General features: G+C 65.0%; 56 protein-coding genes and 7 tRNA genes (2 of these 63 cut by a window edge). 26 read left to right on the top strand and 37 right to left on the bottom strand.

What is annotated here, in order from left to right:
• A protein-coding gene (gene tig, locus VM621_RS05100) for a trigger factor (RefSeq protein WP_325467890.1) crosses the window boundary here: on the bottom strand, window positions 1-682 show its 5' portion. Its footprint begins 611 nt before the window's first position; the window shows 682 of its 1,293 coding nt (coding positions 1-682); the start codon lies at window positions 680-682; its stop codon lies off the left edge, out of view.
• A 101-nt stretch (window positions 683-783) separates the two neighbouring features.
• Window positions 784-1,218: a redox-sensitive transcriptional activator SoxR gene (gene soxR, locus VM621_RS05095; RefSeq protein ID WP_325467889.1), complete on the bottom strand. Its 435-nt coding sequence runs from the start codon at window positions 1,216-1,218 to the stop codon at window positions 784-786.
• 105 nt (window positions 1,219-1,323) lie between these two features.
• Between soxR and VM621_RS05090 the strand changes: the two genes are divergently transcribed.
• Window positions 1,324-2,697: an MFS transporter gene (locus tag VM621_RS05090; RefSeq protein ID WP_325467888.1), complete on the top strand. Its 1,374-nt coding sequence runs from the start codon at window positions 1,324-1,326 to the stop codon at window positions 2,695-2,697.
• 119 nt (window positions 2,698-2,816) lie between these two features.
• On the opposite strand, the gene VM621_RS05085 is transcribed toward VM621_RS05090, so the two are convergent.
• On the bottom strand, window positions 2,817-3,353 hold the full coding sequence (locus tag VM621_RS05085; protein WP_325467887.1) for a hypothetical protein: 537 nt from the start codon (window positions 3,351-3,353) through the stop codon (window positions 2,817-2,819).
• A 752-nt stretch (window positions 3,354-4,105) separates the two neighbouring features.
• Here VM621_RS05085 and VM621_RS05080 point away from each other — a divergent pair.
• On the top strand, window positions 4,106-4,744 hold the full coding sequence (locus VM621_RS05080) for a hypothetical protein (RefSeq protein ID WP_325467886.1): 639 nt from the start codon (window positions 4,106-4,108) through the stop codon (window positions 4,742-4,744).
• A 354-nt stretch (window positions 4,745-5,098) separates the two neighbouring features.
• Window positions 5,099-5,326, top strand: a complete 228-nt coding sequence (locus VM621_RS05075) for a hypothetical protein (RefSeq protein WP_325467885.1) — start codon at window positions 5,099-5,101, stop codon at window positions 5,324-5,326.
• Between the two features lie 68 nt (window positions 5,327-5,394).
• Here VM621_RS05075 and VM621_RS05070 read toward each other — a convergent pair whose 3' ends face one another.
• Both VM621_RS05070 and VM621_RS05065 read right to left on the bottom strand, forming a co-directional pair.
• Window positions 5,395-5,847: a hypothetical protein gene (locus tag VM621_RS05070; RefSeq protein WP_325467884.1), complete on the bottom strand. Its 453-nt coding sequence runs from the start codon at window positions 5,845-5,847 to the stop codon at window positions 5,395-5,397.
• Between the two features lie 208 nt (window positions 5,848-6,055).
• Window positions 6,056-6,991, bottom strand: coding sequence for an STM4504/CBY_0614 family protein (locus VM621_RS05065; protein ID WP_325467919.1), 936 nt, complete (start codon window positions 6,989-6,991; stop codon window positions 6,056-6,058).
• A gap of 97 nt (window positions 6,992-7,088) precedes the next feature.
• On the opposite strand from VM621_RS05065, the gene VM621_RS05060 reads away from it, so the two are divergent.
• On the top strand, window positions 7,089-7,277 hold the full coding sequence (locus VM621_RS05060) for a hypothetical protein (RefSeq protein ID WP_325467883.1): 189 nt from the start codon (window positions 7,089-7,091) through the stop codon (window positions 7,275-7,277).
• A 333-nt stretch (window positions 7,278-7,610) separates the two neighbouring features.
• Complete coding sequence (locus VM621_RS05055) at window positions 7,611-8,195, top strand: site-specific integrase (protein WP_325467882.1); 585 nt, start codon at window positions 7,611-7,613, stop codon at window positions 8,193-8,195.
• 84 nt (window positions 8,196-8,279) lie between these two features.
• Here the strand turns inward: VM621_RS05055 and VM621_RS05050 are convergent.
• Window positions 8,280-8,364: transfer RNA gene (locus tag VM621_RS05050), tRNA-Leu, on the bottom strand.
• Window positions 8,365-8,543: 179 nt separating this feature from the next.
• On the opposite strand from VM621_RS05050, the gene VM621_RS05045 reads away from it, so the two are divergent.
• On the top strand, window positions 8,544-9,212 hold the full coding sequence (locus tag VM621_RS05045; protein WP_325467881.1) for a hypothetical protein: 669 nt from the start codon (window positions 8,544-8,546) through the stop codon (window positions 9,210-9,212).
• Between the two features lie 298 nt (window positions 9,213-9,510).
• Here the strand turns inward: VM621_RS05045 and VM621_RS05040 are convergent.
• From VM621_RS05040 to rlmE, 7 genes are all read right to left on the bottom strand, one after another.
• Window positions 9,511-9,586: transfer RNA gene (locus VM621_RS05040), tRNA-Lys, on the bottom strand.
• Window positions 9,587-9,613: 27 nt separating this feature from the next.
• Window positions 9,614-9,690 (bottom strand) — tRNA-His (locus VM621_RS05035).
• Window positions 9,691-9,704: 14 nt separating this feature from the next.
• Window positions 9,705-9,781, bottom strand: a tRNA-Arg gene (locus VM621_RS05030).
• A gap of 24 nt (window positions 9,782-9,805) precedes the next feature.
• Window positions 9,806-9,882 (bottom strand) — tRNA-Pro (locus tag VM621_RS05025).
• Window positions 9,883-9,991: 109 nt separating this feature from the next.
• Window positions 9,992-10,068 (bottom strand) — tRNA-Arg (locus VM621_RS05020).
• Window positions 10,069-10,469: 401 nt separating this feature from the next.
• Window positions 10,470-12,401 (bottom strand): ATP-dependent zinc metalloprotease FtsH, encoded by a 1,932-nt coding sequence (ftsH, locus tag VM621_RS05015; RefSeq protein ID WP_325467880.1) that lies wholly within the window; start codon window positions 12,399-12,401, stop codon window positions 10,470-10,472.
• Between the two features lie 17 nt (window positions 12,402-12,418).
• Entirely contained in the window at window positions 12,419-13,048 is a 630-nt protein-coding gene (gene rlmE / locus VM621_RS05010; protein ID WP_325467879.1) for a 23S rRNA (uridine(2552)-2'-O)-methyltransferase RlmE, read from the bottom strand.
• An 84-nt stretch (window positions 13,049-13,132) separates the two neighbouring features.
• Between rlmE and yhbY the strand changes: the two genes are divergently transcribed.
• Genes yhbY through panE form a run of 3 tightly spaced genes read left to right on the top strand, consistent with a single transcriptional unit; the run spans window position 13,133 to window position 14,756 of the window.
• The gene (yhbY, locus tag VM621_RS05005) at window positions 13,133-13,429 is read left to right on the top strand and encodes a ribosome assembly RNA-binding protein YhbY (RefSeq protein WP_046968793.1); all 297 of its coding nucleotides are present in this window, start codon (window positions 13,133-13,135) and stop codon (window positions 13,427-13,429) included.
• A gap of 6 nt (window positions 13,430-13,435) precedes the next feature.
• Window positions 13,436-13,813 carry an Mth938-like domain-containing protein gene (locus VM621_RS05000; RefSeq protein ID WP_325467878.1) on the top strand — a complete coding sequence of 126 codons (378 nt, stop codon included), beginning with the start codon at window positions 13,436-13,438 and terminating at the stop codon, window positions 13,811-13,813.
• Window positions 13,814-13,820: 7 nt separating this feature from the next.
• Window positions 13,821-14,756 carry a 2-dehydropantoate 2-reductase gene (panE, locus tag VM621_RS04995; RefSeq protein WP_325467877.1) on the top strand — a complete coding sequence of 312 codons (936 nt, stop codon included), beginning with the start codon at window positions 13,821-13,823 and terminating at the stop codon, window positions 14,754-14,756.
• Between the two features lies 1 nt (window position 14,757).
• On the opposite strand, the gene VM621_RS04990 is transcribed toward panE, so the two are convergent.
• The 4 genes from VM621_RS04990 to surE are packed head-to-tail and all read right to left on the bottom strand — an operon-like array spanning window position 14,758 to window position 17,918.
• A complete protein-coding gene (locus VM621_RS04990) occupies window positions 14,758-15,783 on the bottom strand; it encodes a peptidoglycan DD-metalloendopeptidase family protein (protein ID WP_325467918.1) in 1,026 nt (341 codons plus the stop codon).
• A 29-nt stretch (window positions 15,784-15,812) separates the two neighbouring features.
• Window positions 15,813-16,421, bottom strand: coding sequence for a DedA family protein (locus tag VM621_RS04985; protein ID WP_325467876.1), 609 nt, complete (start codon window positions 16,419-16,421; stop codon window positions 15,813-15,815).
• A gap of 29 nt (window positions 16,422-16,450) precedes the next feature.
• Complete coding sequence (locus tag VM621_RS04980) at window positions 16,451-17,086, bottom strand: protein-L-isoaspartate(D-aspartate) O-methyltransferase (RefSeq protein WP_414674491.1); 636 nt, start codon at window positions 17,084-17,086, stop codon at window positions 16,451-16,453.
• 49 nt (window positions 17,087-17,135) lie between these two features.
• Window positions 17,136-17,918 (bottom strand): 5'/3'-nucleotidase SurE, encoded by a 783-nt coding sequence (gene surE, locus VM621_RS04975; RefSeq protein WP_325467874.1) that lies wholly within the window; start codon window positions 17,916-17,918, stop codon window positions 17,136-17,138.
• A gap of 114 nt (window positions 17,919-18,032) precedes the next feature.
• Between surE and VM621_RS04970 the strand changes: the two genes are divergently transcribed.
• Window positions 18,033-18,575, top strand: a complete 543-nt coding sequence (locus VM621_RS04970; RefSeq protein WP_325467873.1) for a Smr/MutS family protein — start codon at window positions 18,033-18,035, stop codon at window positions 18,573-18,575.
• A gap of 204 nt (window positions 18,576-18,779) precedes the next feature.
• Here the strand turns inward: VM621_RS04970 and truD are convergent, their stop codons facing one another.
• Genes truD through VM621_RS04925 form a run of 9 tightly spaced genes read right to left on the bottom strand, consistent with a single transcriptional unit; the run spans window position 18,780 to window position 27,015 of the window.
• The gene (gene truD / locus VM621_RS04965) at window positions 18,780-19,796 is read right to left on the bottom strand and encodes a tRNA pseudouridine(13) synthase TruD (RefSeq protein WP_325467872.1); all 1,017 of its coding nucleotides are present in this window, start codon (window positions 19,794-19,796) and stop codon (window positions 18,780-18,782) included.
• 13 nt (window positions 19,797-19,809) lie between these two features.
• Complete coding sequence (gene mgtE / locus VM621_RS04960) at window positions 19,810-21,237, bottom strand: magnesium transporter (protein WP_325467871.1); 1,428 nt, start codon at window positions 21,235-21,237, stop codon at window positions 19,810-19,812.
• Window positions 21,234-21,707, bottom strand: coding sequence for a 2-C-methyl-D-erythritol 2,4-cyclodiphosphate synthase (ispF, locus tag VM621_RS04955; RefSeq protein WP_325467870.1), 474 nt, complete (start codon window positions 21,705-21,707; stop codon window positions 21,234-21,236). The genes mgtE and ispF overlap by 4 nt, the downstream gene beginning before the upstream one ends.
• Window positions 21,707-22,396 (bottom strand): 2-C-methyl-D-erythritol 4-phosphate cytidylyltransferase, encoded by a 690-nt coding sequence (gene ispD / locus VM621_RS04950; RefSeq protein WP_325467869.1) that lies wholly within the window; start codon window positions 22,394-22,396, stop codon window positions 21,707-21,709. The genes ispF and ispD overlap by 1 nt, the downstream gene beginning before the upstream one ends.
• Window positions 22,396-22,725 carry a cell division protein FtsB gene (gene ftsB, locus VM621_RS04945; RefSeq protein ID WP_325467917.1) on the bottom strand — a complete coding sequence of 110 codons (330 nt, stop codon included), beginning with the start codon at window positions 22,723-22,725 and terminating at the stop codon, window positions 22,396-22,398. The genes ispD and ftsB overlap by 1 nt, the downstream gene beginning before the upstream one ends.
• 23 nt (window positions 22,726-22,748) lie before the next feature.
• Window positions 22,749-24,047, bottom strand: coding sequence for a phosphopyruvate hydratase (gene eno, locus VM621_RS04940; protein WP_325467868.1), 1,299 nt, complete (start codon window positions 24,045-24,047; stop codon window positions 22,749-22,751).
• 10 nt (window positions 24,048-24,057) lie between these two features.
• Window positions 24,058-24,483 (bottom strand): hypothetical protein, encoded by a 426-nt coding sequence (locus VM621_RS04935; RefSeq protein WP_325467867.1) that lies wholly within the window; start codon window positions 24,481-24,483, stop codon window positions 24,058-24,060.
• A 25-nt stretch (window positions 24,484-24,508) separates the two neighbouring features.
• Entirely contained in the window at window positions 24,509-25,339 is an 831-nt protein-coding gene (kdsA, locus tag VM621_RS04930) for a 3-deoxy-8-phosphooctulonate synthase (protein ID WP_325467866.1), read from the bottom strand.
• Window positions 25,336-27,015 (bottom strand): CTP synthase, encoded by a 1,680-nt coding sequence (locus VM621_RS04925; RefSeq protein ID WP_325467865.1) that lies wholly within the window; start codon window positions 27,013-27,015, stop codon window positions 25,336-25,338. The genes kdsA and VM621_RS04925 overlap by 4 nt, the downstream gene beginning before the upstream one ends.
• A gap of 104 nt (window positions 27,016-27,119) precedes the next feature.
• Here VM621_RS04925 and VM621_RS04920 point away from each other — a divergent pair, with 104 nt between their 5' ends.
• Window positions 27,120-28,919, top strand: coding sequence for an aminopeptidase P family protein (locus VM621_RS04920; protein WP_325467864.1), 1,800 nt, complete (start codon window positions 27,120-27,122; stop codon window positions 28,917-28,919).
• 283 nt (window positions 28,920-29,202) lie between these two features.
• Entirely contained in the window at window positions 29,203-31,092 is a 1,890-nt protein-coding gene (gene parE, locus VM621_RS04915; RefSeq protein WP_325467863.1) for a DNA topoisomerase IV subunit B, read from the top strand.
• A 250-nt stretch (window positions 31,093-31,342) separates the two neighbouring features.
• Here parE and pgi read toward each other — a convergent pair whose 3' ends face one another.
• The 6 genes from pgi to pcnB form a co-directional block, all read right to left on the bottom strand.
• On the bottom strand, window positions 31,343-32,977 hold the full coding sequence (gene pgi / locus VM621_RS04910; RefSeq protein WP_325467862.1) for a glucose-6-phosphate isomerase: 1,635 nt from the start codon (window positions 32,975-32,977) through the stop codon (window positions 31,343-31,345).
• 313 nt (window positions 32,978-33,290) lie between these two features.
• Complete coding sequence (panD, locus tag VM621_RS04905; RefSeq protein ID WP_107915295.1) at window positions 33,291-33,671, bottom strand: aspartate 1-decarboxylase; 381 nt, start codon at window positions 33,669-33,671, stop codon at window positions 33,291-33,293.
• 138 nt (window positions 33,672-33,809) lie between these two features.
• Window positions 33,810-34,655 carry a pantoate--beta-alanine ligase gene (panC, locus tag VM621_RS04900; protein ID WP_325467861.1) on the bottom strand — a complete coding sequence of 282 codons (846 nt, stop codon included), beginning with the start codon at window positions 34,653-34,655 and terminating at the stop codon, window positions 33,810-33,812.
• Window positions 34,656-34,665: 10 nt separating this feature from the next.
• Entirely contained in the window at window positions 34,666-35,493 is an 828-nt protein-coding gene (gene panB, locus VM621_RS04895; RefSeq protein WP_325467860.1) for a 3-methyl-2-oxobutanoate hydroxymethyltransferase, read from the bottom strand.
• A gap of 65 nt (window positions 35,494-35,558) precedes the next feature.
• Entirely contained in the window at window positions 35,559-36,044 is a 486-nt protein-coding gene (gene folK, locus VM621_RS04890; protein WP_325467859.1) for a 2-amino-4-hydroxy-6-hydroxymethyldihydropteridine diphosphokinase, read from the bottom strand.
• Window positions 36,041-37,408, bottom strand: a complete 1,368-nt coding sequence (gene pcnB / locus VM621_RS04885) for a polynucleotide adenylyltransferase PcnB (RefSeq protein WP_325467858.1) — start codon at window positions 37,406-37,408, stop codon at window positions 36,041-36,043. The genes folK and pcnB overlap by 4 nt, the downstream gene beginning before the upstream one ends.
• Before the next feature lie 144 nt (window positions 37,409-37,552).
• On the opposite strand from pcnB, the gene VM621_RS04880 reads away from it, so the two are divergent.
• Window positions 37,553-37,628, top strand: a tRNA-Glu gene (locus VM621_RS04880).
• Window positions 37,629-37,657: 29 nt separating this feature from the next.
• Window positions 37,658-37,981, top strand: coding sequence for a ferredoxin FdxA (gene fdxA, locus VM621_RS04875; RefSeq protein ID WP_325467857.1), 324 nt, complete (start codon window positions 37,658-37,660; stop codon window positions 37,979-37,981).
• Between the two features lie 310 nt (window positions 37,982-38,291).
• Here the strand turns inward: fdxA and VM621_RS04870 are convergent, their stop codons facing one another.
• Both VM621_RS04870 and dapA read right to left on the bottom strand, forming a co-directional pair.
• Entirely contained in the window at window positions 38,292-38,888 is a 597-nt protein-coding gene (locus VM621_RS04870; protein WP_325467856.1) for a hypothetical protein, read from the bottom strand.
• Window positions 38,889-38,917: 29 nt separating this feature from the next.
• Entirely contained in the window at window positions 38,918-39,811 is an 894-nt protein-coding gene (dapA, locus tag VM621_RS04865) for a 4-hydroxy-tetrahydrodipicolinate synthase (RefSeq protein ID WP_325467855.1), read from the bottom strand.
• A 165-nt stretch (window positions 39,812-39,976) separates the two neighbouring features.
• Here dapA and VM621_RS04860 point away from each other — a divergent pair, with 165 nt between their 5' ends.
• From VM621_RS04860 to VM621_RS04840, 5 genes are all read left to right on the top strand, one after another.
• Window positions 39,977-40,552, top strand: coding sequence for a glycine cleavage system protein R (locus VM621_RS04860; protein ID WP_046967334.1), 576 nt, complete (start codon window positions 39,977-39,979; stop codon window positions 40,550-40,552).
• Window positions 40,553-40,575: 23 nt separating this feature from the next.
• Window positions 40,576-41,037: a peroxiredoxin gene (locus tag VM621_RS04855; protein ID WP_325467854.1), complete on the top strand. Its 462-nt coding sequence runs from the start codon at window positions 40,576-40,578 to the stop codon at window positions 41,035-41,037.
• Window positions 41,038-41,118: 81 nt separating this feature from the next.
• Entirely contained in the window at window positions 41,119-42,507 is a 1,389-nt protein-coding gene (locus VM621_RS04850) for a PhoH family protein (protein ID WP_325467853.1), read from the top strand.
• A gap of 242 nt (window positions 42,508-42,749) precedes the next feature.
• Complete coding sequence (gene thiD / locus VM621_RS04845; protein WP_325467852.1) at window positions 42,750-43,523, top strand: bifunctional hydroxymethylpyrimidine kinase/phosphomethylpyrimidine kinase; 774 nt, start codon at window positions 42,750-42,752, stop codon at window positions 43,521-43,523.
• A 76-nt stretch (window positions 43,524-43,599) separates the two neighbouring features.
• Window positions 43,600-44,556: an aspartyl/asparaginyl beta-hydroxylase domain-containing protein gene (locus VM621_RS04840; RefSeq protein WP_414674487.1), complete on the top strand. Its 957-nt coding sequence runs from the start codon at window positions 43,600-43,602 to the stop codon at window positions 44,554-44,556.
• 165 nt (window positions 44,557-44,721) lie between these two features.
• Here the strand turns inward: VM621_RS04840 and VM621_RS04835 are convergent, their stop codons facing one another.
• From VM621_RS04835 to grxC, 3 genes are all read right to left on the bottom strand, one after another.
• A complete protein-coding gene (locus tag VM621_RS04835) occupies window positions 44,722-45,744 on the bottom strand; it encodes an isocitrate dehydrogenase (protein ID WP_325467851.1) in 1,023 nt (340 codons plus the stop codon).
• 137 nt (window positions 45,745-45,881) lie between these two features.
• Entirely contained in the window at window positions 45,882-46,271 is a 390-nt protein-coding gene (locus VM621_RS04830; RefSeq protein WP_325467850.1) for a carboxymuconolactone decarboxylase family protein, read from the bottom strand.
• Window positions 46,271-46,540, bottom strand: a complete 270-nt coding sequence (gene grxC / locus VM621_RS04825; protein WP_325467849.1) for a glutaredoxin 3 — start codon at window positions 46,538-46,540, stop codon at window positions 46,271-46,273. The genes VM621_RS04830 and grxC overlap by 1 nt, the downstream gene beginning before the upstream one ends.
• A gap of 158 nt (window positions 46,541-46,698) precedes the next feature.
• Here grxC and VM621_RS04820 point away from each other — a divergent pair, with 158 nt between their 5' ends.
• The 7 genes from VM621_RS04820 to VM621_RS04790 form a co-directional block, all read left to right on the top strand.
• Window positions 46,699-48,315, top strand: coding sequence for a M48 family metalloprotease (locus tag VM621_RS04820; protein ID WP_325467848.1), 1,617 nt, complete (start codon window positions 46,699-46,701; stop codon window positions 48,313-48,315).
• Between the two features lie 102 nt (window positions 48,316-48,417).
• Window positions 48,418-49,107, top strand: a complete 690-nt coding sequence (gene phoB / locus VM621_RS04815; RefSeq protein ID WP_063570381.1) for a phosphate regulon transcriptional regulator PhoB — start codon at window positions 48,418-48,420, stop codon at window positions 49,105-49,107.
• 34 nt (window positions 49,108-49,141) lie between these two features.
• Window positions 49,142-50,419: a phosphate regulon sensor histidine kinase PhoR gene (phoR, locus tag VM621_RS04810; RefSeq protein ID WP_325467847.1), complete on the top strand. Its 1,278-nt coding sequence runs from the start codon at window positions 49,142-49,144 to the stop codon at window positions 50,417-50,419.
• A 51-nt stretch (window positions 50,420-50,470) separates the two neighbouring features.
• On the top strand, window positions 50,471-52,594 hold the full coding sequence (ppk1, locus tag VM621_RS04805) for a polyphosphate kinase 1 (protein ID WP_325467915.1): 2,124 nt from the start codon (window positions 50,471-50,473) through the stop codon (window positions 52,592-52,594).
• Window positions 52,591-53,736 (top strand): MGDG synthase family glycosyltransferase, encoded by a 1,146-nt coding sequence (locus VM621_RS04800; protein WP_325467846.1) that lies wholly within the window; start codon window positions 52,591-52,593, stop codon window positions 53,734-53,736. The genes ppk1 and VM621_RS04800 overlap by 4 nt, the downstream gene beginning before the upstream one ends.
• The gene (locus tag VM621_RS04795) at window positions 53,733-54,236 is read left to right on the top strand and encodes a hypothetical protein (protein ID WP_325467845.1); all 504 of its coding nucleotides are present in this window, start codon (window positions 53,733-53,735) and stop codon (window positions 54,234-54,236) included. Before VM621_RS04800 ends, VM621_RS04795 begins: the two co-directional genes overlap by 4 nt.
• A 30-nt stretch (window positions 54,237-54,266) precedes the next feature.
• Window positions 54,267-55,809 carry the 5' portion of a Ppx/GppA phosphatase family protein gene (locus VM621_RS04790; RefSeq protein WP_325467844.1) on the top strand. The gene runs 14 nt beyond the window's last position, so 1,543 of the gene's 1,557 nt are visible here — the first part of the coding sequence; its start codon is at window positions 54,267-54,269; its stop codon lies off the right edge, out of view.

Genomic DNA, 55,809 nt, shown 5'->3' with positions numbered 1-55,809 from the left:
CGGCGAGCTCCGGGTTACGGAAGTCTTCCGGGAAGGCGACGTCCTGGACGAGGTCTTCGCCGGCCGAACGACCGGTCAGGGCCTCGTCGAGCGCCTTGAACAGGGTGCCCGAGCCGAGCACGCTGCCCGCGCGCTCCAGGCCTTCGGTCGGGAAACGGTAGTCGCCGGCTTCGGCGGCGTACTCGAACATGACGAAGTCGCCGTCCTTGGAGGCGCGATCGACTTCGTCGAAGCTGCGGCGCTGGGTGCGCAGGGTTTCGATCATCTTGTCGATGTCGGCATCCTTCACTTCAGCCTTGGGACGGGAGATTTCCAGGGCCGCGACGTCGACGACCGGGAACTCCGGCATGATTTCGAACGTGGCCGTGTAGGCGATCTCGCCATTCTCGGCGTTGCCGGTGGTGTCCACCGCCGGATTGGCGATCGGCTGGAGCTTTTCCTGCTCGACAGCCTGGCGCAGCGTGGTACCGATCAGTTCGGACAGCGCCTCGCCACGGACCTGCGCGCCGAAGCGCTGCTTGATCACGTTGGTGGGCACCTTGCCGGGACGGAAGCCCTTCAGACGCACCGTACGACCCATTTCCGCGATGCGCTGGCTGACCTGCGACTCGAGGCGCTCAGCCGGGAACTTCACCGTGAGCTTGCGCCCGAGCTTGCCGACATTCTCAACCGAAACCTGCATGACCTCTCCTGAAACCACCACGAGTCGTGGCGCGATGGGGTGAAAAACCCCGCAAATGACTGCCCATTCTACGTTTTGCCCTCCTGCCGCCGCAACAGGCGTCAGGCAGGGGTCCAGCGCCTGGGACCGCCACCATCCGCGGCCAGGGCGTCCCCGGGATTGGCCAGGGCACACGCCGTCAGCGAAAGGCAGCCGCAGCCGATGCATTCGGTCAGTTTTTCCTTCAGATTGGTCAGCTGATTGATCCGTTCCTCCAGCTCCTGCTGCCATGCGGCGGACATCTGTGCCCACTCCTCACGGCTGGGCGTCCGCTCCTCGGGGAGGGCGGAGAAGGCGCGCCGCACGGCCTCCAGCGGGATACCCACCCGCTGGGCGACCCGGATCACCGCGATCCGCCGGAGCACATCGCTCGCATAGCGCCGTTGGTTTCCCGCCGTTCGCAGGCTGCGGATCAGCCCTTTGCGTTCGTAAAAATGCAGGGCCGAGACCGCCACACCGGCGCGTTTGGCCGCGTCACCCACGCTCAATTCCCGCATCGCTTGACCTCAACCAAGGTTGAGGTCCCATCCTGCGCGCTTCGGTCGCCTCGCGCAAGCGTGCGAAACTCCCCACCCCAAGGAAGAAAAAGAATGAACGCGGGCATGTCCAACCCCGACCTTACCCGACCCTCGGCGCCTCCCCTCGCCGACGGCATCCTCTCTCCGACCTACCGGGCCGCCACGCTCGGCATGGTCGCCCTGATTTCCCTGCTCGCCTTCGAGGCGCTGGCCGTGACCACGGCCATGCCGACGGTGGCGCGCGAGCTGGACGGCCTGCGTGTCTATGCGCTGGCCTTCGGCGGCCTGTTGGCGACCAGCGTCATCGGCATGGCGTTGTCGGGTCGATGGAGCGACCGCAAGGGGCCTGCCCCCGCCGTCTGGACCGGCCTGCTCGGTTTCGTGGCCGGCCTGTTGATTGCGGGGTTCGCCCACAACATGCCGACCCTGATCGTCGGGCGCCTCGTACAAGGCCTGGGCGCTGGCTGCCTCTCGCCGGCGCTCTACGTCATCGTGGCGCGCCTCTACCCGGAGTCGCTGCGTCCGAAGGTATTCGCGTCGTTCTCGGCGGGCTGGGTGGTGCCGGCGCTGATCGGTCCGGCCATCAGTGGCGCCATCGTCGAACACCTTGGCTGGCGCTGGGTGTTCCTCGCGGTGCCGCTGCTCGCCCTGCCTGCGGCCGCCGCCCTTCGCGGCGCCCTGAACTCCCTGGCGCCGCCGACGCACGCCCAGGAGGAGAAGCCCGGTCGCATGGTGAACGCGATCGGTGCGTCCCTGGGCACCTGCCTGCTGTTCGTCGCCGGGCAGGAACACGGCTGGCTGGCCATCACGCTCTTCGTGCCCGCCGTCGCGCTGCTGGTCGGTTGCGGTCGCCGACTTCTTCCCGTCGGCACGCTGCGCGCCGCGCGTGGGCTACCGGCCGTGATCGCGCTGCGCGGTGTCGCCGCCTCCGCCTTCTTCGGCGCGGAGGCCTTTCTTCCGCTGGTGTTTTCGCAGCAACACGGCTTGTCGCCGACATGGTCCGGCCTGGCGATCAGTGTCGGCGCGATCGGATGGTTCTCGGGCTCGTGGTACCAGGGCCATTACGCGACCATTTCCCGGCAGGCCTTGCTCACTCGCGGCACCGCGCTGATGGTGCTCGGTGTCGTCACCGCATCGCTCGCCACGTTCCCGTGGATGCCGGTGGCAGCCGCTGTACTCGGCTGGCTGTTGACCGGCCTCGGCATGGGCATGCTCTACGGAACGGTCGCCGTACTCGCCCTTTCCATGTCCGGCGAACACGAGCAAGGCAGCAACAGCTCGGCCTTGCAGTTGTGCGAATCGCTCATGGTGGCGACAACGCTGGCGATCGGTGGCACGTTGTTCGCGGCACTGTTGAACGTGTCGCACACCGCGGCGTTCGCGGCGAACTTTGCGATCACGGTCGTGCTTGCCGTTTTGGGCACCATCGTAGCCCGGCGAACGCAGTCACCCGTCTGAATGAAGATCAACGCGCAGGCGCGTTGGTACCCCTACGTGCTGAAACTACCGGGATCATGACGTCGTTGAAGCCACGGATATCGTGACGTCGCTCGCCTGAAGACGCGACGACGCTTGCCCTATCGAGCAGCCTGCTCTTTCGCTCCCGGCCCGCACAGAAAGTAGAACGCGGGAACCAGGTAGAAGATGAGTAGGTGACCCGACCACAGGCGGACTTGCCACGCCAGATAGTCTCGATACTCGCCGTCACTGAGAACGCGCGAAACGCCCGATACGTAGGCAACCGCCCTGCCGTCCGACACGCGCACCTTCCCGCCGTGACCGACCAGCCCCCAGGCGAAGTTGATGGCTACGTAGACGGCGCAAACGCCTATCGCCAGGCGCGCCCACGTCGGCATGCCAGCGACGATTCGCACATTGGATACCGCACCGAGCCGGCCGTCACCGGCGTCGCGAATCATGGGCAGGACTACGAGAAACGCGCCGGCGAAGAGACAGAACGAAAGCGGACAGCCCGGCCATGATTCCGTTGGAACCGGCAGATGGAGAATGCTTCGCATGTGGATGGACAGCGCTACGCAGAAGCCGGCCAGCGCGGCAACGCCGGCAAGCCTGGACCACCAGAACCTCGGCCCACTGGCCTGCACTGAAGTCAAGACGACCACCCTGCCGCGACGCCCAGGGCCGCGCTAATGAGCGAACTGCTCGTCATTGGTCTTGGTACGACCCCTGGTTGGTGCGAAAGGTGGGACTCGAACCCACACACCTTGCGGTGCCGGAGTCTACATCCACTTGCCTCGGTAGAAGATCAAGAGGTTACACGGACATGTCCCGCTGTGGATGCCGCTTGAGGTTCCGGATCCTCGACTACGCAGGTGGCGTCACCGTGGGGAGTATCGCCGAGGGGGTGGCGGCGAGAGTCCAAGCGAAGGCTTAGCCGCTGTGCGCCTTTTCGGCAGACATCCAAACGACGCCAGCCCCGCATTGGAAGCGTAAAAACTTGCTGTTGCGCAGCGCGAATTTTTGCTCGTACATTGCGTGCGGCGGGCAATCCAACGTGATTGCTTGCGCTCAGTGAGAACCCGCAGGATTGTCGGGGACGGGCCTCACATCACTCGCCGCACATTGCGGCAAACCGCAGTTTCATCGTCCACAGGAGTTGTCGATGTCTCGCCGCTTTCTCGCTGCTTTAGTCCTTTTTTCCCTCGCTGGTGCCGCAGTGGCGCAGCAAACGTCATCTGCAAGCGCATCCCACGGCATTCAGCCGAACATGAGGTGCGACACGTGTGATCCCGGCGGCGGCGGCGGAACTACTCCTCCACCTCACCCTCCTGCGCCCACCATCACTTCGTTCTCTATCACACCTTCCGGGTCGACTATCGCAGTCTACGACTCCAATGGTGTGACGATGAACATCAACATGGCAGCGAACACGGCCACGGTTTCGAACGGTCGAGTGAGCGCCCAGGTTTCCGCCTCGCAGGCGTTTCTCGCTGCCTCAAATAACGACCCGAATCAGGCCGCAGCTCTTCAGGCGCGCTTCCAGGCGTTGTTGACCAATCCGAAGAAGACCTCACTTCTCATCAAGAGTGGCACTGTTGTCCCATCAGCGATGAAGGTGGGCAACAACGGAATGATGAGTGCCCAGGCTGTTATGAGCCCGAATCTCTATCCTTCCCCTGGCGGTGACGGTTTCGGTTGCGATGCGGAGTATTCCTGCCGAGATGTCGTCGACAACGACTTTGGCGGTTGGGGTGGCTACAACTTCGACTTCTGGGACTCGAATGGAGCCGGCGGCGGCACCACTACCCCGGACTACTCTTACTGGGAAGCCATGCGGCAAGAACACTGCCAGCACAAGACCTCTGATGTCACGCTGATCGTCGGTGGTGGTACGGCCACGTTGGCAACGTGCGCGGCTGCTGAGACCGGTGTTGCGATTGCGGCATGCGTCGGCTCGTATGTCGTGGCGGCTGATGCGCTGGCTAGTTACTCTGAAGATAACGCAACCTGCAACTCCACGTACCCAGGTCCGGGTAACTGGTAACAAAGGGGCCGTACTCGATGATTGCTATTCTGACGTTTGACCTAACACCGTTTCAGTGGACGATTGTCGCTTGCACGCTGGTCGAGGCTGGCCTCATCTTCGCCCAGTTACGATACGTGCCGAAGATCCCTCAGACGCGGCGACTCCAGGCAATGGCAGTCGCGGTAGCGTTTGTGTTCATCATCGCAACAGTCATCTACAAGCTAGGTTGGATTCGATAGTTCGATAATGAATTGCTCACTTGAAGCCGCTCGAAAGAGCGGCTTTTTTTATGCAACCTGTTTGCACGACCTACACACCATCAGCCGCCCATGAGGCGGCTTTTTCATGCCCAACGACCAGCAAGGAACCCGCATGGCCCGCAAGTACTCCGCAAGAACCGCACAGCGCCAGTACGTCACCGTCTTCGAATCCGAAGGACGCAAGTGGGGCGAGCGCTGCATCGCTGTGACGCTGCTCGACGCCGAGCTGCTCGCTGCAACCGAAGCCCGAGCGCGCAACCTGCGAGTCGTCTCTATCGTGGTCAATAACGAGTTCGAACTCGACCACTTGCGCGAGGTCGCGAAGCACTTCGCGGCGTAGGCGCTGCATCTCCAGTCAAAGCTCGGGGCGGGGATAGGCAATGGCCGCTCCCCGCCCTGGCACGCACCTCAACCGATGATGCTACGGGCGACAGCCATGGTTTCCTTTTTAAGGAACTCAGCATTTACCACGCCGATAGGAAACGTCTGTGTCACGGCCCCGGCGCCAGAGCCGTGGATGTAGGACTCGACTACGACGCGCTGCGAACCAACGCCCGCCTGCACCTTCAGATAACTCCGAGCTTTCAGCGGACCAAGCGGCTTGAAAGCCGTCAAAGTGGCTTCGTGGATCGCTCCGGTGTGGACATCAACGGCGTAGTCGACCTTCACATCCATGCCTCGGGCTCTAGCAGAGTCCGCAAGCGCGTCCAATGTCGGCTGCACTACATCCCTCGCGTGAGCCGCCCACACGGCGAGGAACGCCGTCTGCTGGTCTTTCGAGTAGTCGGCCGCTCGGCGGGCATCCGCATCTCGCTTGTTCTTCGCGGCGACGAGCTTGTCAAGCTCTGCATCAAAATCCATGGTCTCTCCCTATACGGCCCCGTGCCGCCTCTCGGCACCTTGGGTCAGCCACCCCCTCCTTCAAGGGATAAAACTCGGAACTTAGGAGGGAAACGAAGTTTCCCCCTTAAGACTCCCTAGGGAACCCTAGGGGTTACCTGCGTGACATGAAGCTGGACGGCGACATCTCCTTCATTTTGTACAACGCCTCGGTCTTCGGGTTCTGGCCTCAACCCCTTTCTAGATGCTGGTGTGCCTCAAGAAGAAACAACATCGTTGTCGCGGTGAGATTCAGCGCGTAGCGCGCGTACCAGTCTGGGACGTCAACGGGCACCGAACCGTCCCCGTGTCCGCCATTCTTATTTCTTACGGTAGCCACGCCGCTCTCAAGGAGCGTGCGAACCGCACCAAGCTGGGTTTCCATGTACTGTGGAAGGAGCCCGTGGCTAAGCACAGTGTTCACGAGCTTTCGCGAGGATGCATCAGCGTCGACCGTCCAATTCTGTTCCGCGCAGATCGCCTTCATCGTGCTTTCAAACGCCTTGCAAGCGCTCACGATGGCCTGTTTAAAGTGACCCTTCCGGTACTGTAGGTGACCTTCGAGAAATTCCGCGTCGGCGCCTTCAAATCCCGCTAGTCGTAGGAGGGAGAGAACAGGCAGGACGGCTTCCGCGTGGATCACCTGGGAATCGACACGAACCACGTCCCCCGAAACATATTGGTATCCCACGCCACTTTCGCGAAGGCGAGTGTTCAAATCAGCGACCGCATCAGCAGGGGTGAGGGTGACATCCTCAACGTTACCCCAGTATTGGTACTGCTCAGCGACAAAACGCTCAATGACGCGCATGGAAAGCTCTACAACGTCTAGACATCGATCGACGTCCTTCTCTCTTAGAAAGAACTCAAACAATTCGCTCTTCATGTTCAAGGGCTGCGGAGCCAACTGGAACGTTCCGTACTCTGATCGCAGCGTTTTAACAATCAGTGCGTAGGCTTCCCCAGCCGGATGTTCGCCGTTGAAATAGGGCCGCCCGATCGCGTCGCCAATGATGTGCAGGATTTGCACGCGTAGAGGCTCCGGCATGTCGTCGTACGTGTAGACGTCAGACATGTCACCACGTTCCCGCCTGCGTCGTTTCGAATAAAGATCAAAAACGGCCATAACACCTCGCCCCCCTTGGGCCTTCCCTGGGACGAATTCTACAACCAGCCGCCCACGAGGCGGCTTTTTCATGCCCAACGACCAGCAAGGAACCCGCATGGCCAGCAAGTCCGCATCCAGAAACCCACTCCGCTCCTACGTCACCGTCTTCGAACACGAGGGACGCCAGTGGGCCGGGAGCTGCAAGAGCGAAGCGCTCTACGACGCCGAGCTGCACGCCAGTAACGAACCACGTTCGCGCGGCGTCTGCGCGATCTCCACCATTCCCTTCGATCCGGAGGCTTGAGCATGAAAGTCACCTCAACAGTAACCCGTGTCCCTGTCGTGCGTATGGTCGAGAACACTGAACACGTCGCGGTTGTGACGCTGAATCTGCCGCCTCGTGTCGCTGAGACGCTGCTCGTAATCACGCAATTCGTGGGAGGGATATATCACCGAGCGGCTCGACTCCAAGCCGCCCAGCGCGCCTGGCACGATCAATCGTCGCCTCGCCTGCCTGGGCCGCATGTTCAGCGCAATTAGCGAGCTACCGGCTGGCCCGAAGACAATCCCGAAGATTAAGTACCTTCCCGAGCTGGGCGCCCGCAAGTTTTCTTTAACGCACTCGCAGGAGGCAGCTATGTTTAAGGCGGTCGCCGAACTGGACACAGTGATGCCAGGCACTAAGGGACGCTCTCCGCGTCGCCGTGACGCGCACTTCTATCTGAGGCTGTTCAAGGTGCTCGTGGAGACCGGCGTCCGTCTTGGTGAAGCTCTGCGGCTGCGCAGGCCTGACGTACAAGGCATCGAGCACGGCGCCGGAGTAATTCGGCTGTACCGCATGAAAGAAATCAAGAACAACAAGGCGCGCTCGGTGCCGCTGACGGAGGAGGCGACAGCCATCCTGCTCGCGATCAAAGCCGAGGGCACCCGTCCTGTCGGTCCCTTTCAGGACTTGGGGAAGAATCGTGCCGAGCACGTCTGGAACGCCGCTAAGAAGCTCGCAGGCATCCTCGGCGGGGATTGCGTGATCCACGCCCTCCGCCACACGTGCGCGACGCGCCTGCTGAAGGCCACGGGCAACATCAATCTGGTGAAAGAGTGGCTGGGCCACACGACGATCAAGACAACCGCCGATACGTACGCTCAAGTCGAGACAGACAGCATGGTCGACGGAGCTGCGGCACTCACTGCCCTTCGCGGCACCTCGCTTGCGAGGGGTTGAGCGTTACGGGACAGAGATGATTACGTTAGATGTAACTCTTACGACATCGCAACCCCTAAGTGCATGATTCAATTCACTTGAGGTTGGTGCGAAAGGTGGGACTCGAACCCACACACCTTGCGGTGCCAGAACCTAAATCTGGTGCGTCTACCAATTCCGCCACTCTCGCTCGCGGGGCCATTCTAGGTCTCACGCCTTCTCAGGTCTATCACCGGGTAGGCGTGGACGGATGTGGCCCAGAGGACGCCGCGAACCCAGATCAAAATGTAGGCCATTTTTCAGAATTTACGTATTCAATCGAGTCGCGCATACACCGATCCTGGCCCTCCCAGCCAAGGAGGCAACCCAATGCGATATCTACTTCCGCTCGCTGCCGCGGCGTTCCCGGCCCTCGTCATCGCGCAGGTTACTCAGCAAAGCGCAAGCATTTCGCCCGAGGGCGAGAAACGCATCGTTCGGCAAGTGATCCTGAAAGACGAGCACGGGATGGACGTGCTCGTCGAGCAGCACCTTATCGAACTCGAGAATGGTGATTATCTGTACTTGCACAGCTCTCAGCCCCGGGCCACGCGGGAGCTCGACGAACGGATCTGCGCCAGTTTTGGTTCACAGGTCTCCAGAGGCAGCGTCATCAGGCTGAGCCCCGATACGCTTGGAGGCGGAGCATGTCGTTCCGAATCGCCCGTGGACCCGAGTTCTGCCGCTCCCCAAGAAAACAGTGCCCCTTATCTGCAAGCGGTCGCCCCCGGGAACTATGTCGTCTCCGCAAATCAGAACTCCGTGCACCGTGGCACATCGACCTATCGCCTCGACTCCGCAAGCACGGTCACCAGCGACCTTGTCATAGACAATCGGTGCCGCCAGTCGGCCAACGACCCGACACCTGGCGGGGTTTCTGGCACCAGCGACGTCTACGTCAACTGCTTTATGCCTTCGGCAGGAACAGCACCCACCCGAATGACCGCGTGCGGCGGCGGCCAATGTGTGCACGATGCAAACTCCTTCAGCGTCTTCTGATCCGCGAAACCGACAGTCACTCCGAGATTTCTGGATCTTCACGACTTCGATCATGTCGAGCGGCTGACGGGCCGCTCGACGTTGTCCCCGCAGTGCCAGAACGGTTATCCGCCCGCCCACCCGACTTCACCCGCGTCTCCGCACCCACATGCGGCCGGATCAACAGGCCTGAGCCTGGACGTCCATCACGTCGCGGCGTTCTCGGCTTGGCAGGCTTGCCGGTATCCATCGCTCTACCCTCGGGAAGCCTACGAGCAAAAAGAAAAGGCGCTTAGGTTTCCCTAAGCGCCTTCCAAAATGGTGGGCCGTGTAAGATTCGAACTTACGACCAATTGATTAAGAGTCAACTGCTCTACCAACTGAGCTAACGGCCCATTTTGAAACACATCGCACGTTGTAAGTGGGGTGGACGATGGGACTCGAACCCACGACATCCGGAATCACAATCCGGTACTCTAACCAGCTGAGCTACGCCCACCATAAAACACCATCTGGCGCGCCCGACAGGAATCGAACCTGCAACCGTCGGCTTAGAAGGCCGATGCTCTATCCGGTTGAGCTACAGGCGCAGGCACTGTACGTAGAACGCCAACTGGTCGGGGCAGAGGGATTCGAACCCCCGACATCCAGCTCCCAAAGCTGGCGCTCTACCAGACTGAGCTATACCCCGAAACTTAAATTATCCACCGATGCTTTGGTGAAGCCTTCAAATGTTACGGGTCAAGCCCAAGCCCGTCAATCCGTATGAACACACCACACTTTCAACCGCTTTTTAAAGATGGTGCGCCCGGAGAGATTCGAACTCCCGACCACCAAGTTCGTAGCCTGGTACTCTATCCAACTGAGCTACGGGCGCACACTTTAAACCTTTGACTCGTTGCCTGCCGCTGTGAAGCGTTGGCGCCGTGTCGAGAAGCGGAATTATTCAGATATCGAGCGTGGGCGTCAACACTTTTCTGAAAGTTTTTTTCTCACGCCGGTAACAAATGAGCGAATTGGCCGTCCGACTGGACGGGGGCGCGCGTATTCGCGAGCACGCCTTCGCCGATGAATCGGCTCCCACAGAGAAGCCTTCCACAAAGAAGCCTCCCACGGAGAAGCCTTTCACAAAGAAATCTCTCCCTGGAGAAGCCTCTCCCTGGAGAAGTCTCTCCCCGGAGAAGCCTTCCCCCTAGAGAAGCATTGGCGGGAGAAGCATCGGCCGGAGAAGCGCTGCATCTCAACGAAGAAGGGCGGCCAGTGGCCGCCCTTCCCTTCTTACAGCTGCGTAGCAGGCTTGCCGACCTTGTCCGGTGCCGAGCCAGCGTCGCCACGCGGGGGCGGCGGAGGCGGCGAACCAGGCTTGGTCCAGTCGATCGGCGGGCCGGGCTCGCGACCATTCATGATGTCGTCGATCTGGCGTGCGTCGATCGTTTCGTACTGCAGCAGGGTCTCGGCCATGACGTGCAGCTTGTCGATGTTCGTCGTCAGCAGCTCCTTGCTGCGCGCGTAAGCGCGATCGAGGATGGTGCGTACCACTTCATCGATCTTGCGAGCGGTCTCGTTGGAGACGCTCTTGTGCTGCGTCACGGAGCGACCGATGAAGACCTCGTCCTCTTCCTCGCCGTAGGTGACCGGGCCTAGCTCGTCGGACAGGCCCCACTTCGTGGCCATGTTGCGGGCCATCTTGGTCGCACGCTCGATATCGTTCGAGGCGCCGGTGGTGACCTTGTCGTGACCGAAGATGAGTTCCTCGGCGACGCGGCCGCCATACAGCGAGCAAAGCTGCGATTCGATCGCCACCTTGTTCATGCTGTAGCGATCGCCTTCCGGCAGGTACATGGTGACGCCCAGCGCGCGACCGCGCGGAATGATCGTGACCTTGTAGACCGGATCGTGCTCGGGAACCAGGCGACCGATGATCGCGTGACCGGCCTCGTGATACGCGGTGAGCTTTTTCTCTTCGTCGTTCATGGCCATGGAGCGACGCTCCGCACCCATGAGGATCTTGTCACGTGCACGGTCCAGGTGGCTCATGCGCACTTCGCGGGCGTTCTCGCGCGCGGCGAACAAGGCGGCCTCGTTGACGAGGTTGGCCAGGTCGGCGCCCGAGAAGCCGGGCGTACCACGCGCGATGACCATCGGGTCGACGTCCGCCGCGGTCGGCACCTTGCGCATATGCACCTTGAGGATCTGGTCGCGCCCCTTCACGTCCGGCAGGCCGACGACGACCTGGCGATCGAAGCGACCCGGACGCAGCAGGGCCGGATCGAGCACGTCGGGACGGTTCGTGGCGGCGATGACGATGATGCCTTCGGTGCCTTCGAAACCGTCCATCTCGACCAGCAACTGGTTGAGTGTCTGCTCGCGCTCGTCGTGACCGCCACCCATGCCGGCGCCGCGATGGCGACCGACGGCGTCGATCTCGTCGATGAAGATGATGCACGGCGCGTGCTTCTTGGCCTGCTCGAACATGTCGCGCACGCGGCTCGCGCCGACGCCGACGAACATCTCGACGAAGTCCGAACCGGAGATGGAGAAGAACGGCACCTTGGCTTCGCCGGCGATCGCCTTGGCGAGCAGTGTCTTACCGGTACCCGGGGGGCCGACCATCAGGACGCCGCGGGGAATCTTGCCGCCGAGCTTCTGGAACTTGCCGGGATCGCGGAGGAACTCGACGAGCTCGCCCACTTCCTCTTTCGCCTCGTCGCAACCGGCGACGTCGGTGAAGTTGACCTTGACCTGGTCTTCGCCCTGCAGCTTGGCGCGAGAGCGACCGAAGCTCATCGCACCACGACCACCGGAGCCCGCCTGCATCTGGCGCATGAACCAGATCAGCACGGCGACGAAGATGATGATGGGCAGCCAGTTGAAGAGCAGGCCGAGCAGGGAGAAGCCGTTGTCGGCGGGCTCCTGCCTCAGCTCGACGCCCTTGTCGCGCATCTGCTTGACGAGGTCGCTGCTGGACATGCCGACCATCGGCACGACGGTGCGGTACGCGCCGCCGTCCTTCAGCTTGCCGGTGATCGTCGGCGGCGCCGTGGAGGTGATCGTGCCGTTGGCGACGTTGCCGTTATCGACGTTCTGGGCGAACGTCGTGTAGGACATGTCCTGCGACGAACCGCCATGGGGATTGAAGGTCTGGAACACGGTCAGGAGGACCACCGCGATGATCAGCCAGAGCAACAGATTTTTTGCCATCTCATTCATGCGGTGTTCTCGCCAGGTTACCGGGACGCCGACTTGAGGCCGGTCGCCAGTGCATACACCTCCGCCGAACGTGCGCGGGAGGCTTTCGGTTTACGCATCGTCACGCGACTGAAGTCAGCGCGCAAGCTCTTAAGATATTCGTCGAAACCCACGCCCTGGAACAGTTTCACCAGGAACGACCCGCCTGGCTTGAGCCAGTCCAGGCTGAACTGACGAGCCAGGTCGCAAAGGTCCATCGCGCGGATCTGATCGGCCAGTGCCACACCGGACATATTGGGGGCCATGTCCGACAGGACAAGATCGACCTTCTGGCCGCCGAGCATGCCTTCCAGCTCGCGGAGGACGGTTTCCTCACGGAAATCGCCCTGCATGAACTCCACGCCGGCCAGGCTGGCCATGGGCAGGATGTCCATGGCGATGACCTTGCCGGTGTCTCCCAGGCGCTGGCGAGCCAGCTGGGACCAGCCGCCAGGGGCGGCGCCGAGGTCGACGATGGTCATGCCGGGCTTGATAAGGCGATCCCGCTCGATCAGCTCCTCGAGCTTGTAGATGGCGCGCGAGCGCGCACCCTCCGCCTGAGCCCTTTTTACGTAGGGATCGTCGAAGTGCTCTTTCAGCCACTGGGAGCTGGTCTTGCTGCGTGCCATGGCTTTCGACCAGAGTCTTAATAAGGAGCGGGCCTTGCATGATACCCTTTGACGCCTGTCAGCCGCACATCGAACCTGAACGCAATGTCGCTTTCCCCTACACAGTCCCGCTATCTCCGCAGCATGGCCCACGATCTCAAGCCGGTCGTCCTGCTGGGTAACAAGGGCGCCACCGAGGCCGTGGCCAAGGAGCTCGCCCAGGCCCTGGACATCCACGAGCTGGTCAAGGTCAAGCTCTCCGGAGGCGACAAGGACGAGCGCCAGGCCCAGATCGACTTCCTGACCAGCCAGACCGGCTCCGAAAAGGTCCAGGAAATCGGCCATATCGTCGTCCTGTTCCGCCGGAACGAGCAGGACCCGAAGCTCGCCCTGCCCCGGTAACCCGCCATGGACCTCTCGTTCGAGCACCCTGGCGAGTACCTTTTCGTGCGCCGGGTGGGCGCGAACACGGTCACGATCGTCGACCGCGACTTTCACAGGAGCCTGCTCCTTACCCCCGAACAGGTGGTCGAAGACTGGCCGGTGACCGACGCCAAACAGCTCACGCTTGCCGATGTCGCCCTCATCGCCGACCTCAAGCCGGAACTGGTCATCATCGGTACCGGCGAACGACAGGTCTTCCCGCCGGCCGAGGTCATGGCCGGCTTCCTGCGCCAGGGCATCGGCGTCGAGGCGATGACCAACGGTTCGGCCGCGCGCACCTACAGCCTCCTGGCCGGCGAGGGCCGCAAGGTCCTGGCGGCCTTCATCCTGCCCCAGGGATAACCCACCCATGCGCATCCTCGTTCTCGGTGCCGGCGGCACCGGCGGTTACTTCGGGGGCCGCCTGAGCCAGGGCGGCGCGGACGTGACCTTCCTGGTCCGGCCGGAACGAGCGGCGGTGCTGGATGCGAACGGGCTGGTGATCAAGAGCCCTTTCGGCGACGCCACCCTGGCGGTGAAGCACGTCACGGCCGAGACCGTCGGCGCCGCGGGCGCGTTCGACCTGGTGCTGCTTTCCTGCAAGGCCTACGACCTGCATTCGGCGATCGAGGCGATCGACCCGGCGGTCGGCGAGACCACGGCGATCCTGCCGATCCTCAACGGCCTGGCCCACTACCCCGTCCTCGACAAGCGCTTCGGCCCGGACCGGGTGATCGGCGGTATGTGCGTCATCAGCGCGGCGAAGGGTCCTGATGGCGAGATCATCCACTTCGGCAACGGCGCGTCGGTGACCTTCGGCGAACGCGAAGGCCGCGGGCGCGATGCCCGTTGCACCGCCATCGCCGACGCCTTTGCCAACGCAAGAATCGACTACACCCATTCGACCGACATCGAGCGCGACCTCTGGGCCAAGTTCGCCTTCCTCGCCACCCTCGCCGGCGCGACCTGCCTGTTCCGGGCCAGCGTGGGCGACATCGTCGCCACGGACGATGGCCGCCAACTCACCGAGCAGATGTACGAGGAATGCCTGGCTGTGGCGCGCGCCTCCGGTCACGCCGTTCCGGACCACGCCCGCGCGTTCGCCTGGAAAACCCTGACGCAGGAAGGCTCGCCACTGACGGCATCGATGCTTCGCGACCTGGAATCGGGGCAGCGTATCGAAGCCGACCCTATCGTCGGCGACATGCTGCGTCGGGCGCGGGATGCCGGGGTGAAAGCGCCGATGCTCGAGGTGGCTTTCGCCCACCTGCAGGCTTTCGAGATCCGCCGGAAGCGGCAGGGCTAGGTCACTTCGCGGGCAGGTACTGCAGCGGATCGACGGGGTTGCCGTCGCGGCGAATCTGGAACTGGAGTTCATCGCGCGTTGCCCCGCTCGAACCCATTTCCGCCACCGTCTGGCCGGCCTTCACCTTTTCGCCTTCCTTTACCAGTCGCTTGCGGTTGTGACCGTACGCGGAGAGGAAGCTGTCGCTGTGCTTGATGATGACCAGTTCGCCGTAGCCGACCAGGCCATTGCCGCTGTAGACGACCACGCCGTCGGCGGCCGAGCGGACCGGGTCGCCGGCCTTGCCGCCGATCTCGATCCCGGGAATGGCGTCGCCGGAGGAGAACTTCTTCAACATCGTGCCGTCGGCAGGCCAGCGCCAGGCGATACCGCCGGCATTGCGCGAGGCGCCGCTGGTGACGATCGGGGTGGCGGCCGGGGGATTCTCGACCGGTGCGGGTGCCGGAGCGGGCGTGTTCGTCGCGCTTGGCGGCGACACCGGAACCGCAACCGGAACGACCGACTCGGCAGGCTTGCCGGCCACGACCACCGGTGTGTTCGTCGTGGTGGCGGGTGCCGGGACGGCGGGAGGTGCGGCATCGGCGTCGGTGACGCTCTGGAACGCCGGCTGGGCGGGCTGGGCCGGCGGCGCCGGTTGTGCAGGCGGCGTGCCATGTGGCGCGTTGCCAGCCGGCGACGGCGCGGCCACCACGACCGGCGCGGCATGCGACGGCGCTGACTTGTTGTTGTCGTGGCCCGGCGGCGATAGCCGCAGGTCCTGGCCCGGCCAGATGGTGTACGGCGAGGCGATGCCGTTCCAGCCGGCAAGGTCGCGGAAATCGACCTTGTTGCGGAAGGCGATGCTGTAGAGGGTGTCGCCCTTCATGACCCGGTAGCTGCCGCCCGGCGGCGGCGGCGGCGTCACGGCATGTGCGGGCGTATAGCTGCCCGGGCTCCGCGTGACGACGACGGAACTCCGCGTGACATCGCAGCCGGCCAGGACCACGGCAGCCGACAGCACGCCGACCAGGGCGAGCGGACGAATCATGAGCATCGCGGATTTCCTTTCACGGGCACTCATCGCAGCAGGAACCACCACACGGCCAGGAGGACGACTGCAACGATAGCAGCCCAACCTATCCACTCTATGTGTTTATGCAGGACCCGCTCCGCGCGTTCACCGAACAGCCGGACAAGCAGGGCCAGCAGCCAGACCCGCTTGCCGCGACCGATCAGCACGCAGAGCAGGAAAGGCAGCAGCGGCACACCGACGATGCCGGCAGCCCACGTCACGAACTTCATCGGCACGACGGGCTGCAGCGCGGCCATCGCCAGCACGACGTACAAGGCGAACGAATGCGCGGTCATGTCGGCTTGCAGGTTCGCCACGCCCTTTTCGATCGGCGCGAGCAGGTGCATCGACTCGAGCAGCGGCTTCAGACCCTCGTAGGCATAGTGGCCGAGCATGTAGCCCACCAGCGAGCCGGCGAGCGAGAACAGCAGGCTCCAGTTCGCATAGCGGAACGCCTTCCGCGGCTCGGCCAGCATCATCGGTGCCAGCATCACTTCCGGCATGATCGGGAAGATGAAGGCCTCGACGAAGGAAAGGCCGGCCAGATAGCGCACGGCATGGCGATGGCGTGCCCAGACGATGGCGCGCTCGTATAGCGAAGCAAACATCCGCATTCAGCGGTTTTCCCTGTGGTAGTGACGCATCAACCGATGCCGCCCAATAGCGGCACGAAGCTGACGGCGCCGAGTTCTTCCCGGATCACCTCGCCGTTGTCGCCTTTGCGAAGGCGCAGGAGCACCTGCTGGCTCGGGCTGCCCACGGGGGCGACGAGGACGCCGCCCGGACGAAGCTGGTCGAGCAGTTTCAATGGCACACGATCGCCGGCAGCGGTGAGGATGATGGCGTCGAATGGCGCGTCCGATTCCCAGCCCAGCTTGCCGTCGTCGTGGCGCGAACGGAGGTTCTCGATACCGAGCTGACGGAACCGCCGGCGCGCCTGGCGCAGCAGTTCCTCGATGCGTTCCACGGTATAGACCGTCGTCACGATGCCAGCCAGCACGGCGGCCTGGTAGCCCGAGCCCGTACCGATTTCGAGGACTTTTTCGGGTACCCCGCGTTCGATCAGGGCTTCGGTCATCCGCGCGACGATCCACGGCTGGGAGATCGTCTGGCCGTGGCCGATCGGAAGCGCGGTGTTTTCATAGGCGCGCGAATGCAGCGCCTGGTCGATGAAGTGATGGCGTGGCAGTTGGCGGATGACTTCGAGTACCCGCTCGTCGCGGATACCTTCCTCGACCAGTTTCGCGACCAGGCGGTCGCGGGCGCGCTGGGAGGTCATTCCCTCGCCACGTAGTGCCGAAGCAGGCAGGGCATGCAGGTTCACCACCTCAAGCCGCCTCCTCGTTACCCATCGCCGACGACAGCGGAATCATCCAGCTGCTCACCTTCTCCAGGGCCTGGAAGCGGGTCAGGTCGGTGTGAATGGGCGTGACGGACACGAAGCCGCGGCCGACGGCGTTGAAATCGGTGCCGGGACCGGCATCGTCGATCTCGCCGGGCGGCCCGATCCACCACATGGTGCGGCCGCGTGGATCTTCGGTGCGGATAGCCGGAGCCGCGCGATGGCGCTTGCCCAGGCGCGTGACCTCGAAGCCGCGAATCTCTTCCCACGGCAGGTCGGGGACGTTGACGTTGAGGATGGTGTCCGCCGGCAGCGGATCCACGATCAGGCGACGCATGATCATGAGCACCGCGCTCGCCGCCGAATCGAAGTGGCGGCCGGAGCCTTCCTTGGTCACCAGGGACACGGCGATCGCGGGCAGGCCGAGGAATCGCCCTTCCATGGCGGCCGAGACGGTGCCCGAATAGATGACGTCGTCACCGAGGTTGGCGACGTTGTTGATCCCGGAGACGACGATGTCGGTCTGGTGCTCGAGCATGCCGGCGAGCGCGAGATGGACGCAGTCCGTCGGCGTGCCCGCCACGCGATAGAAACCGTTCTCCATGCGCTGCGCTCGGATGGGCGCATCGAGGGTGAGCGAATTGCTCGCGCCGGATCGATCGCGGTCGGGGGCGACCACGGTCACCGTGCCGAACTCGGCCAGACGCCCGGCGAGAATCCGGATGCCCGGAGCCTCTACGCCGTCGTCGTTGCTAACCAGAACTTGCATGCTGATCCAGATCGAAAATCGGGTGCGGCGGCCCTATATCGACAAGGCCGCCCGACCGCCCAAGTCTACCGGACCGGGCAGCGGGATTCACGAAACGCGGCTAGGATGAGGGCCATGAAACGACGCGCGCCACCCCTGCACGACGACGACAGCCGCCTGTTTCGCGAGGCGATTGGCGAGGTGCGGCCGATGGCGCCGGTCGAGTCGCTGCCCGAGCGCCCCCGCCCCGAGCCGTATCCGCACATGCGCGACGCCGACGAGGCGGCCGTACCGGCCGAATCGCTGCTGTTCGACTACGATCCCGCCGATCTCGAGGTGGGCGAAGAACTGTCCTACCTGCGCGACGGCTACCCACCGAAGCTGCTCAAACAGCTCAAGCGCGGCCAGTTCAGCATTCAGGCGGACGTGGACCTGCACCAGATGAACGCCGCGGCCGCCCAGATGACGATCGCGGAGTTCCTTGCGGAATGTCGCCACGACGGCATCCGCTGCGTGCGAATCATCCATGGCAAGGGGCTGCGCTCGAAGGCGGCCGGGCCGGTGCTGAAGGGACTGACAGACCGACTGCTGCGACGACGCGACGATGTGGTGGCGTTTGCCTCGGCCCGGCCGATGCAGGGCGGCACCGGCGCCGTGGTCGTGTTGCTGAAGGGTTAGCGGGGAGCACCCTTTCGGGCGAGCACCCCTTCGCCGCTGAAGCGGCTCCCACAAGGAGCTACGTCGTGTTACTCAAAGGCTGACTGCGCAGATTCCTGTGGAAGCTGCTGCCTGCTGTGGGAGCTGCCCCTTCCTGTGGAAGCTGCTGCCTCCTGTGGGAGCCGCTTCAGCGGCGACAGGCAACTCGCCGCAAGGCGAACATCACTAAACCGTCGCAGCGACCTCCCGCAGAACCGTGGTCGCGTAGGCACCGGCCGGCAGGCCGAACGAGACCTCCAGCGCGCCGTCGTCCAGCCAGCGCCAGGTAAGATCGCGCGGCAGCAGGCGTAGCGAACGACGCTCCTGGTCCATGCGGGCACCGGCCAGGCCCTTGGCCAGATCGTCGTCGCGTGCGGCGACCATGCGCTCGAGTTCGCCGACCGCGCCGCTGCTCGGCGGCTCGCCATCACCCCACAGCGGGCCGGAGGGATGGATATCGAAGCGCGCGAGACGCTCGGCCAATGTGTCGTTGAATGCTTCGGGACCGAACCATGAGCGCGACCCCTCGAGCGACCATATCTCGCCATCCATCGGGGTATCCCACTGCCCTGCCCCGACACGCTCGGCCAGCACGCCGTTGAAGATGTGCGAACGCGCGGCGGAAAGCAGGATCGAGCGCTTGTCGCGATCGACGCGACGCCCACCGAACATCTGCCTGGCCTGGGCGACATTGTTGCCGCCCAGCCCGAACCGCTGTTCGCCGAAGTAGTTCGGCACACCGCGCTCGGCGATGGCCGCGAGCCGCTCCTCCGCAGCGGCGCGGTCGCCTTCCACCTCACGCAGTACCAGCACGAAGCGATTGCCACGCAGCGCGCCACGTTTGATCTTGCGCGAGTGACGAGCGGCGGAGAGGACTTTCATGTCCTCCGACGGCAGCGCCGACCAGTCCGGATCGGCCTTGCCCGGAAGGTGCACGGTAAAGACCTGGCGGGTGACCGCGTGGCGATCCTTCATGCCCGCGTATCCCACGTTCATCGGCTGGATACCGGCGAACTTGGCGAGTTCGCGCGCCGCCCATTCGGTATTCGTGCCGCGCTTCTCGACCAGCAGGAACGCATGCTCGCCCGCGCCGTCCGCTTCGTAGCCGAGAAGTTCCTCGACGAAGAAATCCTCGGGCGTCGAACGCAGGCGGCCACGCAGCGGCGGCGCACCGAAGGCGAAGGGAAGTTCGTTGTCTGTCATGTCTTGCGGCCTTCTAGAGCAGGAAAATCGTCGCCAGCCCCAGGAAAATGAAGAAGCCGCCGCTATCGGTCACGGCGGTGATGAGCACGCTGGAGCCCAGCGCGGGATCGCGACCGAGCTTGACCATCAGCATGGGGATGCCCACGCCCATGAAGGCGGCGAGCAGGAGATTCAGTGTCATAGCCGACGTCATGACCAGGCCAAGCGCGGGGTTATCGTAGAGCAGCCACGCGGCGATGCCGATGGCGCCACCCCAGACCAGGCCGTTGAACAAGGACACGCCCAGTTCCTTGCGCCACAACCGGCGCACCTGCGATGTCCCGACCTGATCCAAGGCCATGGCGCGAACGATCATGGTGATGGTCTGGTTGCCCGAGTTGCCGCCGATACCGGCGACGATGGGCATCAGGGCGGCTAGCGCGACCAGCTTCTCGATGGAATGCTCGAACAGACCGATCACGCGCGAGGCCACGAAGGCGGTGACGAGGTTGATCGCCAGCCATGCCCAGCGATTGCGCACGGACTTCCAGATCGAGGCGAAGATGTCTTCCTCTTCGCGCAGGCCGCCGCGCGAAAGGGCTTCGGTTTCGCTTTCCTCGCGGATGAAATCGAGCATCGCGTCGACGGCGATGCGACCGATCAGGTGCATGCCCGCGTCGACCACCGGCGCGGTGACCAGATCGTAGCGTTCGAAGGCCTGGGCGACGTCGTAGGCGTCGTCTTCGGGGCGGAAGGTGTTCACGTCCGGCGCCATGATCTCGCGGACCATCTTGTCCGGCGAGTTCACCAGCAGCCAGTGCAGCGGCAACACACCGGTCAGCACGCTTTCGGCATTGACCACGAAGAGCTTGTCGGTCTGCGCGGGCAGCTCGTCGAAGCGACGCAGGTAGCGCAGCACCACTTCGAGGCTGATGTCCTCGCGAATGGTGACCATGTCGAAATCCATCAACGCACCGACCTGATCGTCCTCGTAGGACATGGCGGCCTGCACGCGCTCGCGATCCTGCGCGTCGAGGCTGGCCATGAGTTCGGGCAGCACTTCGGTGGGAAGGTCGTCGACGAGGTCGGCGAGTTCGTCCGCATCCAGAGGCTCCACGGCGGCGAGGATCTCGCGATCGTCCATATCCGCGATGAGCGATTCGCGCACCGAATCGGACACTTCGAGCAGGATGTCGCCGTCGCGGTCGCTACGGATCAGCTGCCAGACCGCGAGGCGGTCCTGCAGCGGCAACGACTCGAAGATGTCGGCGAGATCGGCGGGGTGCAGGCCGTCGAGGATGGCCTGCAGTTGCGCGTTGGCCGCGCCAAGGGGCGAGTCGTCGCCATCCGGCGCCGCACCGGCGAAGGCCAACAGGCCTTCACGACGGCGCAGCAGATCGGTGATCGCCTCCAGCCGGTCGTGCAGGCGCGGCGTGGAGGTGCGTGACTCGGTCTCGCTCATGTCCGCTGCACCAGCACCGTTGCCAGGGCGGCGATGCCCTCGCGGCGACCGGTGAAACCCAGGGTCTCGGTGGTGGTCGCCTTGATGCTGATGCAATCGATGTCGACGCCGAGATCGGCGGCGATCGTTTCGCGCATGGCCTGCGCATGCGGGCCCACCTTCGGTGCCTCGCAGATCACGGTGATGTCGGCATTGCCCAGGGCGTAGCCGCGCTCGGCAAGCATGGCGGCCACGGCGCGGACGAAGCTGCGACTGTCTGCCCCGCGCCACGCCTCGTCGGAGGGCGGGAAGTGTTTGCCGATGTCGCCCAGCGCCAGGGCGCCGAGCAGTGCGTCGCACAGCGCGTGCAGCACGACGTCGCCGTCCGAATGCGCAAGCACGCCCTGCGCGTGCGCCACGCGCACGCCGCCGAGCATCACGTGATCGCCTTCGCCGAAGGCGTGGACGTCGAATCCCTGTCCGATACGCATTACCGAGTTCTCCCGAGCAGGAACTCCGCCAGCGCGAAGTCCGCCGGCGTCGTCACCTTGATGTTGTCTTCCGAGCCTTCCACGAGCAACGGCAGGACACCCGTGCGCTCCATCGCCATCGCCTCGTCGCTGACGACGATACCGTCCGCGGCGGCAAGGGCGAGTGCATGGGCGAGCGCGCCGCGCCGGAACATCTGCGGCGTGAACGCCCGCCAGCGACCTTCGCGCGGTTCGGTGGCCGTGCTGTGACCGCCGGTATCCGCCCGTTTGAGCGTATCGCGCAGCGGCGCGCCGAGCAGGCCGCCCTCGCCCCTGCCGGCCTGGTCGATCAGCCGGGTGATGTCGTCGGCGCGCACGCAAGGGCGAGCCGCGTCGTGGACCAGCACGAAGTGGTCCTGTGCGACCACCGCCGGCAAGGCGAGTACGCCGGCCAGGACGGAGTCGCTGCGTTCGCCACCACCGACGGCAGTGACGAGGGGTTTACCGCCGATGCTATCGACGGCAGAGAAATGAGGGTCGTCCGCCGCGATGACGACGACCAGCCCGGCGATGCGTGGATGCGCCGCCAGGCGTTCCAGCGTGTGATCGAGCAGCGGCCGGCCCGCCAAGGGCTGGTACTGCTTCGGCCGATCGCCTCCGGCGCGGACGCCCCGGCCGGCGGCAGGTACCACGCACCACAAGGCGTCCATCACTGGGTGCCGGGACCGACGGGCGGGGGCGGGGGCGGCGCGCTGGTCGCCGCCCCCGGCTCGACGATCTGGTAGAAGGTCTCGTTCGGCTTGATCAGGCCCAGCTCCTGGCGCGCACGCGCTTCGGTGGCCTGCTCGCCGTGCTTGAGATCTTCCACGTCGGCGGCAAGCGCCTGGTTGCGCTTCTGCAGCGCGGCGTTTTCCTCGGTCTGTTTCTGCACCGACGCGCGCAGCGAATCGACCTCGGCCATGCCCCCACCACCGACCCACAGCTTCAGCTGCAGCGCGATGAGGACGATGACGAGGATCAGGCCGATCCAGCGCAGGATTGCCGCGTTGCTCAAGGCACGACTCAGCCGGGCAGCTTGGACAGGCTCGGGAACGCATCCCGGCCGGCGTAGCGGGCCTTGGCACCGAGTGCTTCCTCGATACGCAGCAACTGGTTGTACTTGGCCACGCGATCGGTACGGCACAGCGAACCGGTCTTGATCTGGGTCGCGGTGGTCGCCACGGCGATGTCCGAAATCGTCGTGTCTTCGGTTTCGCCGGAGCGATGCGAGACGATCGCCGCATACTTCGCGCGGTCCGCCATGGCGATCGCTTCGAGCGTCTCGGACAGCGTGCCGATCTGGTTGACCTTGATCAGGATGGCATTGGCGATCTTCTTGTCGATGCCTTCCTGGAAGATCTTCGGGTTGGTGACGAACAGATCGTCGCCGACCAGCTGGATGCCTTCGCCGATGGCCTTGGTCAGGTGCGCCCAGCCGGCCCAGTCGCCTTCGGCCATGCCGTCTTCGATGGTGACGATGGGGTACTGCTTCGACCACGAGGCCAGCGTGTCGACCCACTGTTCCGGCGTGAACACCTTGCCCTCGCCTTCGAGGTCGTACTTGCCGTTCTTGAAGAATTCCGAGCTGGCCACGTCGAGGCCGAGCAGGATGTCGCTGCCCACCTTGTAACCGGCCTTGTTCACCGCTTCGAGGATCGTGTCGAGCGCTTCGACGTTGGACTTGAGGTTCGGCGCGAAGCCGCCCTCGTCACCGACGGCGGTGTTCAGGCCACGACCCTTCAGCACCGACTTCAGCGCGTGGAAGATTTCGGCACCGTAGCGCAGCGCTTCGGCGAAGGTCGGCGCGCCGACGGGCAGCACCATGAACTCCTGCACGTCGACATTGTTATCCGCGTGCGCGCCACCGTTGATGATGTTCATCATCGGCACGGGCAACGAGCCGCCACCGTCGACCATCAGGTACTGCCAGAGGGCCTGCTTCTTCGAAGCGGCTACGGCATGGGCGGCGGCCATGGAAACGCCGAGCAGCGCATTGGCGCCCAGGTTGCCCTTGTTGTCGGTGCCGTCGAGCGCGATGAGCTTGGCGTCGAGACCCTTCTGGTCGGCGGCATCGAAACCGGCGAGCGCCTTGGCGATCGTGGTGTTGACGTTGCCGACAGCCTTGGTCACGCCCTTGCCGTCGTAGCGCTTCTTGTCGCCATCGCGCAGCTCGACCGCTTCACGCGTGCCGGTGGAGGCGCCGCTCGGCACGGCCGCGCGGCCGAAGGAACCGTCGGCCAGGGTGACCTCGGCTTCGAGGGTCGGGTTGCCGCGGGAATCGAGGATTTCGCGGGCGTGGATCTTGGTGATATCGGTGGTCATGCGCTTCCCGTTACGAGTTGGAATGACGAAAGAAAGTACCGAGGAACGCGAGCCCTACGGTACCGATCAGGATGAAAGCATTGAGTCCCAGCCCGATCGCGCCGAACGTGCGGCGACGGTCCTGCCGGCGCAGGGCGACGAAGCCCAGCACGAGGCCGACGAAGGCAAGGATGAGAAAGGCGCAGAGGATGAGGCCGACCAGACCGAACACTTCCATGTGCTGCTCGGGGTCGCCGGAGGCGACCATCAGCGCAGCAAAGGAAATGCCCGCGAGGACGACGAGCCCGGAAACGAGGGCGATGACGAACGAGGCGATGCCGTGACCCGACTGCGGCAGGCGCGCCGCACGCTGGCGAGGTTCGCCCGCGACGTGGATCCCGTTGTCCTCGACCATCCAGCCCGTCTCCCCGGGACCTTTGCGGTCCCGCCAATCCATCAATCATACCGTTCCGGAGGAACGATCAAGCGTGGTTCTTGAATCCACGACGCTTTACGGCGCCATCGAGCTCCATGAGCGTCTCGAGGAGCTCTTCCATCTGGTCGAGCGGCCAGGCGTTAGGGCCGTCGCTGAGCGCTTTCGAGGGATCCGGATGGGTCTCGGCGAACAGGCCGGAGACGCCCACCGCGACCGCGGCGCGCGCCAGCACCGGCACGAATTCGCGCTGGCCGCCGGAACTGGTGCCCTGCCCGCCCGGCAACTGCACCGAATGGGTGGCATCGAAGACGACCGGGCAGTTGGTCTCGCGCATCACCGCGAGCGAGCGCATGTCGGAGACCAGGTTGTTGTAGCCGAAGCTGGCACCGCGCTCGCAGACCAGGATGTCGTTATTGCCGACATCGAAAGCCTTCTGCACCACGTTCTTCATGTCCCATGGCGCGAGGAACTGGCCCTTCTTGATGTTCACCGGCTTGCCGGCCCGGGCGACGTTCTGGATGAAGTCGGTCTGGCGGCAGAGGAAGGCCGGGGTCTGCAGCACGTCGACGACCGCGGCGACCTCGTTCATCGGGGTGTATTCGTGCACGTCGGTGATCACCGGCACGCCGATCTGCTTCTTCACCGCATCGAGCACCTTCAGGCCTTCCTCGAGGCCTGGCCCCCGGAAGCTGCCGCCGGAGGAACGGTTGGCCTTGTCGAAGCTGGACTTGAAGATGAAGTTGATGCCGAGACGATCGGTGATCTCCTTCAGCTTGCCGGCGACGTCGAGCTGGAGCTGCATCGATTCGATGACACAGGGACCGGCGATCAGGAACAGCGGCTGGTCGAGGCCGACTTCGAAACCACAGAGCTTCATGCAGCGGACTCCTCGGAACGGATGGCGAGCTTTTCGCCGTCACGGACGGCCTTGTACTCGCGGGCGGCGCGAACGAAGCCGATGAAGAGGGGATGGCCCTCGCGCGGCGTGGAGGTGAATTCCGGGTGCGCCTGGCAACCCAGGAACCACGGATGCACATGGCGCGGCAGCTCGACGATTTCAACGAGGAGATCGTCCATCGACTTGCCCGAGATGACCAGGCCGAGGTCTTCGAACGACTGGCGATAGCGGTTGTTGAACTCGTAACGATGACGATGGCGCTCGCGGACGACGTCCTCGCCGTACAGCTCGCGCGCCAGCGTGCCGGCCTTCAGGCGGCATTCCTGCGCACCCAGGCGCATGGTGCCGCCGAGGTCGGAGCGCTCGCTGCGCTGCTCGGTCTCGCCGGTGGCCGTGGTCCATTCGGTGATCAGCGCGATGACCGGGTCGGGCGTGTTGCGATCGTTCTCGCTGGAATCGGCCTGCTTGAGCCCGGCCGTGTTGCGCGCGAACTCGACCACGGCGGCATGCATGCCGTAGCAGATGCCGAAATACGGGATGCCGGTTTCGCGGGCGAACTGCGCCGCGAGGATCTTGCCCTCGAAACCGCGCTTGCCGAAGCCGCCCGGCACGAGGATGGCGTCGGCGTCGCCGAGGACCGCACGCGCACCGCGCGCTTCGACATCTTCGGAATCCACCCAGCGCAGGTTCACGCGGGCGGACTGGTTGATGCCGCCATGGCGCAGCGCTTCGGCCAGCGACTTGTAGGCATCCTTGTGTTCGACGTACTTGCCGACGATGGCCACGGTGACTTCGTCGCGCGGATGTTCCACGGCTTCCACCGTGCGGATCCAGCTGGAGAGGTCCGCCGGACCGGCGTCCAGGCCCAGGCGCTTGATGACGAGTTCGTCCAGACCCTGCTCGTGCAGCCACATCGGCAGCTTGTAGATGACGTCGACATCGATGGTGCTGATGACGGCGTTCTTGGGCACGTTGGTGAACAGGGCGATCTTGTGGCGCTCGGCGTCCGGCAGGGGCTCTTCGCAACGGCACAGCAGGACATCGGCCTGGATACCGATCGAGCGCAGTTCCTTCACCGAGTGCTGCGTGGGCTTGGTCTTGATCTCGCCGGCGGCCTTGATGTACGGCACAAGGGTGAGGTGCACGAACATGCACTTCTCCGCGCCGTGCTCGATGCGCAGCTGGCGGATGGCCTCGAGGAAGGGCAGCGATTCGATATCGCCCACGGTACCGCCCACTTCCACCAGCGCCACGTCGTAACCGCGCGTCGCCTCGTGGATCGAATGCTTGATCTCGTCGGTGATGTGCGGGATGACCTGCACCGTCGCACCGAGGTAATCGCCGCGGCGTTCCTTGCGGATGACCGATTCGTAGATCTTGCCGGCGGTGATCGAGTTCTTCCCGGTGAGACGCGTACGCACGAAGCGTTCGTAGTGACCCAGGTCGAGGTCGGTCTCGGCACCGTCGTCGGTGACATAGACCTCACCGTGCTGGAAGGGACTCATGGTGCCCGGATCCACGTTGATGTACGGATCGAGCTTCATCATGGTGACGGAGAGACCGCGCGCCTCGAGAATGGAGGCAAGCGACGCCGCTGCGATGCCCTTCCCTAGGGAAGACACCACACCGCCGGTGACGAAAATCAGGGGAGTCATGCGAGCAGCCAGTGCTGGAAATCGGTATTTTACCCGAGCGCGCCCTCCCTCGCGAGGGGCAGACTGAACGTGCCGAATCGGAGCTGTCGTTTTACCATCGGGGAATGACCGCCCAGCCCATCCCCGCTCGTCTCCAAGCCCTTCGCGCCGCCATGGCCCGTGAAGGCGTCGCCGCCGTCGTCGTCCCCACCGCCGACCCTCACCTGTCCGAATACCTGCCGCCGCGCTGGCAGGCCCGCGAATGGCTATCCGGCTTCACCGGCTCGTCCGGCACCCTGGTGGTGACCGCGACCGGTGGCGGCCTGTGGACCGATTCGCGCTATTTCTCCCAAGCGGAACAGGAGCTTGCCGGTAGCGGCCTGCCACTGATGCGGCTCAACGTGGCACACACGCCCGAGCATGTCGCCTGGCTGGCGGACCAGCTCGGCCCGGGCGACGTGGTCGCGATCGCGGGAGACAGCCTGGATGTGGCCGGTGCCGAAAGCCTGTCCAGGCGCCTTGGCGCCACCGGTGCCACGCTGCGGACCGATCTCGACCTCCCGGCCAGCATCTGGCCCGGGCGGCCCGGCCGCCCCGACGCCCCGATCTACGTTCACGCGGCGCCGTTCGCGGCCGTCGACCGCGCCGACAAGCTCCGCCACGTCCGCACGGCCATGCTCCGCGCCGGCGCGACGCACCACCTGCTCTCCAGCCTCGACGACATTGCCTGGCTGACCAACCTGCGCGGCGCCGATGTCGACTACAACCCGGTGTTCCTGGCCCACCTGCTGATCGACGACGCGAAGGCCACCCTCTTCGTCGACGCCGCCAAGGTCCCGGCCGAGGTGAAGCGCGGGCTGGCCGCGGATGGCATCGCCCTGGCCGACTACGGCACCGTGGCTTCCGCCGTTGCCGCGTTGCCGGACGATGCCGTCCTGATGCTGGATGCCGGCCGCGTGGTCGTCTCGGTACTCGAGGGCCTGCCGGCAGGCGTGCGACAGGTTCGTGCCGCGCTGCCATCCACCGCGCAGAAGGCGCGCAAGACCACCGACGAACTCGACCACATCCGCGACGTGATGCGGCGCGACGGCGCGGCACTGGCGCACGCGTTCCGTCGCATCGAGGCAGGCGTTGCCGCCGGCGAGCCACTGACCGAGCTGGACGTCGACACCATCGTGCGCGAGGCGCGCGCCGCCCAGACGGGCTTCGTGGGCGAGAGCTTCTCGACGATCGCGGCGTACCAGGCCAATGGCGCCCTTCCGCACTACCGTGCCACGGAAGCGCATTTCAGCCCATTGGCGGCCAAGGGCCTCCTGCTCGTCGATTCCGGCGGCCAGTACCTCGGCGGCACCACGGACATCACCCGCGTGCTCGCCCTGGGCGCGGTCACCGACGAACAGAAGCGCGACTCCACCCTCGTCCTCAAGGGCATGATCGCGCTGTCGCGGGCGCGCTTTCCCAAGGGCGCCAGCGGTCCGCAGCTCGACGCCCTGGCCCGTGCGCCGCTCTGGGCCGCAGGCATGGACTTCGGCCACGGCACCGGCCATGGCGTGGGCTACTTCCTCAACGTTCACGAGGGTCCCCACAGCATCCGCCCACCGCGCACGGGCGTGGGCCTGGTGCCCCTGGAGACCGGCATGATCACTTCGATCGAGCCCGGCCTCTACAAGCCTGGCCGCTACGGCATCCGTCACGAAAACCTTGCCGTGGTGACCCAGGCCGACAGCACGGAGTTCGGCGACTTCTTCGCCTTCGAAACGCTCACGTTGTGCCCGTTCGACCGCCGGGGCCTGGAACCTCGCCTGCTGGAACCCTCCGAACGGGCGTGGCTGGACGATTATCACGCCACGGTACGTGCGGCCCTGTCACCGTTGCTCGACGGTGCCGACCGCGAATGGCTCCAATGGCACTGCGCGCCGCTCTGATCTCCATGGAGCCGCTTTATGTAGCAGCCCGCTTTATGCAGGAGCTGCTTTATGTAGGAGCCGCTTTATGTGGGAGCCGCTTCAGCGGCGAAAGCCAACAAAGCGAAGACGCCGCCACGCCCAGTCGCCGCTGAAGCGGCTCCCACAGAAATCCGCCGTACCGAAGCCAGCCTGGAATCTCGCCGGCTGATACGCCATAGCCCCAGGCTTGATCATTCCCCAGGCTTGACCATTCAAGTGACCTGACCCCATCCTGCCCGGCTACGAACGGCCTCGATACCCAATGAATACTCGCTACAACGCATCAGACATCGAAGTCCTCAGCGGCCTTGACCCGGTCAAGCGCCGCCCCGGCATGTACACCGACACCTCGCGGCCGAACCATCTGGCGCAGGAAGTCATCGATAATTCGGTCGACGAAGCCCTCGCCGGCCACGCCAAGACCATCGAAGTGACCGTGTTCAACGACGGCTCGGTGGAAGTGACCGACGACGGTCGCGGCATGCCGGTGGATATCCATCCCGACGAGGGCGTGCCCGGTATCGAGCTGATCCTCACGCGCCTGCATGCCGGCGGCAAGTTCTCGAACAAGAACTACGCCTTCTCCGGCGGCCTGCATGGCGTCGGCGTATCGGTGGTCAACGCGCTTTCGCACAAGGTGGATGTGACCATCCGTCGCGATGGGCAGGAATACCGCATGAGTTTCGCCAACGGCGATCGCGCCAGCGAGCTCGAAGTGATCGGCACCGTCCCAAAGAAGAAAACCGGCACCACGCTGCGCTTCTGGCCGGACGCGAAATACTTCGACACGCCGAAGATCCTCGTCTCCAAGCTCAAGCACCTGCTCCGCGCCAAGGCCGTGCTCTGCGCGGGCCTCACGGTGCGCCTGCTCGATGAAGCCTCCGGCGAAACCACCGAGTGGTATTTCGAAGATGGCCTGCCCGACTACCTGCGCGGCGAACTGCAAGGTGCGGAGGCCCTGCCGCCGGGCCTGTTCGTCAAGCATTTCGCCCGCGAGACCGACGCCCTCGATGTCGCCCTTGCCTGGCTGCCGGAAGGCGACCTGGTACAGGAAAGCTACGTCAACCTGATTCCCACCGCGCAGGGCGGCACCCATGTGAACGGCCTGCGTTCGGGCCTCACCAATGCCATCCGCGAATTCTGCGACCTGCGCAACCTGCTGCCGCGTGGCGTGAAGCTCGCACCCGAAGATGTCTGGGAACGTCTGGCCTTCGTGCTCAGCGTGAAGCTGCAAGATGCCCAGTTCGCCGGCCAGACCAAGGAGCGCCTGTCCTCTCGCGCTGCCGCCGGCATCGTCGAAGGCGTGGTCCATGACGCCTTCAGCCTGTGGCTCAATCAGCATGTGGAACTGGGCGAGAAGATCGCCCAGCTCGCCATCGAACGCGCCAGCGCACGACTGAAGGCGGCCAAGCAGGTCGTACGCAAGAAGATCACCTCCGGCCCCGCCCTGCCCGGCAAGCTCGCCGATTGCGCCTCCACCGATCTCAGCCGCACCGAAATCTTCCTGGTCGAGGGCGACTCCGCCGGCGGCTCGGCCAAGCAGGCGCGTGACAAGGATTTCCAGGCGATCATGCCGCTGCGCGGAAAGATCCTGAACACCTGGGAAGTCGACTCGAATGCCGTGCTCGCCTCGCAGGAAGTACACGATCTCGCCGTCGCCATCGGCTGCGATCCCGGCAAGGACGACCTCAGCGGACTGCGTTACGGCAAGGTGGTCATCCTCGCCGACGCCGACTCCGACGGCCTGCATATCGCCACGCTTCTCTCCGCGCTGTTCCTGAAGCATTTCCCCACCCTTGTCAGCCAGGGCCATGTCTTCGTCGCCATGCCGCCGCTGTTCCGCGTCGACGTCGGCAAGCAGGTGTTCTATTGCCTGGACGAGGAAGAAAAGCGCCTGATGCTGGAAAAGGTCGAGCGCGAGAAGATGAAGGGCGCGGTCAGCGTCACGCGCTTCAAGGGCCTGGGCGAGATGAACCCGGCGCAGCTGCGCGAATCCACGGTCCACCCGGACACGCGCCGCCTGGTCCAGTTGACCATCGAAGCGGACGACGGCACCAACAAGCTGATGGACATGCTGCTGGCCAAGAAGCGCGCGGGCGACCGCAAGCAGTGGCTGGAGGACAAGGGCGACCTGGCGACCCTGGAGGTCTGAGTCGCCACTTCATGTGGGTGCCACGTCAATGTGGGTCCCGCTTCATGTGGGTGCCACTACATGTGGGTGCCACTTCATGTGGGAGCCGCTTCATGTGGGAGCCGCTTCAGCGGCGATATCAAGGTTGCCGCGAGCACCCCATCGCCGCTGAAGCGGCTCCCACACAAAGCCCCCTCCTACAGAACGCTTCCCGCAAAGAAAAAGCCCGGCGTGAGCCGGGCTTTTCGTTTCACCAACAGAGCGAGAGCGCTCAGCGACGCGCGCGAATGGCCGTAATCAGCGCGCGTGTGGCCCCATCGAACTGCGACAGATCGCCGGCGTCCTTGTCGTTCGCCAGCGAGGGGTAGATCTGCTTGGCGATGACCTTGCCCAGTTCCACGCCCCACTGGTCGAACGCGTTGATGCCCCACAGGTGACCGAGCAGGAATACCTTGTGCTCGTACAGCGCGATCAGCGCACCCAGCGAATGCGGAGTGAGCGAGTCGAGCATGAATACGGTGCTCGGGCGATCGCCCTTGAACGTGCGCTGCGCGGCAAGCGCGTGGCGCTGTTCGTCGGTGCCCGTCTTGGCTTCGGCGAGGGCTTCCTCGTAGGTCTTGCCCAGCGAAAGCGCCGCGGCCTGCGCGAGCAGGTTCGAGGTGAGTACGTCCTGGTTCTCGCGCAGCGGATGCGCCGGCTTCACCAGGCCGATGAACTCGAGCGGGACGACGTCGGTGCCTTGGTGCAGCGCCTGGAAATATGCGTGCTGCGCATTGGTGCCGATGCTGCCCCAGACCACCGGGACGCTCGCCTGCTTCACTTCGCTGCCGTCGCTCGGGTGCACGTGCTTGCCGAGGCTTTCCATTTCCAGCTGCTGGAGATAGGACGGCAGGTCGACGAGCGAGTCCACGTAGGGAATCACGGCGCGGCTGGTGGTGCCCAGGATGTTGCGGTTCCAGATCTCGGCGATGGCGAGCAGGACCGGGAGGTTGTCCTTCCATTCCGCGCTGCGGAAATGATCGTCCGCCTCGGCGGCGCCGGCGAGCAGATCACGGAAGCCCTTCATGCCGATGGCGAAGGCGATCGATGCGCCGACCGCCGACCACAGCGAGTAGCGGCCGCCCACGTAGTCCCACATCGGCAGCACTTGCGAGGCACCCCACTTGTGCACGGCTTCGTCGTTTGAGCTGACAGCGATGAAATGCTTCGACGCCTTCGCCTCGTCGCCACCTTCGGCCTTGAGGATCCAGTTGCGGAACACGCCACCGTTGAGCAGCGTCTCCTGCGTGTTGAAGCTCTTGGAAACCAGGATGACAAGCGTGTGCGCCGGATCCAGCACCTTCATCAGATCGGTCGCGGCCTGGCCGTCGACATTGGTGAGGAAGTGGCTGCGGATACCGTCCACATGGAACTGTTCGAGGGCATGCACGGCCAGACGCGGACCGAGATCCGAGCCACCGATGCCGATGTTCACGACGTCGGTGACGCCACCGATCAGGCCGACCGATTCGCCTTCGCCCTTGTGCACGGCGTTGACCAGGGTTTCCATCTTGTCCAGCGCGTCGGCGACTTCCTTGCGGACGTCCGCCGGCGCGGCCGGATTGCGCGAAGCACCACCGCGCAAGGCGGTGTGCAGCACGGCGCGGTCTTCGGAAGTGTTGATGTGCTTGCCTTCGAACATCGCGTCGCGCGCGGCTTTCCAGCCGGTGCTTTCGATGTACTCGCCAACGGCGTCGAGCGCCGCGATGTCGAGCTTCTGGCGGGAGGCGTCGAGAAGGATCGGACCCATGCGTCGACGCAGACGCTCACCGCGGGCCTCGTCCTGGACGAGGGCGCGAAGATGGGTGGCGGCGAGACGGGAGGCGTGCTCCTCGAAGGAGGGCAGACGGTCGTGCTTTGATTCCATGGCTTCCACTTGGCGGCGACGGAGAGGGGAATCGCGATCTTACCGCAGTGCAGCGTAAGTGGATTGTATGGATATGAGGAATGTGGGAGCCGCTTCAGCGGCGAAAAGCCGACGGAGCGGCGGTGCGGCCATTCCTTTCGCCGATAAATCGGCTCCCACACAAAGCATGAGCTCCGACAAGCATGGGCTCCCACACAAAGCATGGGCTCCCACAAGCATGGGCTCCCACACGAAGCCTCGGCTTCCACACTAAGCATCGGCTTCCACACAAGGCAGGCCTGCACCACGGCGGGCCTGCAAAAAACAGGCGGCGTTACGCCGCCTGTTTCGGAATCGAATGATTCGTATGCGTGATGCGGTTATCCGCGTCGACGTAGACCAGGTCCGGCTGGTACTTGGCCATCTCTGCCTCGGAAAGGCCGACGAAGGCGGCGATGATCACCAGGTCGCCGGTGGACACGCGGCGCGCGGCGCTACCATTCACGGAGATGATGCCCGAGCCCTCTTCCGCACGCAGCGCGTACGTGACGAAGCGTTCGCCGTTGCTGATGTTCCAGGCGTGGATCTGCTCGTACTCGCGGATACCCGCGGCGTCCAGCAGGTTGCCGTCGATGGCGATCGAACCTTCGTAGTTCAGCTCGGCGTGAGTCACCGTGGCCCGGTGGATCTTGCACTTGAGCATGTTGAGGTGCATGGCGGTCTCTGGAGTTTGGCGGTTACAAAAACGCCCATTCTAACGGAGGGTTGCCCGCTCCGTCGCGTGGGCTTCCTCTGTCGGTGCGCTTTATGGGGGACGGCGCAGGGAAACGCAAGTCCCCGTTCGTGAAGGGATTCAGTCGAAAGGCAGGTTGTCGATCAGGCGCGTAGCGCCCAACCGGGCGGCGACCAGCGCCACCAGCCCTTCCCGTTCCTCCGGACCCGGCTCGGCGAGGTCCTCCGCGCGGCGGATCGCCACGTAGTCCGGGACGAAGCCGGCTCGCTCCAGACGGGCCTTGGCGGCCTGCTCCAGCGCCTGCCAGCTGTGGCCCTGGCGGAACAGCTCGCGGGTCTGCTGCAAGGTCGAATAGATCTGCGGCGCGCGAGCGCGTTCCTGGGTCGACAGGTACTGGTTGCGCGAACTCATCGCCAGCCCATCGTCTTCACGCAGGGTGGGACCGGACATGACCTTCACCGGCAGGGACAGGTCGCGGACCATCCGCTCGATCACCTTGAGCTGCTGGAAGTCCTTCTGGCCGAACACGGCCAGGTCTGGCTGGACCAGGCTGAACAGCTTGGCGACCACCGTGGCGACACCGTCGAAGTGACCCGGACGAAAGGCGCCTTCGAGGCTTTCGGTCAGGTCGGGCACATGGATGCTCACGCTGGAGGCGGCGCCGAACGGGTACAGGGTCGACACCTCCGGAGCGAACAGGATGTCGCAACCGGCTTCGGCCAGTCCTGCCTGGTCCTGGGCCAGCGTGCGCGGGTAGCGCTCGAAATCCTCGCCCGGTCCGAACTGGGTCGGGTTGACGAAGACACTGGCGATCACACGGTCGGCCCGGGCGCGGGCCAGCTTCAGCAGGGAGTGATGCCCGGCGTGCAGGTTGCCCATCGTCGGCACGAAGCCGACGTTCTGGCCGGCACTGCGCCAGCCGCGAACAGTGGCGCGGAGCGAGGCGGCGTCGGTAACGGTCTGCATGGTGGATCCCTCAGCTGAAACTGTGTTCGGCGCCGGGGAAGCGCTGTTCGCGCACGTCCGCGACGTAGGCCCCGATGGCGGCCTGGATGGAATCGCGTCCGGCGAGGAAATCCTTGGAGAACTTCGGCCGCTTGCCCGGCGTGAGGCCAAGCAGGTCATACACGACCAACACCTGACCGTCGCAATCCAGGCCCGCACCGATCCCGATCACCGGAATGGACAGTTCGGCCGTGATGCGCGCCGCCAGCGCCGAGGGCACGCACTCGAGCACGAGCAGATCGGCGCCCGCCGCCTCGACGGCCTTCGCATCGGCGAACAGCTTGTCGGCGGCGTCCTGGGTCTTGCCCTGGACCTTGTAGCCACCGAATTTGTTCACCGACTGCGGGGTGAGGCCGAGATGGCTGCAGACGGGAATATCGCGCTCGGCCAGCGCCGCGATGACCTCGCAGATGCGACCGGCGCCCTCGATCTTGACCATGGCGGCACCGCCCTGCGCAACCAGCCGCGTCGCGGCCTCCATGGCGTGCGGGACGTCGCGGTCGCTCATGAACGGCAGATCGGCGACCAACAGGGTGGCCGAGAGCCCGCGCGCCGTGGCCGCGGTGTGATAGACCATGTCGTCGACCGTGACCGGTAACGTGCTCGAACGGCCTTGCACCACCATACCCAGCGAATCGCCGACGAGGGCGACATCGACCCCGGCGGACTCCAGTTGGGCAGCGAAACTCGCGTCGTAGGCGGTGAGCATCACGATCTTCCGGCCTTCGGCTTTCATCGCCTTCAGGCCCGGCACGGTCACCGGCTTACGCGCCGGCGCGCTCGTTTTTTCCACGTACACGCTGTGTCGCCTCGTTGGGTGAAACGGGAATTGTCCGCCTTGACGAGCGCGAGCTCAACCGAGGCTCAAGAAAGCGGCGTGCAGCCATGCGTGTCGATCGCTCCCAGCAGATCGCGCACACGGCCCATACCCGGCAGGACGGCGTCGGCGGCGATATCCGCCAGCGGCAGCAGCACGAAGGCGCGCTCGGCGATCCGCGGATGCGGCACGGTCAGGCGCTCGTCGTCGATCAGCTCGTCGCCGTACGTCAGCAGGTCGAGGTCGAGCGTGCGCGGCCCCCAGCGCTCACCGTCGCGAATCCGGCCGAACGCGCGCTCGGTGGCAAGCAGGGCTTCCAGAAGGTCCCGCGCCGGCAAGGTCGTCTCGATGGCGATGGCCCCGTTGACGAAGTCCGGTTGTGCGGTTTGACCCCATGGCGGCGTGCGGTAGAGCCGCGACCGCGCCAGGACGGCGATGCCGGGCAACGCATCCAGGGCGGCGATCGCGGCGTCGAGCCGCTCACGCACGTCACCCAGATTGCCGCCGAGTCCGATCAGGGCACGAACGCTCACGCGCCGCCCGAATCGCCCTTGCCGCGACCACCCGGCTTGCGTCGGCGACGACGCTTGCGCGCGGGCGCCGTGGCCGCGACCGTCGCCTCGTGCACCGGCACCCCGCCGCCACCGAGCGCGGCGGCGAGCATTTCCGGCGGCAACTGCTGCGCGTGCGCCCACCACTCGCCGAGCTCACGCATGCGCTCGGATTCGTGGGCACGAAGGAGCAGGAAATCGAACGCCGCGCGGAAACGCGGATGCGACATGAGACGGAATACGCGCTTGCGATGGATCTGCTCGAAGCGCGGCTGCAGCGCCCATATCTCTTCCATCGTGAAGGTGAAGCGGCGCGGTATGGCGACGCGCTGGCACTGCTCGCCCACGACATGCACGGCGGCACGCTGCCAGGCTTCGTTGATGTCGAAACCCTGGGCGATCCAGCCATGTGCCTGGTCGCGCACTTCGCCCCATAGCAGCACGGCGTAGAGGAAGGCCGGGGTCACCGACTTGCCTTCGGCGATCCGCGCGTCCGTGTTGGACAGGCCCTGCTCGACCAGCGCACGCAGCGCCTGGTCGCCGCGCTCGAGGGCGCGGGCCGTCGCCGGGAAGAGGAATTTCAGGAGACCGCAGGCTTCGAGCATCTTGAAGCTCTTCAGGCCATGGCCGGCAAGGAAGAGCTTCAGCGATTCGTCGAACAGGCGAGCCGGCGCGGCTTCACCCAACAGATGACCCAGCGAGGCAAACGGTGCCAGGGCCTCTTTGTCGATGGTGAACCCGAGTTTGGCGGCCAGGCGCGCCGCGCGCAGCATGCGCACCGGATCTTCGCGGTAGCGCTGGTCGGGGTCGCCGATCAGCCGCATGGTTCTGTCTTCGAGGTCCTGCATGCCGCCGACGTAGTCGCGCACGCTGAAGTCGGAAATGTCGTAATAGAGCGCATTGACGCGGAAATCGCGGCGTACGGCGTCTTCCTCGATCGTGCCCCAGATGTTGTCGCGGACGATCCGGCCGTCGACGATGTGCCGGTCGCCCTCGCCGCCCGTACCGTCCTCGCCGGTGCCACGGAAGGTGGCTACCTCGATGATCTCCGGTCCGAAGACGACATGGGCGAGCCGGAAGCGTCGGCCGATCAGGCGGCAATTGCGAAACAGGCCCTTGACCTCGTCCGGGGTGGCGTTGGTCGCCACGTCGAAGTCCTTCGGGTGACCGCCGAGCAAGAGGTCGCGCACGGCACCGCCGACCAGGTAGGCAGCGAACCCCGCGTCGTGCAGACGGTAGAGGACGCGCAACGCGGCCTTGCTGATGTTCTTGCGGGAAATGGAGTGGTGTTCGCGCGGGATGACGCGGAGCGTCGGCGTAACCTCATTCCTGGTTTCGGGATTCAAGCGGTCGTGGTCCTGGCGGGCGCGTAGGCGTCCTTCAAGTGGGAAATGTAACGAATTCGACCCCGGCCGACGAGCACGCAAAAAACCGTTGCCCGGCTCCGGGATTTCGCTATACTAGCGCGCTTCGTACCCCACGTACGACCCGCTCCCTTCGTCTAGTGGTCTAGGACACTGCCCTCTCAAGGCGGGAACACGAGTTCGAACCTCGTAGGGAGCACCACTTTTTCTCACTCGGCGCCCATTCTTCGCATGACCTTTGTCGTTACCGACAACTGCATCAAGTGCAAGTACACGGACTGCGTCGAGGTCTGCCCGGTGGATGCCTTTCACCAGGGGCCGAACTTCCTCGTGATCAACCCGGACGAGTGCATCGACTGCACCCTGTGCGAGCCGGAATGCCCGATCAACGCGATCTACCCCGAGGACGACGTCCCCGCGGGCCAGGAAGTGTTCGTCGCGCTCAATGCCGAGCTCGCCAAGGCATGGCCGGTCATCACCGAGCGCAAGGACGGCCTGCCCGACGCCAAGGACTGGGAAGGCAAGCCGGACAAGCTCAGCCTGCTCGAGCGCTGAGCCCCGCGGGAGCCCCGCGGGAGCCATGCGGGGGATCCGTGTGGGAGCCATGTGGGAGCCGCTTCAGCGGCGACATGTGGGAGCCGCTTCAGCGGCGAAAAGCCCACGGAGCGGGTTAGCTGGTGAGGTCATCGCCGGCATAGCCGGCTCCCACAAAGAGCCCGCCAGCTGAGCCCGCAGCGCAATCCAGCCGCCAGGGATAGCCGCTCCCGGAAAACCCCAAAAAAACGCCGCATCCCCCAAAAAACGCCACATCCCCAAAAAAAACGCCGCCTCGAGGGCGGCGTTTTTCGTGGGACGGGAAGCCGGCTTACTTGCTGCCCATCCGCGACTTCAGCGCATCGACCACGCGGCGGACGCCATCGGCGTCGCCCTGCGCACGGACTTCGCTGCCGGTGCCGCTCGGATTGACGGTCAGCACGACGGTATGGCTCGCGCCCTGGGCGGAGGCCGGCGCGTCCTTGGCGTCCTGGTTGTTGCCGTCCTTGCCGGCGCCGAACATACGGCGGAACAGGCCCGGACGCGACTCCGGACGGCCCGGCTTCGCGGCGATCTGGTAGGTGTGGCTGGCATCGTCGTGGGAGAGCACATTGCCCAGGTCGCCCTGGCCCAGCTGCTCGCCGATGCGCTTGTAGGCGGTTTCGACGTCATCGGCCAGGATGAAGCCATCCGAGACCGGCGCGGCATTGGTCGCGGCGGCGTTGGCGGCCGCGGCACCCGAACCGACGTCAGGAATGACCAGGGCGGCGCTCGTCGACGGCGTATCCAGGCCCGGCGGGATCTCGAGCGGGGCTTCCTGCTGGGCCCGATCCCAGTCCTTCTTCGAGCGGAACGCACCGCAACCGGACACCAGCAGGGCGGAAAGGATCAATGCCGGGACGACCAGCGCGTACGAGGTTTTCTTCATGAACTCGGGTTCCGTTGAATAGGGTTGCTTCAGGCAGCGGACGACAATGGTGCCAGAGCGGCGAGCGTTTCGCGCACCCGGTCCAGCGCCGGGCCCGCCTCCAGCTCGACCAGGGGCAGGCGTGGAGCGGCCGAACCGAGCCCCAGGGCAGCCAGACCGGCCTTGACCGGGATGGGGTTCGGCGCGCAGTTGAGTGCGTCGATCAGCGGGGCCAGCCGCGCCGTTTCCCTCGCGGTCTTCTCCGGATCGCCCGAACGGGCGGCGTCGCAGAAGGCGCGGAAGGCATCGGGCACGAGGTTGGCCACGACCGAAATGGTTCCAGCGGCACCCGCCAGCATGGCCTGGTGGGCCGAGCCGTCGTCGCCGCTGAGGTAGACGAAATCCGGACGAATAAGTTCCGCCAGGGCAAGGATGCGCTCGGCATCGCCCCGGGCTTCCTTGATGCCGATGATGCCCGGATGGTCGCGGAGCACCGCCACGGTTTCCGGCGCGATGTCGCAGCCGGTGCGCGGGGGCACGTTGTAGAGGATGACCGGCAAGCCGCCCTGGTCCGCCACGGCGAGGAAGTGCCTGCGCAGGCCTTCCTGGGTGGGACGGACATAGAAAGGCGCCACGACGAGGGCGACGTCCGCACCCAGGGCCTTGGCCCGGCGCGTGGTGGCAACGGTTTTAGCCGTGCCCGCTTCGCCGGTGCCGGCGATGACGGGAATGCGGTGGTTGACGTGTTTCACGGCGAAGGCGAGCAGGCGCTCGAATTCCTCGTGCTCGAGGAAATGCGACTCGCCCGTGGACCCGGCGACCACGACGGCCTGGGTGCCACCGGCGATCTGCTGGTCGAGCAGTCGGCCGAACGCGTCTAGATCGAGGGAGCCGTCGGCGGCGAACGGTGTCGCCAGCGCGGTGATGCTTCCGGAGATGTCCAAGGTGAAACCCGTTGAGTTACCAGCCGTTCGCATGTTACCGGGGCACCTGCGGCGAGTCCATTCGGGGCGCATATCCATCATTCCATGCGGAGTGTCTTGCTTGCGTGCGACGCGGCCAAGTAAGCTCGGGCCCGTAGCGACGCCCTGCGCCCCGCGGGTCGCGCCATCGGTAGTCGAGCCTTGAATCGTTCCGCAGTACGCAGCACCACCGCCGATAACCAGCTCCTCATCTCGACGCTGTCGCCGGCGCACCGCGCCCCGATCCTCGCGTTGGCCAAACGCATCGCCGACTCCGGCTGCAACATGGCCGACGCCCGCGTCTCCACCATCGGCAACGACACCTCGGTGATGCTGCTCGCCTCCGGCGCCTGGGATGCCGTGGCCAAGCTGGAAACGGCCCTCGGCAAGCTGGCCCGCGACGAAGAGTTGCAGATCGTCCATTACCGCACCACGCCGCGCGAGCCGACATCGCACCTGCTGCCCTATCTGGTCGAGGTGATCGCCGCCGACCGACCGGGCATCCTGGTCAAGATCATCGAGTTCTTCTCGCGCCGCGATATCAGCGTCGAGCAGCTCACGTCCATGCGTTACCAGGCGATGCAGACCGGCGCCGAGATGTTCCAGGCGCAGATCACCATCGGCATCCCTTCGGAAACCCACATCGCCGCGTTGCGCGACGATTTCCTCGAGTTGTGCGATGGCCTCAATCTCGATGCCATCATGGACCCCGTGAAGTTCTGACCCAAGGGAAGACAGACCTACGCATGATCGGCAAGGGCAAGAAGTTACCGAAACTCGAAGGCGCGCTGGGCGATGGCTTGACCCTGTCGCTGGCCTCCCTCCACGGCAAGTGGGTCGTGGTCTTCTTCTACCCGAAGGACAACACGCCAGGCTGCACCAACGAGGCGAAGGACTTCCGCGATCTCTACGGCGAGTTCCAGGCCCGCAACGCCGAGGTCATCGGCGTATCCCGCGACTCCGTGCGCTCGCACGCGAACTTCGCCACCAAGCACGAACTGCCCTTCCCGCTGGTTTCCGACGCCGACGAAACCTGGTGCCAGGCGTTCGACGTGATCCACGAGAAGGTCCTCTACGGTAAGCGCTATCTCGGCGTGGTCCGTAGCACCTTCCTGATCGACCCCAACGGCAAGCTCGCCGCGGAATGGCGCGGGATCAAGATCCCCGGCCACGCGCGAGCCGTTCTCGAGAGTGTTCCCACCGCGTGACGGATACCGCGTCATGCGGCTCCTCCCCCCGGCCGTCGCCGTGCGGCCGGTATTGCAACCTCAGCATGAGGTCACTTCCGTATGACCGGAAGCAAGCGCATCTACGCCCTCGACACCAACGTGCTGCTGCACGATCCGACGTCGCTGTTCCGCTTCGAGGAGCACGACGTCTTCATACCTATGACGGTGCTGGAGGAACTGGACGACAAGAAGAAAGGCGGCTCGGAAGTTTCGCGCAACGGCCGCCAGGTAAGCCGTTTCCTCAATGAACTGATCGAACGCGGTGGCGGCGAAGGTATCCGCAACGGCGTGGAACTGATCAATCCGCAGGGCATCAAGCTCAAGCGCGGCGCCGTGGGCCGGCTGTTTTTCCAACAGCGCACCAGCCACGGAAACGGCAAGGCCGACAACCAGATCCTGGCGTCGGTGATCGACCTGCGCGACCAGTACCCGGATCGCCCGGTCATCCTGGTCTCGAAAGACATCAACCTCCGCATCAAGGCCTCGATCTACGGCATCACCGCCGAAGACTACGAGAACGATCGCGCACTCGACGACTTCGCCCTGCTCTTCACCGGCTCGGACGAGTTACCCGAAGATTTCTGGACCCGGCATCCGGAACTGCGCTCGTGGAACGAGCGTGGCCGCACGTTCTACGAAGTGGATGTGCGCGACGACGAGCATTGGTACGCCAACGAGTGCCTGTACATGCCCGGCGAGAACGACGTCGAGCTACGCGTGATCGAGATCCGCGGCGACGAGGAGCACCGCAAGGCCAAGCTCGTCCTGCTCGACGACCACACGCACGCCGCGCACGGCGTGTGGGGTATCGCGGCACGCAATCGCGAACAGAATTTCGCGATGAACCTGCTGATGGACCCCGACGTCGACTTCGTCACCCTGCTCGGCACGGCGGGTACCGGCAAGACACTGCTCGCCCTCGCCGCGGGATTGGCCCAGGTGATGGACCAGCAGCGGTACCGGGAAATCATCATGACCCGCGCGACCGTGTCGGTGGGCGAGGATATCGGCTTCCTACCCGGCACGGAGGAAGAGAAGATGACGCCATGGATGGGCGCCCTCACGGACAACCTCGAAGTCCTGGCAAATCCGGAGGAAGGCGGCTCCTGGGGCCGACAGGCCACCAACGACCTGCTCGCCTCCCGCGTGAAGATCCGCTCGCTGAACTTCATGCGCGGCCGCACCTTCCTCAGTCGCTATCTCATCATCGACGAGGCCCAGAACCTCACGCCGAAGCAGATGAAGACCCTGATCACGCGCGCCGGCCCAGGCACGAAGATCGTCTGCCTGGGCAACGTCGAGCAGATCGACACGCCCTACCTGACGGAGACCACATCGGGCCTCACCTACGCGGTGGACCGCTTCAAGATGTGGGCGCACTCGGGGCACATCACACTCAAGCGCGGCGAGCGGTCGAGACTGGCCGATTTCGCGTCCGAAGCGTTGTAAGCAACAGCAAAGACAGCGTAAGCAACAGCAAAGACAGCACCTTGAAGCGCGGGCAGCGATGCCCGCGCTTCAAGGCCGGCTCTCTCCCCGCGCAAGCCCATGTCTTCACTTGTCGGAGCCGCGTCACTATAGGTGCCGCTCCACGATGGGAGCCGCGTCACTTTAGGTGCCGCTCCCCTGTGGGAGCCGCTTCAGCGGCGAACGCTCTTAAAGACGCCCCCCCAGCAGCTATCCTGATCGGCATGGACGCGAAACCCAACACCCTCACCATCGCAGGCTCCGACTCCGGCGGCGGCGCCGGCATTCAGGCCGACCTGAAGACCTTTCACGCGCGTGGCACGCATGGACTGACCGCCATCACCGCAGTGACATCTCAGAACACGCGCGGCGTAGTAGCCATCCATACCCTGCCACTGGCGCATATCCGCAGCCAGATCGACGCCGTGTTCGACGATTTCCCGATCGCAGCGGTGAAGACGGGAATGCTGGGCAACGCCGCGGTGGTACGGCTCGTGGCGACGGAAATGCGGATGCGCAAGCCAGCGTGGCTGGTGGTGGACCCGGTAATGATCGCGACCAGTGGTGCGCGCCTGCTCGATGACGGCGCACTCGAGGCCATGATCGCCTCTCTGCTTCCGCTGGCCGACGTCCTCACCCCGAACCTGCCCGAGGCCGAAGCCCTGCTTGGCCGCCCACTGGGCCGTGACATGGACGCCGCCGGTGCGGACCTGCTCGCCCTCGGTGCACGCGGCGTACTGCTCAAAGGTGGTCACGGCAAAGGCCGCCAGGTGATCGATCGCTTTTACGACGCCAGCGGCGTGACCGAGGTTCGCCACCCGCGCCTGCCGATCGAAGGCCACGGCAGCGGCTGCACCCTGGCCTCGGCGGTGACGGCAGGCCTGGCTCGGGGCAAATCGCCACACGTCGCTGCCCGGGAGGCCATTGTCTGGGTGAACAAGGCCTTCCAGCGAGCCTGGCGGCCTGGCACAGGTCCGGTCCACGTGCTCGGGCACTGAGGGCGGAGTATCCTAGGCGCGTTGATACAGGCCGCGCGCGGCCATACGTATCGCTTGTCCTGGTCGAGTCCAACCCATGAATTTCCTCGGGCCCCGCTTCATCGTCCTGTATGTGCTGATCCTGTTCACTCTCTGCGTGCTCCTGGTGCACCTGCGCGGACGTTCCCGCCTGCGTTTCGACCGCCAGCTGGTGGACCACTCGGCGATCTTCGCGCCGTACAACCTGCTGATGTACGCGTTCTCCGCCGTTCCCGCGCGGCCGATCCTGGACCGCGCCGGATTTCCGCAGCTCGATCTTCTCCAGGGCAATTGGGAGAAGATCCGCGAAGAAGCCATGCACCTGTTCGACGAGGGCTTCATCCGCTCCGCCGAAAAACACAGCGATGCCAGCTTCAATTCGTTCTTCAAGCAGGGCTGGAAGCGCTTTTACCTGAAATGGTACGGCGAGCCGCTGGCTTCGGCCGAAGCGCTCTGCCCGGAGACCGTGAAGCTGCTCAATGCCATCCCCAGCGTGAAGGCGGCCATGTTCGCCCTGCTCCCGCCGGGCAGCAAGCTCAACCCGCACCGCGACCCGTTTGCCGGCTCGCTGCGCTATCACCTGGGCCTGATCACCCCGAACTCCGACGACTGCCGGATCTTCGTCGACGGCGAAATGCATGCCTGGCGCGACGGCAAGGACGTGGTCTTCGACGAAACCTACGTGCACTGGGCCGAGAACCGCACGAACCAGACCCGCGTGATCCTCTTCGCCGACGTCGAGCGTCCGCTGAAGAACCGCGTGATGACCGCCATCAACAAGCGCGTCGGCGCGTTCATGGGCTCGATCACCGCCTCGCCGAACAGCGACGACAGCGGCGAACAGGTCGGCTTCGTCAATCGCATGTTCGCGTTGAACAACCGCGGCCGGGAGCGCAGTCGCAAGTTCAAGAAAGCCAATCCGAAACTGTTCCGCACCATCAAGTACATCGGCATCGTGCTGATGATCTGGCTGATCTTCCTCGCGCCGTATCCGTTCTTCCGCGGAAACAACTGATGCGGTGAATCGGCCCAAGGAAAAGGCCGGTTCACGTCGCCCGGTGCAAGGTGCGAAAGAATGCCCGACCTGAAAGCCGGGCGCCCGGACACCGGTAATCCACGATGAACCAAAAAAAAGACCCCGCACTTCTGCAGGGTCTCTCTTCACCACCTGGCGAACGGCTTACGCCGTAGCGCGGATCCGCTCGACGATCGCGTCGCCGAAGGTGTCCGTCGTACCGGTGCCGCCGACGTCCGGGGTGGTGCGGTCGCGGGCTTCCATCACGTCGCGGATGGCCGCGCGCAGGCGCGTTGCCTTGGCGACCATGTCGAGATGGTCGAGCATGTCGGCCGCGGCGAGCAGCAGCGCGCAGGGGTTGGCCTTTTTCTGGCCGGCGATATCCGGAGCGGAACCATGGACGGCTTCGAAGATCGCCGCGTCCTTGCCGATGTTGGCACCCGGGGCGAGGCCCAGCCCGCCGACGAGGCCGGCGCAGAGGTCGGAGAGGATGTCGCCGAACAGGTTCGTCGTCACGATCACGTCGAACTGGTACGGATTCATCACCAGCTGCATGCAGGCGTTGTCGACGATCATCTCGCCGAACTCGATATCCGGATAATCCTTGGCGACTTCACGCGCCACCGTCAGGAACAGGCCCGACGAGGTCTTCATGATGTTGGCCTTGTGCACCGCCATGACCTTCTTGCGACCCTTCTTGCGGGCCATCTCGAAGGCGTACTTGCAGATGCGCTGCATGCCCGGGCGGGTGTTGCGGATCATCGAAACGGCAACTTCGTTGTCGCCCTCGCCCGTGGTGGTCTGGCCTTCGGCCAGGTACGCACCTTCGGTGTTTTCGCGCACCGTGATGATGTCGATGTTTTCGTAGCGCGCCTTGGTGCCCGGGAAGCTGATCGCCGGACGCACGTTGGCGTAGAGATCGAACTTGCGACGCAGGGTCACGTTGATCGAGGTGAAGCCACCGCCGATCGGCGTGGTCAGCGGACCCTTCAGCGCCACCTTGTGCTCGGCGATCTTGTCGATCGTGTTCTGCGGCAGGAGATCGCCATGCTTTTCCAGGGCCACCACGCCCGCGTCGACGTACTCGTAGGTCAGACCGCAGTCGAGGGCGTCGAGAACGCGAATGGTCGCGTCCATGATCTCGGGGCCGATGCCGTCGCCGGGGATCACGGCAATCGTCTTGCTCATGGGGATAACTCCTGAAGGGAAGCAGGTCGCATGACACGCGCCGAAGGCGCGCGCGGGGAGAAAAATCGCCCAATTATCGGCGATCCTGCCCACTTCCTTCAAGGATGCCGCCCCGATCGGGGCGGCACGGCGGCCAATCAGGCCGCAGGATGGTCCGCGCAGGCTTCGGCGTCGGTCGGTGCCTCGCCTTCCAGGGAGTCGAGGAAATCGACGGCGCGACGCAGATGGGGGATCACGATGGAGCCGCCGACCACGAGGCCGACGCTGAAAACCTCGAAGAATTCGTCGCGATCGACCCCGGCTTCCTTGCACTGGGCCACGTGATAGCTGATGCAATCGTCGCAGCGCAGGACCATCGAGGCGACCAGGCCGAGCATCTCCTTGGTCTTCACGTCCAGGGCGCCCGCGCGGTATGTCTGAGTGTCCAAGGCAAAGAAACGGCGAACCACCTGGTTGTCCTCACCGAGGATGCGCTCGTTCATCCGCTTGCGGAACGCGGTGAATTCTTCGACGCGATTGTCGCCCATCAGTGTGCCGCCTCGAGGATCTCGGCCAGGCGGCCGCTGCGATCGGCCGCCGCGAGGTCGTCGAAGCCGCCGACGTGCGTGCCATTGATGAAGATCTGCGGCACGGTACGACGACCACCGCTCTTCTGGAGCATGAGGTCGCGCTGGGCGGGATCCATGTCGATGCGGACCTCGTTCCAACCCAGGCCCTTGGCCTTGAGCAGGTTCTTGGCGGCGACACAGTAAGGGCAGACAGCGGTCGAATAGATGGTGATATCGGGCGTGGACATGGAGGGAATACTCCGGAAACGAATAGCCAAAAGATGGCGTCGCAGGGCTGATTTTGCAAGATCGACGAACCCTGCCCTGCCGGCGCGGTCCAAGGCGATCGGACTCCCACGGCCGTGGAAGTTACCTCTTCGTTTGGTGATGGTATCGTCCCCGACCTATGCGCAAACCCCTGCCCCGTCTCGCCCTGCTCGCCGCCAGCGCCCTCGCCACCTTCGTTGTCGGCGCCCAGGACAACGTGCGCCTGCCCGACCTGGGCAGCTCCGCCGCCGGGATCCTGAGCCCGCGTGAGGCGAACCAGTACGGCGAGCAGATGCTTCGCCAGATGCACACCCTGAACCTGACCGTCGACGACGCACTGGTGGACCAGTACATCAACGACCTCGGTTTTCGGCTGGTCGCGGCCAGCGACCGGCCGAAGGACCATTTCCAGTTCTTCATCGTCAACGACAGCCAGATCAACGCCTTCGCCGCCCCGGGCGGCTACATCGGCGTGAACGCCGGCCTGATCGATATCACCACCAGCGAGAGCGAACTGGCCGGCGTCATCGCGCACGAAATCGGCCATATCACCCAAAACCACCTCTATCGCGCCTTCGAGGACTCCAAGAAGAACGCGCCGTTGATGGCCCTGGTCCTGCTCGGCGCGATCGCCGCGGGCGCGGGCGGCGGTGCCGGCGATGCCGCCCCGGCCGTGCTTATGGGAGGCCAGGGCCTGATCATGCAGCGACAGATCAATTTCACCCGTAAGGACGAGATCGAGGCCGATCGCGTCGGCATCCAGACCCTGGCCAATGCCGGCTACGACCCGGAGGCCATGGCCGAGTTCTTCGGCCGCATGCAGGACACCCTGCGCGTGGGCGAGGACGAAGAGGCCGCGCCCTCCCTGTTGCTGACCCACCCGGTCACCCTCGAACGCATCAGCGATGCCAAGGGACGGGCACGGGCGATCGAGCAGCGCAATGCCGGCAAGCCACGTCAACCCACCCTGGACAAGGCCACGTGGGAAAAGAGCACGGCGCCTGTGCTCTACGTGAAGGACAACACCCAGCTGACCCCGAATCGCAGCAAGGTCGTGCCGGACAGCGCAGCCGATACCTATGCGCTCATGCGCGAGCGCATCCGCGTGCTCTCCGGCGACGCCCGCAAGCTGGCGGACTTCTACGCCACCAACCTGAAGCGCAAGGATTTCGATACCGCGGCCAATCGCTACGGGTATGCGATCGCCCTCATCCGCAGCGGCCACGGCATGCAGGCGGCCGAGCAGATCCAACCGCTGCTGGTAAGCCAGCCCGCCAGCGTCGTGCTGCGCCTGGCCCTGGCCGATGCCTACGTGGAAGCCGGGCGTCACGGCGACGCCATGGCGCTTTACAAGATCCTGCACGACAACTCGCCACGCAACGGCGCGGTGACCCTGGGCTACGCCCGGGCCCTGACCGATACCGGCCGCGCCGATGAATCGCGCACAGCCGCGGCGCTGCTCAAGCCCATGCTCGACGACAGCGACGACCCGGAGATCTTCCGTACGTTCGCCCGGGCCAGCGAGCGCTCGGGCGATTCGGTACGGGCGGCGGAGGCTTATGCCGATAGTGCGTACCTCTCGGGCCGGCCGTTCGACGCGATGGAGCAGCTGCGCCGCCTGCTCAAACGTGACGACCTGGACTACTACCAGCGCTCCCGGATCCAGGCCCGGATCAGCGACCTGACCCCGCTCCTGCTGGAGTTGCGCAAGAAACGGGTCACCACGGACGACAACCCGGACGGGCGTAGCCAGTGACCCCGAGTCGCAAGAATCGGTGGACTTTCGTGACAATTGTCATTGCCGTGTAACACTGCATGGCTGCAATATGACCGTCACAGCCAACGAGCGGCCTTACGCGTGCATAAACGCATTCTCATCGTGGAAGACGAAGCATCGATTCGCGACATGGTCGCCTTCGCGCTTCGCAAGGCGGGTATGGACGCGGCTCACGCCGCCGACGCCCGCGCCGCACAGATGGCCATCTCCGAGCGCGTCCCGGACCTGATCCTGCTCGACTGGATGCTCCCGGGCACCAGCGGGCTCGAACTCGCCCGCCGGCTGCGCCGCGAGGAGCTCTCCCGGGAAATCCCGATCATCATGCTCACCGCCCGCGGCGAGGAGATGGACCGGGTGAACGGGCTGGAAGCCGGCGTCGACGACTATGTCATCAAGCCCTTCTCCACCCGCGAACTGATCGCCCGGATCAAGGCCGTGCTTCGCCGCAGCCAGGGCGACGACGGCTCCGGTATCGTCGAACTCGGCGGCCTGCGCATCGACGGGCCCGCGCATCGCGTATTCGCCGGCGAAGAAGCGGTTCCCATCGGGCCGACCGAATACCGCCTGCTGTTTTTCTTCATGACCCATCCGGAGCGCGTGTACTCGCGCGCCCAGCTGCTCGACCATGTCTGGGGCGGTAGCGTCTATGTGGAGGAGCGCACGGTGGACGTGCATATCCGCCGCCTGCGCAAGACCCTCGAACCCTGGAAGCTGGACGACATGGTGCAGACCGTTCGTGGCGCGGGCTATCGCTTCTCCGCGAATACCTAGGCTAGCGCGGGGTAGCCGCGCTATCTTGGGCGCCATGCCACCTCGCATCCTTACTTCCTGGCGACTGCCAGCCGCGTGCGCCGCCCTCCTTGTCGTGGGCGGCGCCGTCGGCGCGCTCGCGGGTGCGGCGCTGGTTGGCGTGACCGTCGTCGCGCTGTCGGAAATCGTCGTACTGCTGTCGCTGTTCCGTCACAAGTCGGGGCCAATGTTGCAAACGCCCGCAACACCCGCCCCCGAGTATGACCGTCTGATGACTCGCACCCGCCGTATCGCATCCCGCCTGCGTGATTTGCGCAGCGCGGCCGGGACCCTTCCCGACGCCGTGGTCCTCCTGGACCACTCGCAGCACGTTCGCTGGTTCAACCACGCGGCGGAGGAATTGCTCGGCCTGAAGCGGCCGCGCGATCGCGGCCGCCTGCTTGCCGACCTCCTGCGCAACTCCGAACTGGCCGAGTGGCTTTCCGAAGGTGCGCGCGAACCGCTCAACGACGTGACGGCGCCGGGCCATCCGAACCGCCACGTCACCGCCACCCTGCTCCCTTTCGGCAGCCGGCAGCGGCTGTTGCTGGCGCGTGACACCAGCCATCTCACACGCCTGGAGCAGATCCGTCGGGACTTCGTCGCCAACGTGTCCCACGAACTGCGTACGCCGCTGACGGTGATCCACGGCTACCTCGAGTTGCTCGATCCCGAAGACGTCCCCGAACTGGCACCGGTGCTCGACGAAATGCGCGCGCAGTCCAAGCGCATGGGCCAGATCGTCGAAGACCTGCTCACACTGTCGCGCCTGGAAACCCAGGACCACGTGGCCGACGAACACGTCCAGATGGCGCCCATGCTGGCCAGCCTGCGCAAGGAGGCAGAAGCACTCAGCCAGGGACGGCACACCGTCTCGCTGGATATGGCCACGGCGTCCGACCTGCTCGGCTCGCCGAAGGATCTGCACAGCGCGTTCTCCAACCTGGTCAGCAACGCCGTGCGCTACACCCCTTCCGGCGGGCGCATCGCGATCCGCTGGGCCGACGCCGAAGGCGGCGCGAAATTCTCCGTGCAGGACTCCGGCTTCGGTATCCCGGCCACGCATATCGCACGCCTCACGGAACGTTTCTATCGCGTCTCTTCCAGCCGTTCGCGCGATTCGGGCGGCACCGGCCTGGGCCTGTCGATCGTCAAGCACGTGCTCAACCTGCACCAGGCGCGCCTGGTGATCGAGAGCGAACCGGGCAAGGGTTCGACCTTCGCCTGCGTCTTCGGCAGCGACCGCCTGCTCGATGGCGCCCGGCTGCAGGAAGCGGCCGGCCTGCACCTGTAATCGATGGCCGGCAAGCGCCGCCAGGTTGCTGCGATGCCGCTTTCCGGCATGATGTCCGATACGCCACCATCGGACGTCGTGAAAGGATCAGCGAACAGCATGAGCGAGTCTGTCGACCTCGGCGCCCCTGCGCTGTACATCAACCGCGAGCTGGCGGCACTGGAGTTCAACTTCCGTGTGCTCGCCCAGGCGCGCGATCCGGATGTGCCCGTGCTCGAGCGCCTGCGCTACCTGACCATCGTCACCAACAACCTCGACGAATATTTCGAGGTGCGCGTCGCGGTGCTCAAGCACAAGCACGCGCTGGGCGCGACCACGCCAGGCGCCGACGGACTCTCGTCGACGGACATCCTCGCGCGAATCCGCGAGCGCACGCTCGAACTGGTCGCGGAGATCTACGCGATATGGCACGACGAGCTGGGTCCCGCGCTGGGTGCCGAGGGCATTCGCTATCTGACCCGCGACACCTGGACCGAAAAGCAGCGCCGCTGGCTGCTCGGCTACTTCCAGAACGAGATCCAGCCAGTGCTGTCGCCGCTCGGTCTCGACCCCTCGCATCCGTTCCCGCGCATCCTCAACAAGACCCTCAACCTCGCCGTCGTGCTCAAGGGTCGCGACGCGTTCGGGCGCGAAGGTCACATGGCGCTGGTGCGTGCGCCGCGTTCGCTGCCGCGTATCATCAAGCTGCCCGCCGAAGTATCCGAAGGCGACGGCGATTTCGTCTTCCTCGCCGAAGTGCTGCAGGCCTTCGCGGACGAGATCTTCCCTGGCTTCGATGTCTGCGCCTCGTATCAGTTCCGGGTCACGCGCAACAGCGAGCTGGTGGTCGAGGAAGCGGAAGTGGAAAACCTCGCCCGCGCACTCAGCGAGGAACTGGTCGGGCGCGGCTATGCGCGACCGGTGCGCCTCGAAGTCGGCGCCGATTGCCCGCGCAACATCACCGACATGCTGATGGCCAACTTCCAGCTGGAAGAAGCCGATGTGTATCGTTGCGACGGCCCGGTCAACATCATCCGCGCCAGTCTCATCTACGACCAGCTGGATCGTCCCGAGCTCAAGTTCCCGCGTTTCACTCCACGCCTGTCGCCGGCATTCGGCAAGGGCGTCAACGAATTCGACGTCCTCGGCGTGCGCGACGTGCTCCTCCATCATCCGTACGAATCGTTCGCCTCGGTGGTGGAACTGCTGCGCCGTGCCTCGCAAGACGCCGGCGTGCTGGCGATCAAGCAGACGCTCTATCGCGCCGGAAAGGATTCCCCCCTGGTCGACCTGCTGGTGGAAGCCGCGCGCAACGGCAAGGACGTCACCGTGGTGATCGAGCTGCGCGCACGGTTCGACGAAGAGGCCAACATCGGCCTGGCGAACCGTCTGCAGGAAGCCGGCGTGCAGGTGGTCTACGGCGTCGTCGGATACAAGACGCACGCCAAGATGCTGCTGATCGTGCGTCGCGAGGGAACGGGCCTGCGCCGCTACGTGCATCTCTCCACGGGCAATTATCATCAGGGCAACAGTCGCGGCTACACCGATATCGGCCTGATGACCTCGCACCCGGAAATCGGCGAAGACATCCACAAGGTGTTCCAGCAGCTGTCGGGCCTGGGTCCGATGATCCAGCTCAAGCGCCTGCTGCACTCGCCTTTCACGCTGTACAGTGGCGTCATGGCCCGCATCGAGCGCGAGATCGAGCACGCGCGGAACGGGCGTCCCGGGCGCATCGTCGCCAAGCTCAACGCGCTGAACGAGGCGCACGTCGTCGAGGCCCTGTACAGGGCCTCGGTCGCCGGGGTGCAGATCGACCTGATCATCCGTGGCGCGTGCACCCTTCGTCCGGGCATCCCCGGCGTATCGGAAAACATCCGCGTGCGTTCGATCGTCGGCCGCTTCCTCGAACACAGTCGCGTGTACTGGTTCGGCAACGACGGCGAACCGGAACTGTTCTGCGCAAGCGCCGACTGGATGGAGCGCAATCTCATGCGTCGCATCGAAATAGGCGTACCCATCCTCGACCCCGACCTGGCCAAACGCGTGTACGACGAAACCCTCGACAATTACCTGCGCGACAACACCCAAGCCTGGATGCTCGGCGACGATGGCCGATACACACGTCGCATCCCCGCCACGGGCGAAGCCCCGTACAGCGCGCAGCAGGCGCTGCTGGCCGAATACTGCGCGTGACGAGGCGCATCCTGCTCCTTTCGGTGTCGGCCGGCGCGGGTCATGTGCGCGCCGCGGATGCCCTCGAAGCGACCATCGGCGCGCTGGCGGCGGATGGCCTCGACGTGGAGGCGCGTCACCTCGACGTGATGGACTTCGTGCCGTCGAGCTTTCGCCGGATCTACGCCGATTTCTACCTGGGCCTGATCACGCACTATCCGCGCCTGTGGGGCATGCTTTACCGGATCACCGATGACGCGCGCCCCGAAGCCGTCATGCAGCGCATGCGCCGCACGATCGAGCGGCTGAACACAAGAAGGCTGCGTGCGGCGATCGCCGACTTCGCGCCCGACGCCATCGTCTGCACGCACTTCCTGCCGGCGGAGATGTTGATGCGGCAGATCCGCAAAGGCCGCGTCAACGTGCCGGTCTACTTGCAGGTCACGGATTTCGACCTTCATCGCATGTGGGTGATTCCGGGCATGACCGGCTACTTTGCCGGGAGCCCGGAGATCGCCCATCGCATGCGCGCGGTCGGCCTGCCGCCGGAGCGCGTCCACATGACCGGCATCCCGGTAATGCCCGCCTTCGGCCAGGCCCACGATCGTCGCGCCCTGCGTGCGGAATTCGGCATGGACCAGAATCGCCCCGCCTATCTCGTCATGGGCGGCGGCGCCGGTGTCGGCGGGCTCGACGAACTGGCCGACAAGCTGCTGTCGGAGGGCGGCGATTTTCAGCTGGTGGTGCTGGCCGGGCGCAACGCGGAGATGCTCGAGCGACTGCGCGTGCTGGCCGCCTCGAAGCATGCGGGGCGCCTTTTTCCGCACGGGTTCACACGCCAGGTGGAGCGGCTGATGGCCTGCTGCGACCTCGCGATCACCAAGCCCGGCGGACTGACCACGTCGGAGTGCCTTGCCGTCGGCCTGCCGATGATCGTCAACGCACCCATTCCCGGCCAGGAAGAACGTAACGCGGATTACCTGCTCGAACAGGGCGCCGCCTGGAAAGCCATCGACGCGGTAGCCCTGGCCTGGCGTATCCGCGACTTGCAGGAACAGCCGACGCGCCTGGCCGCCATGGCGGCCAGCGCACGAGCCCTCGGTCGCCCGCATGCGGCGCGCGATGTGGTCGACACGGTGCTTGCGCTGCTGGATGGCCGATGAGCCATTCGCCCCGTCGCCGTCTCGTCGCGGTCCTGGCAACCGCGGCGATCACCTTCGTGCTCGCCTTCATGTTTGCCCACGTCGAGGTGGAAATCGAAGGCCCGCACGGCTGGGCCACCAGCCTGCCCACCTGGCGCGTCGAGAACCACTGGTTGCTCGACCTGCTCTGGGGTGGACGGCCGATGACCGGCTACCACGCCTGGGTCTTTCCCTTCATTGCCCTGTTCTTCCATTTTCCGATGGTGTTCCAGGGCTATTGGAGCTGGCGCGCACAGGTTCGCGTGATCGCCTGCGTCATGCTTTTCTGGGTTGCCGAGGACGGCCTGTGGTTCATCCTCAACCCGGCCTTCGGCCTGGCGCGTTTCAATCCGGAGAACGTTCCATGGCATCGCCACTGGTGGGGGCCTGCGCCCACGGATTACTGGGTGTTCGGCTTCCTTTGCATCGTGTTGTTCGTGCTTTCCGCCTTGCCCAAGAGCCGCATCGCAAAGCCAGCCTGACAAAAGGCGTTGCATGCAAGCCCCGGCCTCATGCCAGAATCCCCCGATACGCCGCTGCGGACAGATCTCTTGCCGACCATAGGTAAATCGCAGATCAACGAAGGCGAATTCCTCGCCGCCGTTGACCTCGGCTCCAACAGCTTCCACATGGTGGTGGCGCGTTACGAACACGGCGAGCCCCGTGTCATCGACCGTCTGCGCGACTCCGTCCGCATGGCTGTGGGCCTGCGCCCCGATGGCACGCTGGACGCGAGCCACCGCGCCGCCGCGCTGGCCAGCCTTGCCCGCTTCGGCCAGCGCATCGCCGGCATTCCCGCCCTGCACGTGCGCGCGGTGGCGACCAATACCGTGCGTCGGCTGGCCTCGCCACATGCCTTCCTGTCCGCCGCGGAAGCCGCGCTGGGGCACCCGGTGGAAATCGTCTCGGGCCGCGAGGAAGGTCGACTGATCTTCCTCGGTTCCTCGCACGACCTGCCGGCCTCGCGCGATCACCGTCTGGTCATCGACATCGGCGGCGGCAGCACCGAATTCATCATCGGCCGCGGTACCGCGCCGCTGCTGACCGAAAGCGTGCAGGTGGGCTGCATCGCCTCCACGCTGCGCTTCTTCCCCGGCGGCAAGATCACCCGCAAGCGCTGGCAGAAAGCCCGCCGCGAGATCGGTGTGCTGCTCCAGCAGTTTTCCGAGGACTACCGCGAGGCTGGCTGGGCCGATGCCTATGGCTCGTCCGGCACCGCCAAGTCCATCGGCTCCGTGGTCCGCGCGATGAAACTCTCCGACGACGGGATCACGCCCGAATCGCTGGCCGCCGTGCGCGAGGCACTGATCGAACAGGGCTCGTCCGGCGTGCTCAAGCTGCCGGGCCTGGCCGAAGACCGCGCCGAGGTATTCGCCGGAGGCGTGGCCATTTTCGAAGCCGCCTTCGAGGCGCTGGGCATCGAGCGCCTGCGTGTCTCGGAAAGTTCGATGCGCGAGGGCCTGCTCTGGGATCTGATCGGCCGTTCCGCCGGTACCGACCCGCGCATGGCCAGCATCGACTCGCTGGCCAGCCGCTACGGCGTGGACCGCGCCCAGGCGCGTCGCGTCGAAACCACGGCGCTGAGCCTGTTCGACCAGCTGGGCAAGGCCTGGAAACTCGACGACGACGCCCGTGAGTGGCTGTCCTGGGCCGCGCGTGTGCACGAACTCGGGCTGGCCATCGCCCACAGCCAGCACCAGCGCCACGGCGGCTACATTCTTCGTCACGCCGATCTGGCCGGCTTCTCGCGGCAGGAACAGCAGCTACTGGCCGCCATCGTCGAGTGCCATCGCCGCAAGCCGGAGAAATCCGTTATCTCGGCGTTGCCGGTGCGCTACCGCGTGCTGGCCCGGCATATCACGGCGATCCTCCGCCTGGGTGTCCTCTTCCGCCGCGCCCGTCGCGCCGAAGCCCTGCCCCGCATCCGTGTCAGCGCCTCGCGCCAACGCCTGCGGCTTTCCCTGCCGGCGGACTGGCTGGACCAGCACCCGCTGACCGAAGCCGATCTCGACCAGGAGCGCGAGCCGCTGGCCGAGCTCGGACTGGATCTGGAGA

The organism is Luteibacter sp., from assembly GCF_035539195.1.
Taxonomy (GTDB): Bacteria; Pseudomonadota; Gammaproteobacteria; order Xanthomonadales; family Rhodanobacteraceae; genus Luteibacter.
The sequence above is the reverse complement of the archived record's forward strand: the minus strand, read 5'-3'. Positions and strand labels throughout refer to the sequence as shown.

Coding starts and splice junctions, on each gene's coding strand:
- soxR (WP_325467889.1), bottom strand. CDS start 1,218: ATGCGGGAATTGAGCGTGGGTGACGCGGCCAAACGCGCCGGTGTGGCG.
- VM621_RS05090 (WP_325467888.1), top strand. CDS start 1,324: ATGTCCAACCCCGACCTTACCCGACCCTCGGCGCCTCCCCTCGCCGAC.
- VM621_RS05080 (WP_325467886.1), top strand. CDS start 4,106: ATGAACATCAACATGGCAGCGAACACGGCCACGGTTTCGAACGGTCGA.
- VM621_RS05075 (WP_325467885.1), top strand. CDS start 5,099: ATGGCCCGCAAGTACTCCGCAAGAACCGCACAGCGCCAGTACGTCACC.
- VM621_RS05070 (WP_325467884.1), bottom strand. CDS start 5,847: ATGGATTTTGATGCAGAGCTTGACAAGCTCGTCGCCGCGAAGAACAAG.
- VM621_RS05065 (WP_325467919.1), bottom strand. CDS start 6,991: ATGGCCGTTTTTGATCTTTATTCGAAACGACGCAGGCGGGAACGTGGT.
- VM621_RS05060 (WP_325467883.1), top strand. CDS start 7,089: ATGGCCAGCAAGTCCGCATCCAGAAACCCACTCCGCTCCTACGTCACC.
- VM621_RS05055 (WP_325467882.1), top strand. CDS start 7,611: ATGTTTAAGGCGGTCGCCGAACTGGACACAGTGATGCCAGGCACTAAG.
- VM621_RS05045 (WP_325467881.1), top strand. CDS start 8,544: ATGCGATATCTACTTCCGCTCGCTGCCGCGGCGTTCCCGGCCCTCGTC.
- ftsH (WP_325467880.1), bottom strand. CDS start 12,401: ATGAATGAGATGGCAAAAAATCTGTTGCTCTGGCTGATCATCGCGGTG.
- rlmE (WP_325467879.1), bottom strand. CDS start 13,048: ATGGCACGCAGCAAGACCAGCTCCCAGTGGCTGAAAGAGCACTTCGAC.
- yhbY (WP_046968793.1), top strand. CDS start 13,133: ATGTCGCTTTCCCCTACACAGTCCCGCTATCTCCGCAGCATGGCCCAC.
- VM621_RS05000 (WP_325467878.1), top strand. CDS start 13,436: ATGGACCTCTCGTTCGAGCACCCTGGCGAGTACCTTTTCGTGCGCCGG.
- panE (WP_325467877.1), top strand. CDS start 13,821: ATGCGCATCCTCGTTCTCGGTGCCGGCGGCACCGGCGGTTACTTCGGG.
- VM621_RS04990 (WP_325467918.1), bottom strand. CDS start 15,783: ATGATTCGTCCGCTCGCCCTGGTCGGCGTGCTGTCGGCTGCCGTGGTC.
- VM621_RS04985 (WP_325467876.1), bottom strand. CDS start 16,421: ATGCGGATGTTTGCTTCGCTATACGAGCGCGCCATCGTCTGGGCACGC.
- VM621_RS04980 (WP_414674491.1), bottom strand. CDS start 17,086: ATGACCTCCCAGCGCGCCCGCGACCGCCTGGTCGCGAAACTGGTCGAG.
- surE (WP_325467874.1), bottom strand. CDS start 17,918: ATGCAAGTTCTGGTTAGCAACGACGACGGCGTAGAGGCTCCGGGCATC.
- VM621_RS04970 (WP_325467873.1), top strand. CDS start 18,033: ATGAAACGACGCGCGCCACCCCTGCACGACGACGACAGCCGCCTGTTT.
- truD (WP_325467872.1), bottom strand. CDS start 19,796: ATGACAGACAACGAACTTCCCTTCGCCTTCGGTGCGCCGCCGCTGCGT.
- mgtE (WP_325467871.1), bottom strand. CDS start 21,237: ATGAGCGAGACCGAGTCACGCACCTCCACGCCGCGCCTGCACGACCGG.
- ispF (WP_325467870.1), bottom strand. CDS start 21,707: ATGCGTATCGGACAGGGATTCGACGTCCACGCCTTCGGCGAAGGCGAT.
- ispD (WP_325467869.1), bottom strand. CDS start 22,396: ATGGACGCCTTGTGGTGCGTGGTACCTGCCGCCGGCCGGGGCGTCCGC.
- eno (WP_325467868.1), bottom strand. CDS start 24,047: ATGACCACCGATATCACCAAGATCCACGCCCGCGAAATCCTCGATTCC.
- VM621_RS04935 (WP_325467867.1), bottom strand. CDS start 24,483: ATGGATTGGCGGGACCGCAAAGGTCCCGGGGAGACGGGCTGGATGGTC.
- kdsA (WP_325467866.1), bottom strand. CDS start 25,339: ATGAAGCTCTGTGGTTTCGAAGTCGGCCTCGACCAGCCGCTGTTCCTG.
- VM621_RS04925 (WP_325467865.1), bottom strand. CDS start 27,015: ATGACTCCCCTGATTTTCGTCACCGGCGGTGTGGTGTCTTCCCTAGGG.
- VM621_RS04920 (WP_325467864.1), top strand. CDS start 27,120: ATGACCGCCCAGCCCATCCCCGCTCGTCTCCAAGCCCTTCGCGCCGCC.
- parE (WP_325467863.1), top strand. CDS start 29,203: ATGAATACTCGCTACAACGCATCAGACATCGAAGTCCTCAGCGGCCTT.
- pgi (WP_325467862.1), bottom strand. CDS start 32,977: ATGGAATCAAAGCACGACCGTCTGCCCTCCTTCGAGGAGCACGCCTCC.
- panD (WP_107915295.1), bottom strand. CDS start 33,671: ATGCACCTCAACATGCTCAAGTGCAAGATCCACCGGGCCACGGTGACT.
- panC (WP_325467861.1), bottom strand. CDS start 34,655: ATGCAGACCGTTACCGACGCCGCCTCGCTCCGCGCCACTGTTCGCGGC.
- fdxA (WP_325467857.1), top strand. CDS start 37,658: ATGACCTTTGTCGTTACCGACAACTGCATCAAGTGCAAGTACACGGAC.
- VM621_RS04870 (WP_325467856.1), bottom strand. CDS start 38,888: ATGAAGAAAACCTCGTACGCGCTGGTCGTCCCGGCATTGATCCTTTCC.
- VM621_RS04855 (WP_325467854.1), top strand. CDS start 40,576: ATGATCGGCAAGGGCAAGAAGTTACCGAAACTCGAAGGCGCGCTGGGC.
- VM621_RS04850 (WP_325467853.1), top strand. CDS start 41,119: ATGACCGGAAGCAAGCGCATCTACGCCCTCGACACCAACGTGCTGCTG.
- thiD (WP_325467852.1), top strand. CDS start 42,750: ATGGACGCGAAACCCAACACCCTCACCATCGCAGGCTCCGACTCCGGC.
- VM621_RS04840 (WP_414674487.1), top strand. CDS start 43,600: ATGAATTTCCTCGGGCCCCGCTTCATCGTCCTGTATGTGCTGATCCTG.
- VM621_RS04835 (WP_325467851.1), bottom strand. CDS start 45,744: ATGAGCAAGACGATTGCCGTGATCCCCGGCGACGGCATCGGCCCCGAG.
- VM621_RS04830 (WP_325467850.1), bottom strand. CDS start 46,271: ATGGGCGACAATCGCGTCGAAGAATTCACCGCGTTCCGCAAGCGGATG.
- grxC (WP_325467849.1), bottom strand. CDS start 46,540: ATGTCCACGCCCGATATCACCATCTATTCGACCGCTGTCTGCCCTTAC.
- VM621_RS04820 (WP_325467848.1), top strand. CDS start 46,699: ATGCGCAAACCCCTGCCCCGTCTCGCCCTGCTCGCCGCCAGCGCCCTC.
- phoR (WP_325467847.1), top strand. CDS start 49,142: ATGCCACCTCGCATCCTTACTTCCTGGCGACTGCCAGCCGCGTGCGCC.
- ppk1 (WP_325467915.1), top strand. CDS start 50,471: ATGTCCGATACGCCACCATCGGACGTCGTGAAAGGATCAGCGAACAGC.
- VM621_RS04795 (WP_325467845.1), top strand. CDS start 53,733: ATGAGCCATTCGCCCCGTCGCCGTCTCGTCGCGGTCCTGGCAACCGCG.